Here is a 55,968-nt window from a genome sequence, read left to right on the forward strand (position 1 = left end):
AGCTGAGCAGGTTGGGCCGCCCGCTGAGGAATTCCGCCGGAAGGCTGGTCAGGTCGATCAGCGCCGGGTTGAACAGCACCAGCCGCCGATCCTTGTCGAAGACGACGAGCCCGATGGGCAGGTGGGCGAAGATGCGGGTCAGGGTCTGGAGGAAATTGCGCTGCGCGATCTCGGAAGAGATGACCGCGTCGATGGACGAGGCAAAGTGCAGCCAGCCGTCGTCGATCTGGTGCGACAGGATCTCGTACCAGTACTGGTTGCCGGCCTCGCGACTGCCGACGCTGGTCCGGATGCTCTGTCCGTTCTCGATCCGCGCGAAGGGAATGTCGAAAGGCGAGGGCCCCTCTGGCTGCACCCCGACGCGGGAACAGATGTCCTCGTAGGCGGTGTTGTACCAGGTCGGCCGCGATCCCGTGCGCTGCGTGTGCCAGATCGGGCAGGGGACCAGCGCCATGATCGTGCGCAGCCGGTCGAGTTCGCTTTCGTTGAGCCGGATCTGCAGCCGTTCCGCAACATCCATGGGCGGCGCGTCGATCAGGAGCCGGTGGCTGCCGATTTCCGGCAGGATCGACAGTTTTGCCTGCGGATCGTTGAGGGCGCCAAGCGCCAGAGGCTGTTCCGGCAAGGTGTCCGGGAGGGGGCCGAACAGCGGGCTGAGCGTCTCGGACACGTAACTCCAATCGAGGGATTCGTTCGCCGTGCAGCCGAGCAGGCGCCGCGCCGCTTCGGAGGAATCGATCAGCTTGCCTTCGGAGAACAGGATCTCCGCACGATCCGGCACCGGTTTTCGGAGCGTGGGGCGCGGCGCGGTCTGCCTCAGATGCGCGCGAAAGATGAGAAAGGCCCCCAGAAGCGCTGCCGCGCCCGCACCAATACCGGTTGTGATCGCCAATAACATTTCAATAGGTCCAGCCCTGTCGTCGCCCCGACCAAGGAAGCTAACGAGACTCGGTTAACAGTCTGTTAATTTCACTCTAGGGTAGAAATGAGCGGCCGGTCTACACTTCGATACGGCGGTTTTCTCCAAGACTGGCACCGGGTTGCAGCGTCGGCGGCACGACCTTGGCGCGGGGCCAGACGACCTCGACCACGGCGCCGCTCGGGGCGTCCGAGGCCGGGCTGTCGTCGACATCCCCGCCGTTGGCAAAGCTCAGTTCCGCCCCGGAGCGTTCCAGAAGCGTCTTGGCGATGAACAGTCCGAGGCCCATGCCCTCGTATTCCGGACGCGCGCGACGTTCCGCCTCGCCCCGGCGGCGGCGCATGAAGGGGTCGCCGATGCGGCCGATGATGTGCGGCGGAAAACCCGAGCCGTCGTCGAGGATGCGGATCGAGACCTCGGTGTCGGACCAGGTCGCTTCGACCCAGACCGTCGAGGCGGCGAAATCCACCGCGTTCTGGATGAGGTTGCGCAGCCCGTGGATGATCTCCGGGCGGCGCAGGATCTGCGGCTGGGCCGACGCGGCATCGTCCGACGGCATGGTGTCGATGAAGATCGCCTTGCCGCGCCCCTCGTGGGGTTCGGCGGCCTCGCGGATCACCTCTTCGAGCGGGGCTTGGCGCATGTGCAGATCGTCCTTTCCGGCGCGGCCCATGCTGCGCAGGATGTCGCGGCAGCGGTCGGCCTGGGCGCGGATGAGCAGGGCGTCGTCGCGCAGGTCGGGACGGTCCTCCAGTTCCTCGACCAGTTCGGAGGAGGTGAGCTTGATCGTCGCCAGCGGGGTTCCGAGCTCGTGCGCGGCGGCGGCCACCACCCCGCCGAGGTCGTTGAGCTTCTGCGCCCGGGCCAGCGCCATCTGGGTCGCGGCCAGCGCATCGGACATGGTGTTCATCTCGCGCGTGATGCGTCGCGAATAGATCGACAGGAACATCAGGGCGATGGTGATCGCGGTCCACTGGCCGAAGACGAAGATGTCGGGAATGCGCAGCACGAAGCCTTCCTGCGTGCGCAGCGGGAAATGGAACACCACCATGGCCGAGATCAGCAGAAAGGCCGTGATGTTGAGGATCACGGTCGACCGCAGCGACAGCGCCGCCGCCGATACCGTGACGGGACCGAGCACCAGCAGCGAAAACGGATTGTGCAATCCGCCGGTCAGGAACAGCAGGAAGCAGAGCTGGAGCAGGTCGAACATCACCATCATGAAGTTCTCGCCCTCGGACAGGCGCTTGTTCTCGGGGAAGATGAACATCGCCACGAGGTTGCCGGTGATCGACACCCCCACCGCCAGAAAGCACACGCCGAGCTCGATCTGCAGGTCGTAGAGCCATTGCGCCACGATCAGGGCGGTGAGCTGGCCGACGATCGCCACCCAGCGCAGCAGGATCATGGTGCGCAGACGGATGAAGTTGCTGCGCTGGTTCTCGCCCAGCAGCCCGAGGTCGGTATCGCTCATCTGCGCGCTTTCGTCCCTTTGATATCGTGGCGCCAATTGTTAGGTCTCCCCCGACCGTTTCGCAATCGCTCCAGAAGGGGATCCAGATGCGCGCCCTTGCCGCCCTTGCCGCCGCCCTCGTGCTTGTCGCCCTGTCCGGGGGGATCTGGTACGCCACCCGCTCCTCCGGCGACGGGGACATGTTTGCCGATTGCCGCAGTGCAAAGATTGCGGGCGGGGCGGATGCGATCGGCGGGTCGTTCACCCTGGTCGACAGCACTGGTGCGACGGTGACCGACAAGGATGTCATCACCGAGCCGAGCCTGGTCTATTTCGGCTACACCTTCTGCCCCGATGTCTGCCCGCTCGACATGGTGCGCAACGCCGAAGCGGTCGATGTCCTTGCGGAGCGGGGCCGATCGGTGACGCCGGTCTTCATCTCCATCGACCCGGAGCGGGACACCCCCGAGGTGGTCGGAGATTTCGCCTACAACATCCATGAAAAGATGGTCGGGCTGACCGGCTCGCCCGAGCAGGTCGCGGCGGCCAGCAAGGCCTATCGCACCTATTTCAAGAAGAACGACTCCGGCGACGAATACTATCTCGTCGATCATTCGACATTTACCTATCTCGTCCTGCCCGAGCAGGGCTTTGTCGAGTTCTTCCGGCGCGATCTGCCGCCCGAGCAACTGGCGGACCGGGCGCAGTGTTTCCTCGACAGGATCTGAGGCGGCGCGGCATTTGACCATGGATCGGGCGCGGGATATGACAGATGTCCAGGGCGCGAACAGGATTGGGGGGACTCCCGTGGCGGAACCGACGATCGAGGACCTCGGCGACGACAGGTCCCTTCTGCTTGTCGACGATGACGAGCCGTTTCTGCGCCGCCTGGCCAAGGCGATGGAAAAGCGCGGGTTCGAGGTGGAAATGGCCGGGTCGGTCGCGGCCGGCTCCGCCATCGCGACGGCGCGGCCCCCGGCCTATGCCGTGGTCGACCTGCGGCTCGAGGACGGCAACGGGCTGGACGTGGTCGAGGTGCTGCGCGCCCGCAGGCCGGATTCCCGGATCGTCGTGCTGACCGGGTACGGAGCGATCGCCACGGCGGTGGCGGCGGTCAAGATCGGTGCGACGGACTACCTGTCCAAGCCCGCCGATGCCACCGACATCACCAATGCGCTGCTGGCGCGCGGCGACGATCTGCCGCCGCCTCCGGAAAACCCGATGAGCGCGGACCGCGTGCGTTGGGAGCATATCCAGCGCGTGTACGAGCTTTGCGACCGCAACGTGTCGGAAACGGCGCGGCGGCTGAACATGCATCGCCGCACCCTGCAACGCATCCTAGCAAAACGGTCGCCGCGCTGATCCGGCGGACGCGGCTTGCGCCGCGGCGGGTCCTGTCGCCCTTGCGGGCTCCACGCGCGTGGCCGGTCTGACGCATCGGCCCCGGTGTGGTGTCGGTGGTGAGGTCGAAAGGGCGTATTTGAAACAAGAAGAACGGCCGGGGCCGGATCAGAGATCGTAGCGTTTCAGGATCTTGTCGACGGTTTGTCCATTCGCCAGCCTGTAGTCCCTGATGCGGCCGTGATCCTCGAACCCGCGGCTTTGATAGTAGGTCAGTCCGCTTTCGTTGTCGGCTCGGATCTCTGCGTTGATCCAGCTGTATCCGGCGGCGCGGCAGGCGGCCTTTGTCGCTTCGAACAGCGCCGACCCGATGCCGAGACCGGTCTTGCCGACCCGGGCGAAGCTGGCGATCTGCGCCACTTCCGGTCCGAGCGCGGGGTGCGGGTCGACCCACTGGAAGCCGAGCAGGTCGCCGCCGTCGTCCTCGGCCAGGTGCCAGATGGCGCGCGGGTCCGAGCCCATCCAGGCGGCGATGTCGTCACGGGTCACCGGGTCGGTCATGGCGGTGGTTCCGCCGCGCGCGATCACGTCGTTCAGAAGCTCCGCGATGGGGCGGGCGTCGAGCACGCCGGCGCGGCGGACGCTCGGGGTCATGGCATCCGCTCCAGCAGCGCCGCGTGGCGTCGGGTGTAGTCGTTGCGGGCGGCGACCGGAGGACGGAGCTGGATGTCGAGGCCCCGCATCAGCTCCGGGGCCGGGCGTCCGAAGAATTTCGTCGCCTCCGCCTCGGTGAAGCCGGCGATCTGCGTCGCCTCCATGAAAGCCGAGACAGTGTCGGCCTTCTTGATCATCTTCTTCAGCTTGGCCGGTGTCGCGGCGGGCAGTCCGAAGCGGATGTGGATGGCCGCCGACAGCCGCTTGTCGAGCTCGCCGTAGCCCGGCCCGACAGCGGCCTTCACGGGGGAGATCATGTCGCCGATCACGTATTCCGGCGCGTCGTGCAGCAGGGCGGTCAGGCGGTCCGCCGGGCTGGCCTGCGGGCAGAGGCGGGCGAAGAGGGTTTCCACCAGCAGCGAATGTTCGGCGACGGAATAGGGATAGTCGCCGTGGGTCTGGCCGTTCCAGCGCGCCACGAAGGCAAGGCCGTGGGCGATGTCCTCGATCTCGATATCCACGGGGGTCGGGTCGAGCAGGTCCAGGCGGCGCCCCGAAAGCATCCGTTGCCAGGCGCGGGGTTGTCGGGCCATGGGGGGCTCAGATCTCCGTGTCGTCGGCGGCGTAGACGAAGTTGCCGTGCAGCTTGCCGATCTTGCGGTAGCCGAGGCCGCGGAAGGTCCGGGTGATCCATTGTTCCTGCGCGAAATATTCCAGGATCAGGATCGGTCGCCAGCGGTAGATGATGTGGAAGGCACCGCGGATCGCCTGCTTTTCGTGACCTTCGACGTCGAGTTGCAGGATGGAGACCCTGCGCTCGAGCGGGACGGTGAAATCGAGCATCGCCGATTGCACCGGCTCGACCCCCGGCCCCTCTTCGAGGACGAAATGCGACAGGCCGCCCAACGGACGACCCTTCTCGTCGCGGGTGCGGAACAGGACCTTTTCGATGCGGTTGGACAGGGCCGCATTGAACAGCTCGACGTTTTCGAGTCCGTTCAGCGCCCAGGTCTCCACCGCCGCATCGTAGTTGCCGGGGTTCGGTTCGAAAGCCCAGACCTTGCGTCCCGGCGCCATGGCCGAGGACAGCGCGGGCAGGAAGTCGCCGAAGAACGTGCCCGCGTGGATGATGTCGCCGTCGCCCGCATGCTTGCGCATGAAGGTGATGGTGTCGGGTTCGTAGACCTGTCCGGCGATCACCGCTTTCGCCGCCGGCCGGTCCTCGAGCCCCGCCGGCACGCAGTAGCGTCCGTACCGGTTCGATGGATAGGTTACCTCTGTGGTCTTCACCGCTCTGGCCTCGCTCGTTATTGTTCTGTTTTCCCCGGAGTCTGATCCACGTTGCGGCGCAAATCAAGGGATGCTACCCCGCGCACAACCCAGAGACAGCATCGGAGCGCCGGAAATGGCACAGGATTATATCGTCAAGGACATCGCGCTGGCCGATTACGGCCGCAAGGAACTGGACATCGCCGAGACGGAAATGCCCGGCCTCATGGCCTGCCGCGCGGAATTCGGCGAAGCACAGCCGCTCAAGGGCGCGCGCATCGTCGGCTCGCTGCACATGACGATCCAGACCGCCGTGCTGATCGAAACCCTCGTGGCGCTGGGCGCGGACGTGCGCTGGGCCTCGTGCAACATCTTCTCGACCCAGGATCACGCGGCGGCGGCGATCGCCGCCAGCGGCGTTCCGGTCTTTGCCGTGAAGGGTCAGACCCTGACCGAGCATTGGGATTACCTCGACAAATCCTTCATGTTCCCCGAGGGCGCGAACATGATCCTCGACGATGGCGGCGACGCGACGCTCTACGTGCTGCTCGGGGCGCGGATGGAAGCGGGCGAGGACGTGCTGTCGGTGCCCGCCTCGGAAGAGGAAGAGGTGATCAAGGCGCAGATCAAGAAGCGCATGGCCGAGACGCCGGGCTGGTTCACCAGGACGCGCGAGGCGATCAAGGGGGTTTCGGAAGAGACGACAACCGGCGTGCACCGTCTCTACGAATTGCAGAAGAAGGGCCTGCTGCCCTTCCCGGCGATCAACGTGAACGACAGCGTCACCAAGTCGAAGTTCGACAACAAGTACGGCTGCAAGGAATCGCTGGTCGACGGCATCCGCCGCGCCACCGACACCATGATGGCCGGCAAGGTCGCCGTGGTCTGCGGCTATGGAGACGTGGGCAAGGGTTCTGCGGCGTCGCTGTCCGGCGCGGGTGCCCGCGTCAAGGTGACGGAGGCCGACCCGATCTGCGCGCTTCAGGCGGCAATGGACGGGTTCGAGGTGGTGTTGCTGGAAGACGTGGTCGCCTCGGCGGACATCTTCATCACCACCACCGGCAACAAGGACATCATCCGCATCGAGCACATGCGCGAGATGAAGGACATGGCCATCGTCGGCAACATCGGCCATTTCGACAACGAGATTCAGGTCGCGTCGCTCAGGAACCACAAGTGGACCAACATCAAGGACCAGGTCGACATGATCGAGATGCCCTCGGGCTCGCGCATCATCCTGCTGTCCGAAGGGCGTCTGCTGAACCTCGGCAACGCCACGGGTCATCCGTCCTTCGTCATGTCCGCGTCCTTCACCAACCAGGTGCTGGCGCAGATCGAGCTGTGGAAGAACGGCGGCCAGTACGAGAACAAGGTCTACATCCTGCCCAAGCATCTGGATGAAAAGGTCGCGCGCCTGCATCTCGACCGCATCGGCGTGAAGCTGACCAAGCTGACCGCCGAGCAGGCGGCCTATATCGGGGTCACCCCCGAGGGGCCGTTCAAGCCCGAACATTACCGCTACTGAGCGACAGGTGACGCATCCGGGATGAGCGATCTCAGGGATGAATACGAACGGCGGGTGCGGTCCTTGGCTGCGCTCGCCGAAAGCTTGCTGGGGGACGGGCTTGCCGTCGAAATGGTCGCGCGACGGGTCCACGCCGAGCGCTGCGATCTCGCCCGCATGTTCCGCGAACTGACGCCGGAACCGGCGCGCTCGGTCCTGCTGGCACGGACGCGCGCGCTTTACGGCGAGGGCGACGGCCCGAGTATCGAGGCGATGCGCGCGGCAGGCAGGAGCTGGGACGAGATCATCGCCGGGGCCGCCCGTCCGGGGAAGGTGCCGTCGCTGGGCTGACGGCCGCCGGGGGCGCGGAAACGAAAAGGGGCGCCACGCGGGACGCCCCTTTCCTCAACGCTCGCAGCCTTCAGGCAAAGCGCTTGATCTCGCCCGATTTCAGCCGCGACATGTAGCTGTTCATCTCTGCCTTCACGACCGGCATCAGGAAGTAGAGGCCGACGATATTGACCAGCGCCATGGCAAAGATCGCCGCATCGGAGAAGTCGATCACCGGGCCGAGGTTCATCGCCGCCCCGATCACCACGAAGATGCAGAACAGGATCTTGAACGACATTTCCTGCGCCTTGCCCTCGCCGAACATGTAGGTCCATGCCTTGAGGCCGTAGTAGCTCCACGAGATCATCGTCGAGAAGGCGAAGAGGATCACCGCGACGGCCAGCACGTAGGGGAACCACGAGATCGCCGACCCGAAGGCGGCAGAGGTCAGCGCGACCCCGGAGACGTCGCCGACGGTGGCCACGCGGCCCGCCTCGGCGTTCCACACATAGAGGCCGGTTTCCGCATCCACCTGCAGGACGCCGGTGATGACGATCACCAGGGCGGTCATGGTGCAGATCACCACGGTGTCGATGAACGGCTCCAGGAGCGAGACGAAGCCCTCGGTGATCGGCTCCTTGGTCTTGACCGCAGAGTGCGCGATCGCCGCCGAGCCGACGCCAGCCTCGTTGGAGAATGCCGCCCGCTTGAAGCCCTGGATCAGCGCGCCGACAAGTCCGCCCGCGATGCCGAGGCCGGTGAAGGCGCCGTCGAAGATCTGTCCGAAGGCCCAGCCGATCCGGTCGAAATTCATCAGGATCACGATCAGTGCGGTGCCGACGTAGAGCACGCCCATGAAGGGCACGACCTTTTCCGTCACCTGCGCGATGGACTTGAGACCGCCGACGATCACCGCAAAGACGATGCCGGCAAAGATGATGCCGGTGATCCAGCCGGGATAGTCGCCGAAGATATTGGCAAGCTGCGCATGGGCCTGGTTGGCCTGGAACATGTTTCCGCCACCCAGCGAGCCGAGCACGCAGAAGATCGCGAAGGCGATGGCAAGGCCCTTGCCCAGTCCGCCGAAGCCGCGCTCGGACATGCCTTTCGACAGGTAGTACATCGGGCCGCCGGAAACCGAGCCGTCCGCGTATTCATTGCGGTATTTGACGCCCAGCGTGCATTCGGTGAATTTCGACGCCATGCCCATGAGCCCGGCGAGGATCATCCAGAAGGTCGCGCCCGGTCCGCCGATGGAGACGGCCACCGCCACCCCCGCGATATTGCCGAGGCCGACTGTCCCGGAAAGGGCGGTTGCCAGCGCCTGGAAATGGCTGACCTCGCCCGCGTCCTCCGGATCGGAATACTTGCCCGACACCAGCGCGATGGAATGCGGAAAGGCGCGGAACTGCACGAAGCCGAAGTAGATGGTGAAGATCGTCGCCGCCGCGACCAGCCAGAGCACGATCCAGGGAAAGGAGGTGCCGGGGAAGGGCGAGAAGATGAAGTTGACGAAGGGCCCGGTCACCGCGCCGACCGCCGCGTTGATGCTGTCGTCGATCGACGCCCTCGCGGGCAGTGCTCCCATGGCCGCGAGGCTGCCGGCGAGCATAAGTGTCTTGCTGTTGAACATGATGGACTCCGAACTCTCAGGGCACGATGACGGTGGGAACCGGCGCAACCTGCGCCAGACCGATGGGAACGGACCCGAAGATCCTCGACGCCATGGATTGCGACCCGGCGCGGCCGACGAAGATCATCGTCGCACCGGCCTCGCGGGTGGTCTCCACGATCAGTTCCACGACCGAGCCGTAGCGGATCTTGCACCGCGCCTCGACGCCGGCGGCCGCGCATTTCGCCAGGGCCGGGGCCATGGTCGCCTCTTCGGCGCGCGACAGCTCCTCCTTGCGGCGGGCGTGGCGTTCTTCCACCTCCTGAGGGGTGAGAAAGGTGTAGGGCGACCATTCGAGGATGTGGACCAGCAACAGCGCCGCCCCCTCCTTGCCGGCGCGTTCGATGGCGTAGTCGAGCAAGCCGTCGTCGCCGCTACCGCCCTCGTAGGCGACAACGAAAGTTTCCGTACTCATGATGTTCCCCGTCCTTGTTCTTGTTGGTCTTCTGGTCAGGCCCCCACTGGCACGTTTCGACTCCGGGCTCCCAAGGCCATGAGGTCATGCTGACGGATCGGTCACGTGTTTGTCATGCAAAAAACGGAGGTTTTTCGTCCGGGGGCGGCATCCTGCGCAATCCGCGGAAAAATTCTCCTTTTGAGTCGAATCAGAAGGTATACAAGGAATGCTGCCGGTCACGATCTCGGGACCGGTGGGGGATATTCCGCCGAGAAAGTGAAGAAAAACAGACCTGACAGGGAGTTACGAATGGGCAAGAGAGACGAATTGATCGCGAAATACGCCGAGGATCTGCGTACCAAATGCGGCATGGAACCGGATATGGATCTGTTGACGAAGGTCACGATCGGATGCGGACCGGCCATTTACAATGCGGATTCCTCGACCGTCGCGGCGACGCAGGCCGGCGAGCTGGAAACGGTCAAGACCAATTTCCTGATGAAGAAGCTGGGTCTCGCGGACGGCGACAACCTGATGGATGCGATCAATTCGGTGATAGAGACCTACGGCAAATCCGAGCGGAACAAGTATCGCGCGGTGGTCTATTACATGCTCGTCAAGCATTTCGGCAAGGACAGCGTCTACGGCTGATCAACGGCCCGGATCGACAGGAGCGCCCGGATCTGCCCGGGCGCTTCCTTTTTTGTCGGTGTTTTTAATCATTTGGTTTTTGCGAAATTTTCTTGTCAGTCCTATAAGGGTTGCGTGGCCAGAAAGGCCGAATCCAGATTTTCGCCGTGAACCGTGTGGGAGCACGTTGGGGTGATGAAGGGGTTCGGCTTTCGTGCCGGGCCCCTTCGCTTTTCGTGTCCGGTTCGGAACGCCCTCAGAACAATGTCAGGACCAGTCCGATGATCGCGCAGCCGAAAGTGGCATAGCCGCCGTCGATCAGAGTCAGGGCAAAGGGTCTGCCGGGATAGGCATTGTTTATCATGATCCACGGGCTGATGAAGAAAAGCCCGATCCCCAGACCGGACATCACCCCCGCGCCGGCGGTTTCGATGTTCGACATGCCGAAGACATGCCGCATCATGCCGGCGACCAGCAGCATGGCGAGGGCCGAGAGGATGAACGGCAGGGGCGAACCGCCGCCCTTGGGTTTGCCGGTCTCGTCGCATTCCACTCCTGCAGCTGCCATCCAGGGTTTCGAGAGGGTCATGTACCACGCCGCGCCGAACAGCCATGCCGCCGCCGCCGCCACGATGACGCCGAGAAATCCCATAAATGCTCCTCCCCTAAGATTTGCCTAAGGCGCAGTCTGCCTGATCCCCGCCGATCTGCCCAGTGCCGGGATCATCCGCGCCTCATCCCCGGTCGAGAAGGCCGCCCAGAGCGCGAATCCGGGCCCATTCGGCCGGGGTGACGGGCTGCACGGAAAGGCGTGAGTTGCGGACCAGCACCATCTCGGAAAGCTCCGGGTCGGCCTTGACGTCGTCCAGCGTCACCGGGGTCGGCAAAGCCTCGACCGCGCGGATGTCCACGCAGTCCCAGCGCGGATCGTCCGTCGTGCTGTCGGGGTGAGCCTCGGCGATGACCTCGACGATGCCGACCACCGCGCGCTCGGTCTGGGAATGGTAGAAGAACCCCAGGTCGCCCACGGCCATCTCGCGCATGAAGTTGCGCGCCTGGTAATTGCGCACGCCGTTCCATTCCTCGCCCTCGGCACCCTTGTTCACCTGATCCTGCCAGGACCAGGTGGCGGGCTCCGACTTGAACAGCCAGAAGGTCATCCGATGACCTTCTTCCAGGCGATCAGCTCGACCGAGGCGAACAGCCCGGCCTTGGCATAGGGGTCGTTGTCCGCCCAGTTCCGCGCCGCCGCCATGTCGGTCACGTCGAGAATGACGAGGCTGCCCGCCATCTCTCCGGCGTCATCCAGCAGCGGCCCGGCCTGTGCGACGACGCCGGTTGCCTCGATATAGGCGAGATGGTCGTCGCGGTTGTCCTTGCGGGTTTGCAGCGCACCGGGTTTGTCCTTGGCGATAAGGGCGATCAGCATGGTCATTCCTCCTTGAGGGGTCTCGACAAAAGGTCTTGCAGAACCTCGCGCACCGTTGCCCGGCCTTCAACCAGTTCGGCGACGGCGGACGAGATCGGCAGCGACAGGGAAATTTTCCCGGCCATGGCGGCGACGGCGCGCGCCGTGGCGGCGCCCTCGACGGTGATCGCGGGATCGAAGGGTTCCTCCCGGCCCAGCGCGAGGCCGTAGCGGTAGTTGCGGGACAGCTCCGAGGTGCAGGTAAGCGCGAGGTCGCCCAGCCCGGACAGGCCCGCAAGGGTCTCCGCGCGGGCCCCGTGGTGGACGGCAAAGCGGGTCATCTCGGCAAAGCCCCGGGTCATCAGGGCGGCGCGGGCGCTGTCGCCCAGCCCGGCGCCGATACAGGCCCCGCAGGCGATGGCCATGACGTTCTTGAGCGCGCCGCCCAGCTCCGCGCCGGTCAGGTCGTCGGTGCGGTAGAGCCGCAGCGCCGGAGTCGAGAGCGCGTGCTGCAGGGCGATCCCGGTCTCTTCGCGCGCGCAGGCGATGGTCAGGGCAGTCGGCAGTCCGCGCGCGATGTCGGCGGCAAAACTCGGGCCGGTGAGGACTGCGGGGATCGCCCGCGGCCGGGCCGAGGCGATGATGTGCGACGGGCCGTGCCCGGTGGTCAGGTCCACGCCCTTGCAGCAGGCGATCAGGGGCTGGCCGTCCCGCCCGTCGCCGATCTGCTTCAGCAGCGCGCCGAGGGTCTGCATGGGCACCGCTAGCAGGACCGCATCCTGCGCCGCGACGGTCCCGAGGTCGCCCGTGACGGCGATCCCTTCCGGCAGCACGACGCCCGGCAGGCGCGGGGTTTCGCGCGATCCGGCGATCTGCACCATGGCTCCGGCGTCGCGACCCCAGAGCATCACCTCCCGTCCCGCGCGGGCCAGGGCGATGGCGAGCGCCGTGCCGAAGGCCCCGGCGCCCAGAATGCCGATCCTCATGCCTTGGCTCCCTTCCTGCCCGAGCCGAGCATCGGCGCCGCGCTGCGGTCCAGCGGCCAGCGCGGGCGGGCGGCAAGGGTCATGTCGCTGACCTGCCCGGCGCCGAGCAGTTCGCCCCCGGCATAGGCGATCATCGCGGCATTGTCGGTACAGAGCGGAAGCGGGGGCGCTGTAAAGCGAACCCCGGTCCGGTCACAAAGGGATTCGAGCCCGCTGCGGATCGCCCCGTTGGCGGCGACACCCCCCGCGATGGCAAAGGCGGGTTGCTCCGGTCTCTCGGCAAGATAGGCGGCCAGCGCCCGCCGGGTCTTTTCCACCAGCACGTCCCGCACGGCGGCCTGGAACCCGGCGCAGATGTCCGCGACATCGGCCGGATGCAGGCCGCCCTGTTCCGCGACCAGCCGGTCCCGCAGGCGAAGGAGGGCGGTCTTGAGCCCGGAGAAAGACATGTCGCAACCCTCCCGGTCCAGCAGCGGGCGGGGAAAGGCGAACCGCGCGGCCTCGCCCCCGCGCGCCGCCGCTTCCACCTGCGGGCCGCCGGGCTGCGGCAGGCCGAGCAGGCGGGCGGTCTTGTCGAAGGCTTCGCCCGGTGCATCGTCGATGGTGCCGCCGAGGCGCGAGAAATCCTCGGCTCCACGCACGATCAGGAACTGGCAGTGCCCGCCCGAGACCAGCAGCATGAGGTAGGGATAGCAGAGCCCGTCGGTCAGCCGGGGGGTCAGCGCATGCCCCGCCAGGTGGTTCACGCCGATCAGCGGCTTGCCCAGGGCGCTGGCCAGCCCCTTGGCCATCATCACGCCGGACAGGACGCCGCCGATCAGCCCCGGTCCGGCGGTCACCGCGATGGCATCGACCTCGCGCGTGCCGAGCCCGGCCTCCTCAAGCGCCTGTTCCACGGCAAGGTCCAGCTTTTCCGCATGGGCGCGCGCGGCGATTTCGGGCACGACGCCACCAAAGGCCGCGTGCAGCTCGGACTGGCCCATGACGACCGAGGACAGGATCTCTCGCCCGCGCACGATCGCGGCGGCGGTGTCGTCGCAACTGCTTTCCAGCCCGAGGATGGTCGGATCCGCCATGGCACCCGCGTCATTGCTTAATCGTCGCCTTGCAGCTACCACCGGACAAGGTTCCTCACAATCCCGGAGGTAGCGTGTCCCGGATCCCGCCCATCCTGCTGCTGACCCGGCCCGAAGCGGCGTCGCGGCAGTTTCTGGCGGATCTCACGACGGCCGAAACGCCGTCGTTCACGCCGGTGCTGTCTCCGCTCATGTCGATCGAGGCGCTGGGCCCCTTGCCCGAGGTGCCGAAGTCGTCGGGCGTGATCTTCAGTTCGGCCAACGCGGTGCGCTGCTGGCAGGCGCTGGGGGGCGGAGTGCGATCCCCCTGCTACACCGTGGGGCGGGCAACGGCCCGTGCCGCGCGCACCGCCGGATTCGACCCGATCAGCGCCGACGGCGATGCCGATGCGCTGGTGTCGGTCATTCTCGGCCAGAATCCCGGCGTGCCGCTTTTCCATCTGCGGGGCACGCACACACGCGGGAACGTGGCCGGGCGGCTGCGCGACGGCGGCTGCGATGTCTCGGTCGCGGTGATCTACGACCAGCCTGCCCATGAATTGAGCGATGAGGCCCGCGCCGCGCTGAATGGGACGGTGCCCGTGGTCGTGCCCCTTTTCTCGCCGCGCAGCGCGGCGCAGTTTGCCAGAACCCCGCCGGGGGGAGCGCCGCTTTTCGTCGCAGCGATGAGTGCGGACGTGTCGGACGCGTTGCGCGGTATATATCTGACGCGACTCGACATTCTTCCGCGCCCGGAGGGCAGGGCGATGTTGGCGGCCGTCAAGGAAATGTTGCAGGCCGCGGGAACGCTTGAGGTGGATCGCGGGTCTGTGAAAGGATAGTCAGGGTGCGGGGTATGTGCCCCGACGGCGAATTTGGAAAGGGTGGAGCGCGTGGCCGACGAAAAGAAGCCAGATCACGGCACGGACGATCTTGACGGCAAGACCGAGGCGAAGGCGCCCGAAAACGAGATCTCCGGAGACGAGATCCGCGACGAGGTTTTGGACGGAACCGACGCCGATCTACCCGAGGGCGACACGGGGCCGGATACGCCGGCGCAGACCCTGACGGGTCCGGACACCCTTCCGGGAGAGGATGCGGGATCGGACGCCCTGTCCGGCGATGCGACCGACACCATCTCCGGCGACGGGACGGAGGGGCCCGAAGGCGTCGACACCCTTTCCGACGCCACGGACGAGCCGATCCATTCGGTCGGTGAGGCCGAAGCGCTGTCCGAAGACGCGGGTCGGGACACGCTCGGGTCCGCGTCGGAGGGTCCGGCCTCCCGCCCGGAAGAGACGATCGCACCCGCCCCGGTTCCCGTGGTGCAGGAAAAGATCGTCGAGCGGCGCGGCGGCTTCTTTCCGATGCTGATCGGCGGCGTGGTCGCGGCCGGTCTCGGCTGGGGGGCCTCGGCCTACACCAGCGGAACCTGGCCCTTTGCCGTTCCCGACGACGGTCCCGATTTCGAAGCCGAGACGCGCGGCGCGCTGGCGGACCAGACCTCGCGCATCGAGGTCCTGTCCGAGCGCGTCGAAGAGGTCTCCGGCCAGGTCTCGAACATCGACCTTTCGGGGGTCGAGACCTCCATCGGGGACGTCAGGTCCGGGCTGGACGCCTCGCAGGGCGAATTCTCGTCCCTGAAGGAGGCGCTTGCCAATCTCGACGCCCGCATCGTCGCGCTGGAAAAGAAGCCGGTCGAGGATTCCGTGTCCCCCGAGGCCATGGCGGCCTACGAGCGCGAGCTCGAAGGCGTGCGCAAGGCCATCGAGGAGCAGCGCGCCGAAGTCCGCAAGATGACGGACGAGGCGCTTGCCGCAGAAGCCAACGCAGAAGAGCAGGCGGTTCTGGCCCGTGCCCGCGCCGCCCTGTCCGACGTCAACGCGGCGCTGGTCTCGGGCGAGCCCTACGCGACAGAGCTGGGCGTGATCGAGGCGAACGGCATCGCCGTCCCCGCGGCGCTGAGCGCACCCGCCACCGATGGCGTGGCAACGATGGCCATTCTGACGGAAGCCTTCCCGCCGCTGGCCCGCGACACGCTGGCCTCGGCCCGCCGCGCGGAAGCCGAAGGCGAAAGCGGCACCCGGCGGTTCGCCACCTTCATGGCGAACCAGCTCGGCGCGCGGTCGGTGGAACCCAAGGACGGCGCGTCGGTCGACGCGATCCTGTCGCGGGCCGAAGCGGCCCTGCGCGAGGGCGATCTTGCCACCTCGCTCGAAGAACTCGACACTCTGCCCGAAGAGGCCAAAGCCGAGCTTTCGGGCTGGCTGGATCAGGCCCGGACCCGGCAGGGGGCACTGGAGGCCGCCGACCAGGTGGCCCTGGAACTGAACAAGGAATAAGGGTCGCACAATGCTTTGGTCACTTCTGAAGATCGTTCTGTTCGTCGCCGCGGTGGCGGCCCTGACACTCGGCGCCGGCTATGTGATGGAAAGCCAGGGCGGCATCCAGATCACCGTCGGGGGCATGGAATTCACCCTCGGGCCGCTGCAGTCGGTGATCGCGCTGATCGTGCTGGTCCTGGTGCTCTGGCTGGTGTTCAAGCTGGTGGCGCTGCTGATCGCCCTGCTGAAGTTCATCAACGGCGACGACACCGCCCTGTCGCGCTATTTCGACCGCAACCGCGAACGCAAGGGCTACGAGGCGCTGTCGCAGGGGATGCTGGCGCTGGCCTCGGGCGAGGGCAAGCTGGCGATGGCCAAGGCGCAGAAGGCCGAACGCTACCTGCACAAGCCCGAAGTCACCGCGCTTCTGACCGCGCAGGCCGCCGAGATGTCGGGGGATACCCGCAAGGCCGAAGAGGTCTACAAGATGCTCATCACCCGCGAGGACACGCGGTTCGTCGGCATCCGGGGCATGATGAAGCAGAAGCTGGCCAAGGGCGACACCGACACCGCGCTGAAGCTGGCGGAGCGCGCCTTTGCCCTCAAGCCCAAGCATGAAGAGGTGCAGGACACGCTGCTGCGCCTTCAGGCGCAGAAGCACGACTGGCAGGGCGCCCGCCGGACGCTGAATGCCAAGCTCAAGCACGGCGCCCTGCCGCGCGACGTCTACAAGCGCCGCGATGCGGTGCTGGCGCTGTCCGAAGCCAAGGACATCATCAGCGACGACAAGCCGATCGAAGCACGGGAAGCGGCGATCGCGGCTTCCAAGGGGTCGCCCGACCTCATTCCCGCCGCGTCGATGGCCGCGCGCAGTTACGTGGCGCAGGGCAAGCCGAAGCTGGCGGTCCGCGTGCTCAAGAAGGCCTGGTCGGTCGAGCCGCACCCTGATCTTGCCGCCGCCTTCGCCGAGATCGAGCCTGACGAGACGCCTGCCGAGCGGATGAAGCGGTTCCGACTGCTCACCACCTCGCGGCCGGAACACCGCGAGACCCGCCTGCTCAAGGCCGAGCTGGCCCTTGCCGCCGAGGATTTCCCCGAAGCCCGCCGGGCGCTGGGCGATCTCATCACGACCGAACCGGATGTGCGCGTGCTCACCATCATGGCGGCAATCGAGCGTGGCGAGGGGGCCAACGAGGCCGTGGTGCGCGGCTGGCTGGCCAAGGCGCTGACCGCGCCGCGCGGACCCCAGTGGGTCTGCGACAACTGCAACCACATCCATTCCGAGTGGACTCCGGTCTGCGAGAACTGTGAAGCCTTCGACACGCTGAGCTGGAAGCGCCCGCCGCAATCCGAATCCGGCGTGGTCGCGGGGTCCGAGATGCTGCCGCTCATCGTCGGCGCGCTCGAGGACAAGGTCTCCGAACCGCCCGAGGAGCCGGTTGCCGAACTCCTCACCCCCGAACCGCCCACCGCGGCGGGCGAAGCGGCGGCAGAGGCCACCGAGGTGCCCGATCCATCCGCGATGGATGTCGAAATCGAGAAGGCAAAATAGCCCTTTTCCTGCTTGGTGGGTGGTGCTAAGACGCCGCCCACCGACACCGGACTCGCCTTGCGATCCCGTCGGCGTGACGATCTGTGACGATTGCGGTCAAGGGTTTCGACCGCGCAAGAGTGGAAATGCCCCAATAGCTCAGCTGGTAGAGCAACTGTTTCGTAAATAGTAGGTCGGCGGTTCGAGTCCGTCTTGGGGCACCACACATCTCTCCGAACATCGGTGTCCGACGCACCGCCCGCGTGACGGCGGTTCTCCGCGCACAACCCAAGGTTGATGCGCGATGTCTTGCCGTGAACCTTTGCGTGCATTGACCTGCGGCGCCATCCGGGCGATCCAGCGGGCCCTGGAACGCCGGTCAGGTCCCGCCGTGTCATGCCTTGCATGCGCGGCGGGTCGGGGTTCCGCAGACACCGAACGGAGCCGGAGAACGCTCAATGGCGAACGAGCCGTCACCGCAGGAGCAGCTGCTTCTCGAACTCATGAACCGCGCCCGCGCCAATCCGCTCGGGGAATACGACGCGCTCATCCTCGATGCCGCGCGGGGGATCGGCGCGACGCCGGGGATCACCGATGCGCTCGGGTATTTCGGCGTCGACCTTGCCCTGTTGTACCGCCAGCTTGCCGCGATGCCGTCGGTCGCCCCGCTCGCCTGGAACGGCGCGCTTGCGGTGTCGGCCGACCGGCACAATGCCCTGATGATCGCCAATGATCAGCAATCCCACGTCTTTCCGAACGAAGACGGGCTGCAGGCCCGTTTCAGCGCAGCCGGATACAGCGGCGGCACCAATTTCGCGGAGAACATCTTTCTCTACGGCACCGCGCTTCTTCAGACCCACGCCGCCTTTGTCATCGACTGGGGCGGCAACGCGGCCAGCGGCGGGATGCAGTCGCCTCCGCTGCACCGCGAGGTCATGCTGGGCGCGCAGTACCGCGAGGTCGGGATTTCCGTGATCTCCGAGACCGATCCGTCGACCGGGGCCGGTCCGGTGGTCGTGACGCAGAACTTCGGTTCCCGGAGCGACTACCTCCAGCAGCTTGTCGGCGTGGTCATCGACGATCTGGACGGCGATTCCTTCTATGACCCGGGCGAGGGGATGGGCGGCGTCACCGTGACCGCCGTGGGCGACGCGGGGGTCTATCACACGACTAGCTGGGCCTCGGGCGGATATCAGTTGGCGCTGCCCGCGGGCCGCTACACGGTGGTGTTCTCGGGCGGCGCGCTCGACGGGGTCGTGACCGCCGAGATCGTCATGCGCGGCGCCAACGTGAAGCTCGACGCCGAGGCGGACGACGCGGTGCCCGAAAGCGGGCCGGGCGCAGACATGGTCTTCGGCACCGTCGCCGGCGAAGAGCTCTCCGGCCTCGGGGGGGCCGATACCCTTCTGGCGTTCGGCGGGCATGACACGCTGCGTGGCGGCGCCGCGAACGATTCCCTCGATGGCGGCGGCGGCAACGACCTGCTGCTCGGAGGCGAGGGCGACGACATCCTGGCAGGGGGCGCGGGACAGGACAGTCTGACCGGCGGCGCCGGTGCCGATGTTCTCGACGGCGGGGCGGGGATCGACATGGCCGTCTACGAGGCCGCAGGCGGGCGTGTCCTCGTCGATCTGCTCGGCGATGTTTCCGGGGCCGGCTACGCGAGGTTCTACGATGCGGGCGCGTCCGAGGGCGACACCTATGCCGGGATCGAGAATATCGCGGGCGGGCGCTTTTCCGACCATCTGCGCGGGGACGACGGCGACAACCGGATCGAAGGCGGGCCGGGATGGGACAGGCTCTACGGGCGGCAGGGCAACGACAGTCTCTTCGGCGGGCCGGGCAGCGATGTCCTCTACGGCAACGGCGGTGCGGACCTGCTGAGCGGCGGCCGTGACGGGCAGCGCGACAGGTTCGTCTATTTCACCGCCCTCGATTCCGGCGTCGGGCTCGGCAACCGCGACGTGATTGTCGATTTCGAAGAGGCCGTGGACCGGATCGAGATCAGCCGCCTGGACGCCGACATCACGCAGCCCTTCAAGCAGGACTTCACCTTTGTCGGGGCGCACCGGTTCTCCGGCACGGCGGGAGAACTGCGCAGCGTGGTGCTGGGCGACCGTACGCTTGTCCAGGCCGATCTGGACGGCGACGGGGTGTCGGATTTCGATATCGAACTGAGCGGGGCCCATACGCTGACGGTCGACAACTTCGTCCTCTGAGCCTGACGCAACGGAAGAATGATTTTTTTCTTGGAGGCAGGGAACCCGATGGCGCCGGCATGCGTTGGATCATAAATTTTGCCGGTCGCCGGGCGACCGTTTGGTCAAGGACGGGGGAAGAGTTGAAAGATCACGCAGACGGGGTGCGTCATTGCCCCATCTCGGACGTGTCGTTCCGTCAGTATCTCAGAAACGCGTCGCATCCCGCGCATGATGCCGCCGAACTGACCTTTGCCCCGTTCCTTGCCGATCCCCAGCGCGAATTGCCGTGGTTTCTCGCGACCCAGTGGAGCGCGCTGCGGACGCTGCAGGTCAGTGCGCCGCAGGGGAGTCTCCTGTCCGCGGGCATCCTGCAGGATCTTCTGCGCCGTCTCGATGCGGACCTGGCGGACCTGCGGATCGCACCGCCGTCCCCCGAAGCGGCGCGACCGCTCGATCCGCTCGCCGTCGACTATCTCGTGCTCGGTTCCCGCCACGGCACCGAAGTGCTGAGGCGGCGCCTTTTCGGCAGCCCGGACTCGCCTCCGGCGCCCGGCTATTTCACGAAGGACCGCGATCCGGGCGCCTGGCAGGCGCTCTGCGCGGCGTTGGACAGGGTCGATCCGGACAGCCCGCGGGCAGCGCGCATCCTTTTCGACACCGCCTCGGGGTTCGATCTGTTCGCCAAGGCCGCCGCCGCGGCCCGCCTCCACCTGGGGACTTACCGTTGAGCTACGAATCCGAAGCCACCGCAAACGCGGCCGTCGACCTGACGAACTGCGACCGCGAACCGATCCACCTTCTGGGCCGGGTCCAGTCCTATGGCGCGCTGGTTGCCGTGTCGTCCGACTGGATCGTCCAGCATGCCTCGGAAAACCTCGAAGAGATCCTCGGCACCTCTCATGAACAGGCGATGGGCCGCCCGCTGAACGAGCTGATCGTTTCGGACGGGTTCGACCGCATCCGCCAGAACCTGCGCTCGGTCGAGGGGCCCAACGGGACGATCCGCCTGTTCGGCGTGGTGCTGCGCGCGACGGGGCGGACGTTCGATCTGTCGGTGCACCAGTCGGGCCGCCACCTGATCCTGGAGTTCGAACCCAAGGGCGAACAGCGCGGTCGCGACGTGATGAGCGAGGTCTATCCCCAGATCGCCGCGCTGCGCCGGGACCAGTCGATGACGGTGCTCGCGCGCGATGCGGCGCGCGGATTGCAGGCGATGTGCGGTTTCGACAGCGTCATGCTCTACCAGTTCCAGCCCGATCATTCCGGCCGGGTGATGGCCGAGGTGCGCAAGGACGGCAAGTCCCGCTACGACGGCATGATGTTCCCCGCCTCGGACATCCCGGTGCAGGCCCGTTCGCTCTACAAGCGGTCGCTGCTGCGTCTGATTGCCGACGTCAACGATCCCGGAAGCCCGATCCGCCCGGGGGTCAACCTCGACGGAAGCCCGCTGGACCTGTCGCTGGCGGTCACGCGGTCTGTCTCGCCCATCCACATCGAATACCTGCGCAACATGGGGGTCGAAGCCTCCATGTCGGTGTCGATCATGAAGGACGGAGAGCTCTGGGGCCTCTTTGCCTGCCACCATCATTCCCCGCGATACATCGACTACGAACGCCGCACCGCGATCGAGATGTACGCGCACCTGTTCTCCTACGAACTGACGCGGCACGAGGATGTGCGTCGCAAGAAGGCCGAGGCCGACACCAGCCGGCTTCAGACCCTGCTCATGGGGCACATGGCGAACGGCAGGGAGCTGTCGGAAAGCCTTCTCGCGGTCTCCGAAGAGATCAAGAACGTGATTCCGCATGACGGGCTCGTCCTGTTCGAGAACGAAGAGTTCAACGCCACGGGATCGGTGCCGACCGAAGAGCAGTTCACCGACGTCGCGCGTCGGCTGGATCAGGCCATCGGGTCCGCCACCTTCGTGACCGACACCCTGAACACACTGCATCCCCCGGCCTCCGAGTACGCCGAGGTCGCGGCGGGTCTGATCGCGATCCCGATCTCGAAGCGGCCACGTGATTACCTCGTGCTGTTGCGCCGCCAGATTTCCGAAACCGTGAACTGGGCCGGCGATCCGACCAAGCCGATGAGCTACGGGCCGAACGGGGCGAGGCTCACCCCGCGCAAGAGCTTCGAGGTCTGGAAGGAAACCGTGTCGGGCCGCTGCGCCCCCTGGACGGTCGAGGAGCGCCATGCCGCGGAGCTGCTGCGGACCGTGCTGCTGGAAATCTTTCTCAAGGTGACGGACGCGGCCAACCTGGAACGCCAGCGCAATCAGGAACAGCAGCAACTCCTGATCTCGGAGCTGAACCACAGGGTGCGCAACATCCTGAACCTGATGCGCGGCTTGCTGGCGCAATCGCGCGCCTCTGCCCGCTCGCTCGAGGAATTCACCGAGAACCTCGATGGGCGCATCCATGCGCTGGCCCGCGCGCATGACCAGCTGACCGCCGAGCACTGGGAACCGGCATCGCTGAAAGAGCTCATCCGTTGCGAATTCGCGGCCTATGCCAATGGGAAGTCGAAGCGGGTCAAGGTCGACGGGCCCGATGCCATGATCACGCCGCGCGCCTACACGACGCTGGCGCTGGTGCTGCACGAGATGGTCACCAATTCGGTCAAATACGGCGCGCTCTGCGATGAATCCGGGTCGATCACCCTCACGCTGGAACGCGATACCGGGGACGGGCTGCTGATCTCCTGGATTGAACGCGGCGGCCCGCCGGTCCAGCCGCCCACCCGGCGCGGGTTCGGGTCGATGATCATCGAAAGCTCGATTCCCCATGAGCTCAAGGGCGATGCGCGGATCGCCTACAAGCTGACCGGGGTCGAAGCGCATTTCCGTCTGCCGCCCGCCGCCATCGCCCGGATGGGCGAGGTCGAAGCCGCCCCGGCTCCGGTGCAGGAGGCGCCCAAGGCCCCCGCCACGCGCCTGTCGGGGCAGGGGCTGGTCCTCGAGGATTCACTGATCGTGGCGATGGACGCCGCGGCGATCCTCGAAGATTTCGGCGCCTCCGACGTCAAGATCACCTCCTCCGTCGAGGCGGCGCTGGAATGGCTGGAAACCAACCGGGCGGATTTCGCGCTGCTCGACGTGAACCTCGGGGACGAACAGTCCGTGGCCGTCGCCGAGCGACTCCGCGACATGGGCACGCCCTTCGTGCTGGCCACCGGCTACGGCGAAACCGACGACCTGATCGCCGCCTATCCCCCCTGCGTCATCGTCCAGAAACCGTTCTCGGATCAATCGGTGGAGCAGGCCTTTGCCAAGGCGATGAACACGGCAGGTAAATAGGGAACGGCATCAGGCGGGGGCGGAGAGCGATGCCGCCCGCGCCGCGAAACGGTCGAACAGGTCGGCGCTGCCCATCTGTCCGCCCTTCAGCATGATCCGCATGCCGTTGCGGTCGCGCCTCGCGTGGGTCGCGGTGCAGATGCACACGCCCGCGCCGAGGTCCGTTTCGAAATCCAGCGCCTCGAAGCCCAGCCGGTGGCAGATCCGGCTCGAGGTGTCGCCCCCCGCCAGTCCGAGGTGTCCGACCGCGACCCCGTCGAGTATCGCGGCGATCAGGTCGGCCGAGGCGTCGGCCATGTCCCCGGGGCCGAGGCGGTAGTCTTCCTCAGGATTCAGGTGCAACAGGACCGGCGCCCCTTCGGCGATCATCGCGCGTACGGCCCCGGCGGTCCGCCCGGACAGCAGCGCCGTACGGTCCACCGGAACAGCCCGCAAGCTCCGGGCCTCCCGGACCTGCGCACGGGTGTTGGGCGACCGGCTACCGGCAAAGATCAGCACCCGGTCCGACGGCGGCGCGGGCAGCGCAGCCGGAGAAGTGCCCGTACCGGCCTGACGGGTCAGCACCTCCGCGACCGAACTTGCGCCGATCAGCAGTTGCCGCCCGCCCGCGCTTGCGAGGGCTTCGGCGATCCGGTCCTGATGCCCGGCCTCCGTCGCGTCGAACAGGACGGGCCCGGCGCCGAGCGCGGCGCGCATCGCGGCGGGGTCGTCCAGCATCGCAAGCGTGATCTTGCACAGCCCGTCCAAACCCTGCGCGGCAAGGTGACGGGCAAGGTCGGCCTCGGTCATCGGGGTGACCGGGTGGCGGGCCATCACCGGGTGACGGTCGATGCGATGCACCGCGCCGTCAGGGCCGCGGGCAAAAAGCGTGCCGAAGGCGCAGTAGCGCCCCAACGACGGCTGCCCGCCGAGAACGGCGATGACGTCGGGAGAGAACCGTGCCGACAGGTCCCGTGCAACCGCGCCGATGGACCCGATCCCGGGCCCGGAATCGAAGGTGGAACAGACCTTGAAGTGCAGAATCTGCGGGTTCTCCGCGCGGATCGCCGGCCAGAGGCGGTCGACCTCTGCAAGGGCCTGCGCGACGTCGAGAGAGCGCAGGTCGGTCGGTATCCCGAGGGCGTCAAGCGCTTCCGTCCCGCCGTCCGCCGAGTCCGGCGGGGCGATCCGCAGCCGCGCGGCCCAGCCGTTGCGGGCATAGGTCGACAGGCTGTCCGACGCGCCGGTGAAATCGTCACCGAGGAAGACGACCCTTGCCCCCATCTCAGCGCCCTCCGAAGAACCCGAGGGCCGCGGCGAGTGCCGGGCGGTCCCCGGCCTCCGACAGCGCCTGCCCCGCCACGATGGCCTCCTGCGCCTCGTGAAGCGAGGCGACGCCCGCCGCCGGGCCGTCCGGATGGGCGAGGATTCCGCCGCCGCACATGAACATGAAGTCCTGTCCGCCCGCCGCCTCGTAGGTGCGCGGCAGGGTTCCTGCCCATTGCCCCGAGGAAAACGCGGGCATGACGCGGTCGTCCGGGCCGCCGTCCGAGAGCGGCGCAAGGCAGGCGCGCGCTGCCTCGGTCACCTCCTCGGCGCTGTCGACAAACTTTCCGCCGATGCCGTGCACGTGCATGTGGTCGATCCCGGCAAGGCGGTAGAGCGCGTGATAGGCCTGAAACCCGATGCCGAGCAGGGGATGGCGGCTCATCGCACCAAAGCCGTTGCGGTGGGCATGGATCGCCAGCGGGGTATGGGCGCGCAAAGTCTCCATCCCCGACAGGCCGCACCAGTTGAGGCTTGCCATCACGCAGGACCCCTCTTCGGCGGCGACCAGATCGGCATGGCGGCGCATGGCGTCGGTTTCGTCGGTGATGTTGAAGGCCATCATCACCTTGCGCCCGGTACGGTCCTGCCATTTGCGGATGACCGCCATCACCGCGGGCACCCTCTGTGCCAGCGGGGCGCAGTCGGGGTTGGCGCAGACCTCGTCATCCTTGATGAAATCGACCCCCGCCGCGCAAAGCGTGTCGACCAGCGCGGCAATGTCTCCGGGCGACATGCCGACATTGGGCTTGATGATGGTGCCGAAGATCGGCCTGCCCATCACGCCCAGGCTCCGGCGCGTCCCGGCGATGCCCTGAACGGGCACCGGGAATCTTTCCCGGTAGGCGGCGGGGATCTCCAGCCGTTCCAGCTTCAGCCCGGTGATTTCGCCGATGTCATAGAGATTGCCCGACACCGTGGCGGCCAGTGTCGGCAGGTTGCGCCCGATGTTTCCCGCCGGGTAGGCGATGCGCACCCGCGCGCGCACCACCGGCCCGGCGGGCGCCTTGCGCGTCACATAGGCCGAGGCCAACGTCGGGGTTGCGACCTCGTCCAGCGGCAGGATCTCCAGCACCTGCGCGGCCGAGCGGGCGCGAAGCTCGTCCGTCTCGCCCGCGACCCGCACGAAGGTGCCCGAGGATTGTTCGCCCGCCATCATGGCGGCCACGTCCGCGACCGGAAACGGCGTTTCCAGCAGGTATTCCGCGATGATCCGGTCCATCGGTCAGAGCGTCGAAAGATCGGGGAAGGGGCGCACCGGGTCCGACCCGTCCCAGCCGTCCGAAGCGTTGCGGATCATGTCGAACATCCTGCCCTTGGGGCCCAGAACCTCGGACAGTTCGATGCAGGTGCCGGGATGATGTTCCTCGGCGAAATAGGCAAAGCGCCCGTTCTGCCCGACGCAGCCCGACATCTTCACCGTGAAACCGCGGTCCAGCATCCTCTGCAGGTCGGCATCGTATTGCGTCGTCCAGAAGGCGACGTGCTGAAGCCCGCGCAGGCCCTTCTGCATGTAGTCGCGATACATCGAGGGCACGTCGTTTCGGGTCTGGATCAGTTCGACCTGCATCGGCCCGGAATTGGCCAGCGCGACCGAGTTGTGGGGCCGGTAGCTCTGCCCGTCGTAGCGGTAATCCTCGATCGGCACCTGCGGGTTGTAGAACCACGGGCCGACGCCCATCACGTCGGACCAGTGTTTCATGCCGGCTTCGATATCGTCGACGACGTAACCAAGCTGGCGGATGGGGCCGAGAAGGGTGCTCATGGGGAACCTCAGTTCATCAGTGTTTCGGGAAGCCAGGTGGACAGCGCCGGCACGGCGGAGACCACGAGCAACGACAGGAGGAGCGGGATGAAGAAGGGCATCACCCCGGCAATCACGCGGGAAATCGGCATCTTGGTGATGATGGTGATCATGTAGAGGCTCATCCCCACCGGCGGGGTCAGCAGCCCGATCATCAGGTTCAGTACGAAGACGATGCCGAGTTGCAGCGGGTCCACACCTGCCGCCGTCAGCGCGGGCGCCACGATGGGCGCGATGATCAGGATGGCCGCGATGCTTTCCAGCACCATGCCGACGATCAGCAGGAAGACGTTGACCAGCAGCAGCAGGACCAGCGGATTTTCCGACAACCCGAGCAGGAAGCCCGAGGCCTTCATCGGCACCTGGTCCAGGGTCAGCACCCAGGCAAAGAGCGCGGCGGTCGCGACGACGAACAGGATGTTCGCCGTGGCCTCGACCGTCTCGCGCAGCGCGCCGAGAATGCCCCGCGTCGTGAGTGTCCGGTAGATCGCGAGGCCGATGAACAGCGCATAGGCGACGGTGACGCCCGCCACTTCGGTCGGGCCGAAATAGCCGCTCATCAGCCCGCCGATCAGCAGGACCGGGGCCAGCAGCGCCGGGAAGGAGATCAGCGCCTTCTTTGCCACGTCGCGCGGTCTGACACGGATGTCGTCGCGGGGCAGGCCCTTGACCCGTGCCACCACGGCGACCTGCGACATCAGCAGCGCGGTCAGCAGAAGCGCGGGAATTATTCCCGCAAGCAGCAGCTTGACCGCCGAGACATTGGCGACGGAGGCATAGATGATGATCGGGATCGACGGCGGAAAGATCGGGCCGATGGTGGCGGCGGCGACGGTCAGGCCCGCGGCGAAATCCTCGCGGTAGCCCTGCGCCTTCATCTGGTTGATCTGGATGGCTCCCAGCGCGCCGATATCGGCCAGCGCGGCGCCGGAGACTCCGGAAAAGATCAGCGACACGAAGACGCTGACCTGTGCCACGGCGCCGCGAATGCGCCCGAACATCATGCGCACGAGGTCGAACATATGCGTCGTGACGCCCGTCGCGTTCAGCAGGTTGGCGGCAAAGATGAACAGCGGCACCGCGAGCAGTGGCGAGCTGTCGAGCGCATTCAGGCTGCGCTGGGCCAGTACGGAGACCGGCAGGCCCTGGGTGACGATCACGATGGCCGAGGACAGCCCGAGGCAGATCGCGATCGGCGCGCCGAGGATCAGCAGCACGGAAAAGAGGATCAGGAGGAGGAGGCTCATATGGGGTGTCCGGTCTCGTCCCGCGGATCAAGGTAGGGGGCGGAGGGGTCGCGTCCGCGCAGGGCGTCGGCGACACGGGTGAGCGCGACGGCGCAGAGAAAGACCGATCCGGTCAGGGCGAGACTGTAGTAGACCCAGTTGGGCAGCCCCATGGCGGGGGTCAGGAACTTGCCCGCGCGGGGCAGGAATTGCGCGAAGCTCCAGAGCATGAGGCCCGCGAAGACCAGAGTGGCAAGATCGCCGGCAAGGATCATCCAGCGCCGCGCGACCGGGCCGCAGGCATCCGGCAGCATGGTGACGGCGACCATCACCTGCCGCCCGGCAAGGCAGGGCACGGAGAGGAAGACCAGGCCGATTCCGGCAAACCTCGCGAGCTCGTCCGCCCAGGGCAGTCCGAGGTCGAGAAAATTTCTCGCCCCGACCTGAACCACGATGAGCGCGGCCATCAGCGCCAGCAACCCCATGCCGAGGGTGATCCCGAAAGACACGAGCCGCGCGAGAAACGCGCGGCCCGGAACGGTGGATTGCATCAGGAGACGGCCTCGATCCGGCTGTAGAGGTCGCCGTACTCGGCGCCGAAGCGTTCCTGGACCAGCGCGCTCACCGAGCTGCGGAAGGCGTCGAGGTCGAGCCCCTCGTCCGCGCCGATCACGGTCATGCCGAGTTCGCGCAGCTTCGCGGTTTCCGCTTCCTCGTTGTCGAGGATGGCCTTGGTGGCCTTTTCGCGGGTCAGCAGGGCGGCTTCGCGCACCGCATCCTTCTGTGTGTCGGACATGCCCTGCCAGGTGTCCTCGTTCATCACCACGACCTCGGCGTTCGACATGTGTCCGGTCAGCATGAGATGCGACTGCACCTCGTAGAGCTTGACGTTCAGCACCACGTTGACCGGGTTTTCCTGCCCCTGCACGACGCCGGTGGCCAGCGCGGTCGGCACCTCGGACCAGTCGACGGGCACGGCGACGGCGCCCATGCCTTCGACGGCGGTTGTGTAGATCGGGAAGGGCACCGCGCGGATCTTGACGCCTGCCAGGTCGGTGGGGGACATCACCGCCTTGTTGCAGGTCAGGTTGCGGCGGCCGAAGTAATGCGCGTAGATCACCCGCACGTTGGCCGCCTCGATCAGGCCCTTGTTCAGCTCCTGCATCACCGGGCTGTCGACGTCTGTCACCTTCATCAGGTGGTCCACGTCACGGTAGAGATACGGCGTGTCGAGCGCCGCGAAGGGCTTGTAGAGCGACCCGAGCGCGCCCGCGGTGTTGTGCGAAAAGGCGATGGTGCCCAGCGACACGGCCTCGGCCAGTTCCTGCAGCTTGCCGAGCTGGCTGTTGGGAAAGACCTGCACTTCGATATCGCCGCCGGAGCTTTGCCCGAGCGCTTCGGCGAACCAGTCGGCCTGCGCCCCGGCGACCGAGGCGACCTCGTTGTTGTGGCCGTAGCGCAGGCTGGTCGCGGCCCATGCGGGGCGCGCGACAAGCGGCGCGGCCAGCGCGCCGGCGCCTGCGGCAAGCATGGCGCGGCGGCTCAGATTGCGAGATGTCAGCATCGGATCTCCTCCCAGAATTCTTGATGCGTTTTGAGGTTTTTTTGCGGGGCGGCCCCGCAATCCTCTTGGTCAGAAGCTATTGACCGAAGCTAAGGTTTTGCGCAACGCTTCGTCAAAGCAAATGAAATGATGGGTTTTGATGTGTCTGACGGGCAGGATCTGATCGCGGACGAGGCGGGGCGCCCCCAGATGAGCGATATCGCGGAGCGGGCAGGCGTGTCGCTTGCCACCGTCGACCGGGTCATAAACCGGCGCAAGGGCGTCAAGGAGCGGACCCGCCGCCGGGTTCTGGAAATCGCCCGCGACATCGGCTTTCTCAGCGCCGACGACGTGGCGCTCTACGGGGAAGGGCGGCCGCTCAACATCGTGGTGCTGCTGCCTTCGGGGACGAACCCCTACCTGCGCCTTCTGGGCGACAGGTTGCGGGACCGCGTCGGGCGGTCCGGCGCCAACGACCCGTTTCTGCGGTGCTTTTTCATCGAGAGCTTCGATGCGGGCGCGCTGGCGGCGGCGCTGCGGCGCAATGCGGGCTGGGCCGACGGCATCGCCTTTTTCGCCATCGACCACCCGGAGGTGCGCGACGCCGCTACCGAAATCGCCGCCTCGGGCACGCGCCTCGTCACCATCGTCTCCGACCTCGGGCCGGTGGCGGGGGTGGATCACGTCGGGCTCGACAACCGCTCGGTCGGACGCACCGCCGGGCTGCTGATCGGGCGGCTGGCCGAGTCGCGCTCGGGCTCGGTCGCGCTGGTGGCGGGGTCGCGGCACTACCGCGCCCATTCCGAACGCGAGGCCGGATTTCTGAGTCTGCTCGACGAGATGTTTCCGGACCTGCGGGTGATCGGGATGCGCGAGGGTCATGACGACGCGGGCGAGAACTACCGTCACACGCTGGAGCTGTTCGAACAGGCGCGCGATCTGGTGGGGATCTACAATGTCGGCGGCTCCTCCGGCGGAATCACCCGGGCGATGCGCGAACAGGGGCGGGAAAGCGTGGTGTTCATCGGTCACGGCCTGACCGCCGACACGCGCCGCGCTCTGCTCGAACGCAGCATGGATGCGGTGTTCGACCAGGACCCCGACGTGCTGATCGACCGCGCCATCGCCTGTCTGACCGGGCGGGAACCGCGACCCCGGCCGCTGAAGCTCGATATCTATTTCCGCGAAAACCTGCCCTGAGAGGTCAGACGCGGCGCGCCCGCAGGGTCACGATCTGCCGCGCGGCCTGAAGCGGGCTGACGGTGCGGAAGATGTCGCGCATCATCGCCGCGTCCGCCGCGATTCCGGCCAGCCGCCCGCGCTTGGCGTGCTTGAACGGGCTGTCGACGCCCGGCCAGGGCACCACCGCGACACGCAGTCCCTGCCGCAGCCAGAGCCCGTTCATGAAGACCTCGAGCCCGAAGCGCGGCAGGGCGCGGATGGCGTCGAGATGCTCGGCCAGCAGGGCACGGGGCATGACGCGCTCTCCCGAGATGTAGTCGATCCCCAGCAGGCGCCAGGGCAGCGGTGCATTCCGCCGCAGCGACAGGGCCGCCCCGGCGCGTCCCTCGATCACCGGCGCGGCAAGGGCGCTCAGATCGGACCCGGCGAGCCCGACAAGGTCGCTGTCCAGCAGCATCACGAGGTCGCTCCGCGCGGCCTCGATCCCGGCGGCGATGGCGCGGCTCTTGCCGCCGTTCCGTGCCATCCGCAGGACACGCAGCGCGGGATGGTGCGGGCACAGGGCTTCGGCCAGTTCCGCGGTCCCGTCGGAGGAGCCGTCATCGACGACGATCACCTCGGCGAATTGCGGGTGATCCAGCACCGTCGCCAGCACCCGGCCGATGCGCGGGGCCTCGTCGAAGGCGGGGATGATGCAGGCAAGCGTGCGGGTCACGGCCGCATCCTCCGTCTCAGCAGGTAGATGATTCCGGCCAGAACGATCCCGCCCAGCAGGATCAGCGACACCCGCGCGATCCAGTTGTCGATCTGGCTGTAGGCCGATCCGAAGGCGTAGCCGAGCGCGACGAAGAACAGGCTTTTCGGCACCGTGGCCAGCAAGTTGACGACAAGGAACCGCAGGAGCGGCATCCTTGCCAGCCCGGCCGCAACCAGTACGGCGGCACCGGCGGAATGGGTCAGCTTGCCGATCACCAATGTGCGTGCGCCCCGGCTGTCGAAATGGCTGGCGAGCGCGGTCAGGCGCGCCCGGTTGAGACCCATCTTCAGCCGCCACTTGGGCGGGAGCCGGTTCACGCCCCACCGGCCAAGCGCATAGAGTCCCATGTCGCCCAGCAGGTCCGCAAGCACGACGACGAGGGTGACGCTCCAAAGATCCAGAAGGCCCTGGCCGGCGAGCCACGCGGCGATCACCGTGACGATCGGCCCCTCGATCACGGCGATCGGGACGAGGATCGCCAATCCCTGTTTCGCGATCAGGGCCGTCACGGTTTCCAGTCCGAACACAGTCTACTCCGCGGGGCGGGATGCCGCGTCCGGCCCCATTTCGGTTCCGCGCCAGGTGAACCCGCGCGATGTCCAGGTGGCGATCCAGAGCGCGGGAAGGAGCGCGTCGCGCACCAGCATCGCGCCAAGGTCGCGCAGTCCCGACGGCCATCCCGCGACACGGGCAAGCGCCATCTCTGCTCCGTACCAGATGGGAAGCAGGGCCGCCGCCGCCAAGGGGGGCAGGGCGCCGAGCGCGGAAAGGCCGGCAAGCGCGGCGACGGGAACGAGCGGACCCTGCAGGATCTCCGCCGCAAAGAGCAGCGGGAATCCGTCCCGCCGCACCACCGACCACCGCAATTGCCGCGACCAGACCGCTGCCGGATCCCGCTTGCCGATGGGCTGCGGGAACATGCGGGACGTGAGCCGCACCTTGAGCCCCTGCGCCCGCACCAGCCGGGTCGAGGCGACGTCTTCGGCAAGGTTCCTGCCGAGCGCGGCAAGACCGCCCCCGGTTTCGAGGACGGGCCGGTGCCAGAAAAGCGTCTTGCCCTGGGCAAAGCCGAAGCCGAGCGCATCCGCCGCCAGTTGCCAGCGCCCCTGCGAGGTGTCGAGAAAGGCGCATTCCACGGCGCCCCAGAAATTCCCCGGCCAGATCCCGGCGGGGGGCGAGGTGACAAGCCCGGTATCCTCGCCCCAGCGCTCGATCAGCAGGCGCAGGTAGTCGCGCGGCAGCAGCAGGTTGCTGTCCGCCATGGCCAGCCATTCGCCGCGGGCGACGACATAACCCTTGTGCAGGTTGTTGAGCTTGGGATTGCCGCTGATGGCGGCGGCCCCGATCAGCAGCGTCGCGTCGACGCCGGGATGATCGGCGATCAGCTTTCGCACCAGCGGCACGGCGGCGTCGGTTTCGGAGTCGGCGCAGAACAGGATCTCGTAGCGCGGATAGTCCTGATCGAACGATGTCCGGAGCGTTTCCGCATCGAAGGTGTCGATCCCGCAGACCGGACGGATGAGTGACACGAAGGGCAGGCCGCCGCGCGGTTTGGCAGTCTCCGGACGGAGGTAGCGGCGCGCCACCAGCCAGGCGCTGACAAGATGCACGCCGGTCAGCGTCAGGGCCAGCGCGCCGAGGGCAAGCACGAGCAGGCTCATGCCATCTCGCCGGCAAAGCTGCCGTCCTCCTCCGATGCGGGGCGGAGGCCCGCGGGACGTTGCCCCGCGCGGGCGGTTTCGGCGGCGAAGTCGATCAGGCGCATCCGGCCCGAACGGTCTTCGGCCAGCGCGGTCAGGCTGTCGACCCAGTCGCCGCAATTGGCAAAGGTCACGCCGTCGCGGTCACGCAGGGCGGGCCGGTGCGAATGGCCGCAGATCACGCCCGAGGTGCCCGCCGCGCGGGCGAGGTCGGTCAGGCGGATTTCGAAGCGGTCGCCCATCGCCATGAGCTGGTTGGCACCGGCGATCACCCGCTGCACCGCGCTTTTCGAGCCGCGCGGCGCGTCGGGCCGGGTCAGCCAGCCGTCGATCTGGCGCAGCAGCCCGTCGAGACGGCTGCCGAGGCGGGTCATCAGGTGCCAGCGCAGGATGCGCGGGTCGCATTGGTCGCCGTGCAGGACAAGGTAGGCGCGCCCGTCGGCGGCGTGGTGCACGGTCGTGTTCCTGAATTCCCAGGGCTGGGAGATCAGCCGGGATTTGCGCATCCGGGCATCGTGGTTGCCGGGAAGGTAGACGATGCGCGTGCCGCGCCCGGCGCGGCCCCGGAGATCGTCGAGAACGGCCTGGTGGCCATCGGACCAGTGCACCTTTCCACCGTGCCAGAGGTCGAAGATATCGCCGACGAGGTAGATGGTGTCCGCCTCGACCCGGTTCAGGAAGGCCAGGATCGCCTCCGGCCGGCTGGCGCGGGCGCCGAGGTGGAAATCCGACAGGAACAGGCTGCGGTAGAACTGGCGGGCGGCAGTGCCGGCGGGTGAAGACGGCATGGCGGCAGACTTCCTTGGTGATTGCGCCCGCCTTATGGCGTCGCTGTGTAATGGGAATATGACGCGATCAGAACGTCTTGCGTCCGGATCGCGTTCCCGTCACAGCGTGATTTTTCTGCGATGCAGCAGAATGTCGCACATTTCCGTCAGGCCGCGCCCGCCTCGGCCTCGACTGCGGCGCGCATTCCGAGGGTCATCATGCGGTCCAGGCGCGTGGTCACGGCCTCCCGCCAGGCGGTGCTGTCGCGCAGCGGCGCGGGGAACAGACCGGGCAGGGCCAGCAGCCTGTCGGCCAGCGCGGCTGCCGTCGGGGTGCCTGTGTCGGTCAGCTCCGTCTCGCGCGGGTCGCGCAGGGCATAGGGGGTGCCGTCGTCCTTCCGCCCGAGCGTGTAGCGCATCCAGGCGGCGGTGGCGAAGGCAAAGGCCGACAGGTCGGACCCGGCGGACAGCGCCGCGACCGCCGGCCCGAGGATGCGCTGAGGCAGCTTCTCCGTCCCGTCCATCGCGATCTGGTAGGTCTCGTGCGCGAGATGGGGATTTTCGAACCGCGACAGCAGCGCCTCGGCATAGCTTTCGAAATCCGCGCCGGGCAGCGGTTTCAGCGTCGCGGCGGCGGCGCGCATGTGGCGCCCGACAAGCGCCGCAAGCGCGGGATCGCGCATCACGTCGCGCACGTAGCCGTGACCGGACAGGAACCCCGAATAGGCCAGCATCGAATGCGCGCCGTTCAGCATCCGCAGCTTCATTTCCTCGTAGGGCGAGACGTCGGACACGAAGATCGCGCCGCCCGCCTCCCAGGCCGGGCGGCCCTGCGGGAAATGATCCTCGATCACCCATTGCCGGAAGGCTTCGGTTTCGACCGCGGCGGCATCGCGGAAGCCGGTGAGGTCCTCGGCCAGCTTCAGCGTGTCCGGCGTCTGGGCCGGGGTGATCCGGTCGACCATGGACGAGGGGAAGGCGACCTCGGTCGCGATGTGCTCGACAAGCTCGGGCGCCACCTGGCGCGCATGGTCGATCAGAAGGCTGCGGACCATTTTCCCGTTTTCGGGAAGGTTGTCGCAGCAGAGCACGGTGAACGGGGCCAGCCCCTTGGCCCGGCGCCGGCCGAGAGCACGCACCAGCAGCCCGGCAACGCCCTGCGGCGCCTCGGGCGTGGCGAGGTCCGCCGCGATGGCCGGATGCGCGCGGTCTATCCCGCCGGTGGTCCGGTCGATGCCGTAGCCCTTTTCGGTCACGGTCAGGGTGACGATCTTCGTCTCTTCGGCGCAGAGCGCAGCACGCACCGCGGTGGCGTTGGTCTGCATCGACAGGGCATAGTGCAGTGCGCCGATCACGCGCGGCACGGTGCCATCGACCGACCGTTCGAGCAGGGTGTAGAGATCGTCCTGCGCCGTCAGGTCCTCGGCCGGGGCCGTGCTGCGCAGGCTGACGCCGATGATGCGCCAGTCGCCGCCCCGGGCCGCCAGCGCATCGTCGGTATAGACCGCCTGATGCGCCTTGTGGAACGCGCCCAACCCGATGTGCACGATCCCGGCACCGTGAGCGTCGCGGTCGTAGCCCGGCAGCACCACGCCGGGTTTCAGACCGTCGATCGAGGTCAGGCGCGCGCTCATGCGGCGCCCCGCGCGATGCGCGGTTCCAGTGCCGCGACGATGCCCCGCAGTTCGGCAAGTCCCTTGAGCCGGCCGATCGAGGGATAGCCCGGCTGCGCCCGGCGTCCGAGGTCGTCGAGGATGTCCTGCCCGTGATCCGGACGGAACGGGATCGACCAGTCCGCCCGGCCCTCGGCGCGGCGGCGCGCCTCTTCGGTCAGCGCGGCTTCGACCAGCGCCACCATGTCGGTGTCGCCGCCGAGATGCTCGGCCTCGTGGAAGGAGCCGCGGATGCCGTCGCCTTCCCGCTTCACGTTGCGCAGGTGCAGGAAGTGCACCCGGTCGCCGAGCCGCTGCATCATGCCCGGCAGATCGTTGTCCGGCCGCGCGCCGAGCGAGCCCGAACACAGGGTGATGCCGTTAGCGGGGCGGTCCACCGCCTGCATGAGCTTGGTGTAGTGCGCCTCGGTCGACATGATGCGCGGCAGGCCCAGAAGCGGGAAGGGCGGGTCGTCCGGGTGGCAGCACATCCGCAGGCCGAATTCCACGGCGGTGGGGATGATTTCGGACAGGAAGTCGACAAGGTGCCCGCGCAGCGTGTCTTCGCCCATCGCCGCGTATTCGGCCAGGTGCGCGCGCACCTCGTCGAGGGTGAAATTGTCCGCCGCTCCGGGAAGACCGAAGACCACGTTCCTTGCCAGCGCCTCCTGCTCGGCATCGGACAGCCCGCTCAGGCGGCGTGCGGCGGCATCGCGCAGGGCGTCGTCGTAATCCTCCGCCGCGCCGGGACGTTTCAGCACATGCATGTCGAAGACAGCAAAGTCCGTCAGGTCGAAGCGCATGCAGGTCGCGCCGTTCTTCAGCCGGTGGGCGAGGTCGGTCCGGGTCCAGTCCAGCACCGGCATGAAGTTGTAGCAGATCACCTCGATCCCCGCCGCGGCGAGGTTGCGCATGCTCTCCCGGTAGGCGTCGACATGCGCGCGCCAGTCACCCTGCTGTTTCTTGATGTCCTCGGAGACGGGCAGGCTTTCCACCACGTCCCAGGTGATGCCGGAGGGCGCGCCGTCCTTCATCGTGCCGACCTGCGACTGCCGCAGGGCGATTTCTTCGGGGCTCCAGACGGCCCCGGTGGGGACGTGGTGCAGCGCGGTCACGATGCCCTCGGCACCGGCCTGCGCCACGTCGTCTATGGAAACCAGGTCCTTGGGCCCGAACCACCGCCAGGTCTGTCGCATCTCGATCCTCCCCGAGTCTTTGATCGCGTCCTCCTTTACCATCCCCGCCTGTTGCTGGCTAGTATGGAAGTATGGTAGTTAGTCGCAGGGGAGGCGAATCATGACAATGGAAAGCAAGGCGTTCCGCGCCCTTGACCCGGCGATCCCGATTTCGCCCCAGATTTCGCGCTTTCTGCGCGAGAGCATCATTCGCAACGAATTGCAGCCCGGCAACCGCATCAGCGAGGCCGAGATCGCACGGGAATGCAGCGTGTCGCGCCAGCCGGTCCGCGAGGCGTTCATCAAGCTGTCCGAGCAGGGCCTCCTGTCGGTCCTGCCCCAGCGCGGCACCGTCATCACCAAGATTTCCTACACCGCCGTGCTGGATGCGCGCTTTCTGCGCGAAGCCATCGAATCGGACATCGTGAAGATCCTCGCCAGCCGTCCCGACGCGGCGCTGGTGCGCGATCTGCGCGACCAGATCGCCGCGCAGGAAACCGTCGGTCACAGCGACCGCATGGAGTTCATCCTTCTCGACGAACGGTTCCACCGCACGCTGGCGGATGCCGCGGGCAAGGGCGGGGCGTGGAAGCAGATCGAGGGGCTCAAATCCCAGATGGACCGCGTGCGCTTTCTGTCGCTGTCGCAATTCCCGGTCGGCAACCTCGTCACGCAGCACGCCCTTCTCGTCGACCAGATCGAGGCGGGCGACATGCCCGCCGCCGAGAGCGCCATCCGGCTGCACCTGCGCGAGATCCTCAAGGATCTGCCGCATGTGCTGGCCGCGAATCCCGACTTTTTCGACCTTCCGGCGGGAAAGATTCCCGAACCGGTCAACGTGCCCATCTCAGGAGGAGAATAGACATGGCATTCAACTGGAAACGTTCCGCCCTTGCCGCAGTCGTGGCAGCGCTCGTCGCGGCGCCCGTCGCGGCGCAGGAAATGACCCTGAAACTGGGCCACCTCGCCAACGAGGAGAACTCCTGGCACAAGGCGTCGGTGAAATTCGCCGAGGAAGTCTCGGCGCTGACGGATGGCCGCATCGCGGTCGAGGTCTATCCGAACGAGTCGCTCGGCAAGGAGATCGACCTGATCAACGGCATGCAGCTCGGCACCGTGGACATGACGATCACAGGCGAGTCGCTGCAGAACTGGGCGCCCAAGGCGGCGCTTCTCGCGGTGCCCTACGCCTACAAGTCGCTCGAGCACATGGACGAGGTCGCCGGCGGCGAGATCGGCGACCAGATCGAGGCGCAGATCATCGAAAAGGCGCAGATCCGTCCGATCGCCTATTTTGCCCGCGGCGCGCGCGACCTGACCTCGAACCGCGCGATCACCACGCCGGACGATCTGAACGGCCTCAAGATGCGCGTGCCGAACGTGCCGCTCTTCGTGGACGTGTGGAAGGCGCTCGGCGCACAGCCCACCCCGATGGCCTTTTCCGAGGTCTTCACCTCGCTTCAGAACGGCACCATCGACGCGCAGGAAAACCCGCTGGCGCTGATCCGCTCGGCCAACTTCAACGAAGTTCAGAGCCACGTGAACCTGACCGATCACGTCCGGTCCTGGATCTACCTGACCATCGCGGAAATGACCTGGAACAAGCTGTCCGACGAAGACAAGGACGCGATCACCAAGGCCGCCGCCACGGCGCAGGCCTATGAGCGCGAGCTGTTCCTCGCCTCGCTCGAAGAGGACCGCAAGTACCTCGAAGAGCACGGCATGACCTTTGTCGAGGTCGACGGTCCCGCCTTCCAGGCCAAGGCCAAGGACGCCGTCCTTGCCAACGTCAATGACGAGATCAAGCCGATCGTGGAAGAGCTGTTCTCGGCTCCGTCGAACTGATCGCTTACGGCCGGTCCCGCACACCGGGGCCGGCCACCCGAACACAGGCAGGCAGATCCATGAAATCAACAGAGCGCATCATACAGGTCCTGGCGACCGTGGCCCGCATCGGTGCGGGCGTCTCCTTTCTCGTGCTCATCGTGGCGGTGCTGATCCAGGTCACCACGCGCACGATGGGCAACTCGCCGGTCTGGACCGAGGAGCTCACCCGTTTCGCGCTGCTCTACCTCGTCGCCTTCGGCGCGGGGCTGTCGTTCCGCACCGGCGACATGGTGAACGTCGACGTGGTCTGCGAGAACCTGCCCGGCCGCGCGCCCCGCATGCTGCGCCTGCTGTCCGCCGTCGCGACCGCGGGCCTCGCGCTCTACCTGCTGCCGGCGTCGTGGAAATACACCTCCATCGGCGCGATGCAGACCTCGCCCGCGCTGGGCATGCAGATGACCTGGGCGCATGTCACGATCACCCTCCTGCTGGCGCTGCTCGCCGTGTTCGGCGTGCTGCGGATCGTGGGAATGCTGACGGGTGCCGAGGACGGCAAACCCGAAAAGGCCATCGAGGCCCCGGAAGGATAAGAACATGGAAGTCTGGGTTCTCTTTGCCGTCTTCGTCGCCGGCCTGATCGTCGGCATCCCGGTGGCGGTGACGCTGGGTCTGTCGTCGCTCGTCTACCTGCTGATGTCCGGCATCCCCGCGGTGGTCATGCCGCAGAAGATGTACGCGGGCATGGATGTGTTCGTGCTGCTGTCGATTCCCGGCTTCATCCTTGCCGGGAACCTGATGAACCAGGGCGGCATTACCAACCGCATCATCCGGTTTGCCCAGGCGCTCATCGGCTGGGTGCGCGGCGGGCTCGGCCTGACCAACATCGCGGCCTCCATGCTGTTCGGCGGCATCACCGGCACGGCTGTGGCCGATGCGGCCTCGATCGGCGGCGTGATGATCCCCGGCATGAAAAAGGCCGGCTACCCGGCCGATTTCTCGGCCGCCGTGACCGCCGCCTCGTCGACCGTGGGGCCGATCATCCCGCCCTCGGTTCCGATGATCATCGTGGGTGCGCTGTCCGGGATCTCGGTCGGCAAGATGTTCCTCGCGGGGGCGGTGCCGGGCATCGTCATGGGGCTGGCCATGATGGTGACCTGCTACTGGATCTCCGCGCGGAAGAATTTCCCGCGTCAGGCCTGGCAGGGATGGGGCGAGGTCGCCCGCAGCTTCGGCGGCGCGTTCTGGGCGCTGTTCATGACCTTCCTCATCATCTACGGCCTGCTCTCCGGTCTTGCCACGCCGACGGAAACCGCCGTGGTCGCCTCGGTCTACGCGCTGATCGTCGGGGCCTTCGTCTACCGCGAGCTGAAGCTGCGCGCCGTACCGGGAATCCTGATCGAAAGCGCGGTGTCGGCGGCGGGAATCCTCGCGCTGGTGGGCTTTGCCAACGTCTTCGGCTGGATCCTCGTGTCCGAGCGAATCCCGCAGGCGATCGCGGATGCGGTCCTGACCTTCACCGACAACAAGTTCCTCGTCATCCTCATCATCAACCTGCTGCTGCTCTTCGTCGGCATGTTCATGGAGACCATTGCCGCGCTCATCATCCTGTTCGTGCCGCTGCTGTCGCTGGCGCAGGCGGTCGGGATCGAGCCGCTGCATTTCGCCACCTTCGCGGTGCTGAACCTGATGATCGGCCTGACCACGCCGCCGGTCGGCGTGTGCCTGTTCGTCTGCGCGGGGATCGCGCGGCTGCCGCTGACCCCGGTGGTGGTTGCGATCCTGCCGTTCTTGCTTACAAACATCGCCGTGCTTTTCCTCGTCTCCTACGTTCCCGGCTTCGCCACCTGGCTGCCGTCCGTCCTCATGCCCTGATTGGAGGTCCCAATGGACACCCGCGTCTGCCGTCTTCACAAACAGGAAGACATCCACATCGAAACCATCGTCGTGACCGAGCCGGGACCGGGCGAAGTGCTGCTGGCGGTCGGGGCCGGCGGCATCTGCGGGTCGGACCTGCACTACTACCAGCACGGCGGCTTCGGCCCGATCGTCGTGAAGGAGCCGATCATCCTCGGCCACGAAGCGTCGGGCACCGTGATCGCGCTCGGGGCGGGCGTCACCAATGTGGCGGTCGGCGATCCGGTCGCGATCAACCCGTCCCGTCCCTGCGGCGAGTGCACCTATTGCGCCGAAGGGCTGACGACCCATTGCCTCAACATGCGGTTCTCCGGGTCTGCGATGCGCTTTCCGCATGAACAGGGCCTGTTCCGCGACCGGATCGTGGTGGATGCCGCGCAGGCCGTGAAGGTCAGCCGCGACATCTCGCTCTCCGAGGCGGCCTGTTCCGAGCCGCTCGCCGTCTGCACCCATGCGCACAGCATGTCCGGCGGCACCGAGGGCAAGCGCGTGCTCGTCACCGGCGCGGGCCCGATAGGCGCGCTGTGCGCGGCACTGGCAAATGCCGGCGGCGCGACCGAGGTCGTAGTGACCGACCTGCAGGATTTCACTCTGGAAAAGGCCGCCGCGATGGGCGCGACCGAAACCATCAACATGGCGCAGAACGGCGCCGCCTTCGATCGCTTTGCCGAGGGCAAGGGTTATTTCGACGTGGTCTTCGAATGCTCCTCGGCCCGGCCCGCCGTCGCCTCCGCGCTGTCCGCGATCCGTCCGCAGGGGACGCTGGTGCAGGTCGGCACCGGGGGCGAGATGAGCTTCCAGCTCAGTGCGCTGGTCGCCAAGGAGATCCGCTGGCAGGGCACCCAGCGCTTCGTGCGCGAGGATTTCGAATCCGCTGCCGCCGCCATCTCGTCGCGGCGCATCGACGTGCGGCCGATGATCACCGGGAACTTCCCGCTCGAGGATGCGGATGCCGCGTTCAGGATGGCGGGCGACCGCACCAAGGCCGTCAAGGTTCACCTGAGCTTTGCGGGCTGATCCGATGGCCGAGAAATATTCCCGCGAGTCGATCAAGGACCTGGCCTTCGCCCTTCTCACGAAGGGCGGGTTGCCGGACGACAAGGCCGAGGTCGTTGCCGAGCTTCTGACCCGGACGGACGAATTGGGCGTCACGACGCACGGCCTGTCGATGGTGCCCTACTACCTGCCGGAACTTGCCAGCGGCAAGATGACGACCAGCGGCACGCACGAGGTCGTCTCCGACAGGGGCGCGACGATGGTCTGGGATGGCAACTATCTGCCCGGACACTGGCTGATGACGCAGGCGCTGGACCTCTGCATGGAGCGGGCCCGGACCCACGGCGTCGCCTGCCTTGCCATGCGGCGCAGCCACCATATCGGCTGTCTCTCGACCCTGACGCGCATCGCGGCCGAGGCCGGGTTCGTCTGCATGATCAACACTTCGGACCCCTCGGGCGCCTGGGTCGCGCCCTTTGGCGGCACCACCCCGGTGCTGACTCCGAACCCCTGGGCTGTGGGCTATCCCGCCGCGGATCACCCGGTGCTGATCGACACCTGCGCGTCGATCACGACGGTGTCCAAGGTCCGGGAATACGTCAACAGCAAGCGGCAGTTCGACCACCCCTGGATGCTCGACGGCGCGGGCAACCCCACCACGGACCCGAACGTGGTCAACCAGACCCCCAAGGGCAGCATCCTGCCGGTCGGCGGGTCCGATCACGGTCACAAGGGCTTTGCCATGGCGTTGACGGTCGAGATGCTGTCGCAGGCGCTGTCCGGGCACGGACGCTCCGAAAGCGTGACGCGCTGGGGCGGCAACGTCTTCCTTCAGGTCATGGACCCTGAGGCCTTTGCCGGGCTCGACGCCTTCACCACCGAGGTCGACGCTCTCAACACTGCCTGCCGGAGCAATCCTCCCGCGCCGGGCGTGCGCCATGTCCGTATCCCCGGCGATCGCGCGGCCGAGATGCTGACGCGCAGCCGGACCGAAGGCATCTCCCTGCCGGACGAGGTCTGGACCCGCGTGACCGAGGCCGCCGGCGTCCTCGGCGTGCGTCTGCCCCGGCCGATCTCGGGCTGAATGCGGCCCCCGTGGTCCGGCGCCCGGAACGGCGCCGGACCATCGTCGGACATTCCGTCCCGAAGCCCCGATGAATTTCCGGGCAGCTGCCCGCACAGCGGGCATCCGACGCAATGGTCGGGCTTTACTTCGCTCGCGGAACGTGTCGGAAAAGGGCCATGACCTCCGCCCTTTCCATCGTCGTCGTCGAAGCTGACCGGGACCGCGCGCTGCTGATCGTCGACAGCCTGCGCGAGGCCGGCGATTTCGAGATTCATGTCATCGCCGAACCCACCGGCCTTGCCCGCAAGATCCAGGCACTGACCCCGGATGTCGTGCTGATCGACGTGGAAAGTCCGTCCCGCGACATGCTCGAGGAACTGGCGCTGGCCTCGGGGCCGATGGATCGTCCGGTGGCGATGTTCGTGGACCGCGACGATGTCGGCCTCACCCATGCCGCGATCGAGGCGGGCGTGTCGGCCTACGTGGTCGACGGCATGCAGCCGCAGCGGGTGAAACCCATCATGGACGCGGCCATCGCGCGGTTCCGCATGTTCCAGCGCATGCGCATCGAACTGGCGGAAACCAAACGCTCGCTGGAAGAGCGCAAGATGATCGACCGCGCCAAGGGCATGCTGATGAAGGCCCGCGGCATCGACGAGGATGCCGCCTATGCGCTGCTGCGCAAGACCGCGATGGATCAGGGACGCCGCGTCGCCGATGTGGCGCAGGCGCTGGTGACGGCGGCGGGGCTTCTCGGATGATCGCCGCCACGCTCTCCGTCGGGTTCCTGCCGCTGGTCGACGCCGCACCCCTGATCGTGGCGCATGAAATGGGTTTCGCCGCGGAAGAGGGCATCGCCCTCGATCTGCGGCGCGCGCCGTCCTGGTCCTCGGTCCGGGACATGCTGAGCTTCGGCCAGGTCGAGGCGGCGCATATGCTGGCCCCGGTTCCGGTGGCGACGGCGCTGGGCCTCGGGGGCAACGGCACGCCGCTGGCGGCGGTGTCGGTCCTGTCGGTGAACGGCGACATCATCGGGGTGAGCAACGATCTTGCGGCCAAGCTGCGGGCGGGCGGGCACGACTTTGCCTTCCGGGACGCGCGCGCGGCGGGGGCGGCGCTGATCGCCCACGCGACACAGCCCCTGCGGCTGGGCGTGCCGTTCCCGTTTTCGATGCATGCCGAGCTGCTCTATTACTGGCTGACCGCCCTCGGGCTGCCCGCGCCGCAAAGCGTGGATATCCGCACCGTGCCGCCGTCGCTCATGGCGGCCGCGCTGGAGGCGGGCGAAATCGACGCCTTCTGCGTGGGCGAACCCTGGGGGTCCATGGCGGTCGAGAACGGCGTCGGCACGCTGCTGCTGCCGGGCAACGCGATCTGGTCCTTTGCCCCGGAAAAGGTGCTGGCGGTGCGCAGCGACTGGGCAGTTGCCGAGGGCCAGCTCCTGGGCCGCCTCATCCGCGCCGTCTGGCGTGCCGGGCGCTGGCTGGCGGAACCCGGCTCTCCGACGCTGGCGGCGGAATTGCTGAGCCGGCCGCAGTACCTCGACCTGCCGTCCGAGATCCTCGACCGGGCGCTGACCGGGCGCATCGTCATCTCGCCGCAGGGAGAGGAGCGTCACGTGCCGCGCTTCGTGGAATTCCACCGCGGCGCCGCCTCGTTTCCCTGGCGCAGCCAGGCGGAATGGATCGGCCTGCAACTGGCCAAGCGGATGGGGCTGGATCAGACCACCGCCGCTCAGGCCGCCCGGGCGGTCTTTCGCTCCGATCTCTACCGGCAGGCCCTCGCTCCGACTCAGGCCGAATTGCCCGGTGCCTCGTCCAAGCTCGAGGGCGCGCTGATTCACGAAACGGCGGTTTCCTCGGTCGCGGGGCGGTTGTTCCTCGGACCCGACGCGTTCTTCGATGGCAAGGTTTTTGAGCCGGACGCCGTCTGAAGCGGGTTTTCTGCACATGCATTGTGCATCTCGATGCTGCAACTGCAAAACATGCGCCCGAAGCGGTTATTTATATTGATCCGCGATCCGGAGCGTCGCATTACCTGACTCGTGCCAAGCAACGACGCTAGGCAAAAGAATTCTCCCACCGACCGGGAATACCTGAGCAAAGCCGCTCGACTCGCTGTGACAAGACTGTCTCGGCCTGTCGGCGGCTTTTTTGGTTTTTGTCCGGGGTTCCCGGACGCTCATCTGAAGGATGGACGAACGAATGAACAAACTTCTGATCGCCCTCGCAGCCTCTACCGCGTTGGTTTCGCCCGCTTTTGCCCAGGATCTGGAAAAGGACGAGCTGACCTTCGGTTTCATCAAGCTGACCGACATGGCGCCGCTCGCCGTGGCCTACGAGCAGGGTTATTTCCTCGACGAGGGGCTGTTCGTGACGCTCGAAGCGCAGGCGAACTGGAAGGTCCTGCTGGACGGCGTGATCGGCGGACAGCTTGACGGCGCGCACATGCTGGCGGGTCAGCCGCTGGCCGCAACCATCGGTTACGGCACCGAAGCGCACATCATCACCCCGTTCTCGATGGACCTGAACGGCAACGGCATCACCGTGTCGAACGCCATCTGGGACGAGATGAAGCCCAACATTCCGACCAATGCCGACGGTCTGCCGCAGCATCCCATCAGTGCCGAGGCGCTGGCCCCGGTGGTCGAGAAGTACAAGTCCGAAGGCAAGCCCTTCAACATGGGCATGGTGTTCCCGGTTTCGACCCACAACTACGAACTGCGCTACTGGCTTGCCGCCGGCGGTCTCGAGCCGGGGTACTACAGCCCCGAGAACGTCACCGGCCAGATCGGCGCCGACGTTCTGCTGTCCGTGACCCCGCCGCCGCAGATGCCGGCCACGCTCGAAGCCGGCACGATCTACGGCTACAGCGTCGGCGAGCCGTGGAACCAGGCTGCCGTGTTCAAGGGCATCGGCGTGCCGGTCATCACCGACTACGAGCTGTGGAAGAACAACCCCGAGAAGGTCTTCGGCATGACTGCCGAATTCGCGGAAGAGAACCCCAACACCACCAAGGCCGTGGTCAAGGCGCTGATCCGCGCCGCCATCTGGTTGGACGAGAACGACAACGCCAACCGCATGGAAGCGGTCGAGATCCTGTCCAAGCCCGAATACGTCGGCGCCGACGCCGAGGTGATCGCCAACTCGATGACCGGCACCTTCGAATACGAAAAGGGTGACAAGCGCGAGGTCCCCGATTTCAACGTGTTCTTCCGCTACAACGCGACCTACCCGTTCTATTCCGACGCCGTCTGGTATCTGACCCAGATGCGCCGCTGGGGTCAGATCGCCGAGGCCAAGCCGGACAGCTGGTACGACGAGATCGCGAAGTCGGTCTACAAGCCGGAGATCTATCTCGAAGCCGCCCGCGCACTGGTCGACGAAGGTCTCGCCAGCGAGGAAGACTTCCCCTGGGACAGCGACGGCTACAAGGCGGCGACCCCCGCCGAGGATGTCATCGACGGCATCGCCTATGACGGCAAAGCGCCCAATGCGTACCTCGAAAGCCTGCCGATCGGCCTGAAAGGTGAGCAAACCGTCGTCGGCACCGAGATCAAGGGCTGATTTCACTCTCCGGGGTGCGCCGTGCGGGCGCACCCTTGCCAGGCTCCCCCGAAGGTTGCGCCGAGTCGGTGCAGCGCCCGCCAGACCAGACACATCGCCGAGGACCCCTCCCCATGACGACCGTCGATCCCGAATACGCCCGTGAAGCCGAACGCGAAGCCCGCCGGGCCCGCCTCTTCACCCGCATCAACAAGGCCGACGCCTGGTTTCAGGTCCTTGGTCTGAGCTGGATCACCCCGATCCTGAAAGCCGCCGCCGGCGACAACCCCAAGGCGCAGGCCAAGGACATCTGGCGCCTGCTGGGGGTGCCGCTGCTTGCCATCGTGCTGTTCCTCGCGGCCTGGGGCGTGCTGGCGCCCAAGGTCCAGACCTCGCTGGGTGCGGTGCCGGGACCGGCCCAGGTCTGGGAAGAGGCGGTCAACCTGCACGAAGACGCCAGGGCAAAGGCGGCGAAGCAGGAAAAATTCGAAGAGATGGTGGCCAAGCGCAATGAAAAGCTGATCGCCGCCGGCAAGGAAGATCAGGTCAAGAGCGTCGCCTATACCGGCTCGCCGAGCTACTACCAACAGATCTGGACGTCGATCAAGACCGTGTTCTTCGGCTTCCTGATCGGGTCGGCCATCGCCATCCCGCTCGGCATCCTCGCGGGGCTGTCGCCCTATGCCAACGCCGCGATCAACCCGCTGGTGCAGATCTTCAAGCCGGTGTCGCCGCTGGCCTGGCTGCCGATCGTGACGATGATCGTCTCGGCGGCCTCGGCCTCGAACGACGGGCTCTTTTCCAAGTCCTTCCTGATCTCGGCCATCACCGTGACGCTGTGTTCGCTCTGGCCGACGCTGATCAACACCGCGCTGGGCGTGGCGTCGATCGACAAGGACCTGGTCGCGGTGTCCAAGGTCCTGAAAATGAACACCTATACCAAGATCACCAAGCTGGTGCTGCCCTCGGCCCTGCCGCTGATCTTCACCGGTCTCCGCCTCAGCCTCGGTGTGGGCTGGATGGTGCTGATCGCCGCGGAGATGCTGGCGCAGAACCCCGGCCTCGGCAAGTTCGTCTGGGACGAGTTCCAGAACGGCTCCTCGTCGTCGCTGGCCAAGATCATGGTCGCGGTCTTCACCATCGGGATCATCGGCTTCCTGCTGGATCGCGTGATGTTCGCGCTGCAGTCCCTCTTCACCTTCTCGAACAACCGGTGAGCGGCATGAGCATTCTCAAGTTCGAAAACGTCTCGAAAAGCTTCGGCCAGGGTCTTCGGCGGAACGATGTGCTGAAGAACATCGACCTCGAGGTGGAGGAGGGCGAATTCCTCGTGCTCCTCGGCTTCTCCGGCACCGGCAAGACGACGCTCATCAACCTGATGGCCGGGCTGGAAAAGCCCAGCAAGGGTAAGGTGACGTTCAAGGGCAAGGCCATCGAGGGCCCCGGCCCGGAACGCGGCGTGATCTTCCAGAACTATTCGCTGATGCCGTGGCTGACGGTGCAGGGGAACGTGCAGCTGGCGCTGGATTCGGTCTTTCCGCAGATGCCCGCCGCGGAAAAGGAGGCCACGGTCGACAAGTACGTCAAGATGGTCGGCCTCGGCCACGCCATGACGCGCCGCCCGGCCGAACTGTCCGGCGGGATGCGCCAGCGGGTCAACGTGGCCCGTGCGCTGGCCATGTCGCCCGAGGTGCTGCTGCTGGACGAGCCGCTGTCGGCGCTGGACGCGCTGACCCGCGCCAACCTCGCGGACGAGATCGAGGCGATCTGGGACGGCGACAAGAAGACCTGCGTTCTCATCACGAACGACGTGGACGAGGCGATCATCCTTGCCGACCGCATCATCGCGCTGAACCCCGACGGCACGCTGGGCGAGGAATTCCGCGTGACCATCCCCCGCCCGCGCGAGCGCGGCGCGATGAACCACGACGACACCTTCAAGAAGCTGCGCGCCAAGGTGACCAACTACCTCATGGACGTGGGCATCAAGGACAAGGTCGAGGGCTCGCGCATCCTGCCGAGCGTGACGGCGATCCATTCGGTGCCCGCGGCGGTCGCGCAGGCGCAGGAAGGCATGATCGACGAGCGCTTCCTCGACTTCTCGCAACTGCACAAGATCTACCCGACGCCCAAGGGGCCGCTGACCGTGGTCGAGGACTTCAACCTCAAGGTCAACCGGGGGGAGTTCATCTCGCTCATCGGGCATTCGGGCTGCGGCAAGTCGACGGTGCTGACCATGGCCGCCGGTCTGAATTCGATCTCCAAGGGCGGCATCCGTCTCGACGGCCGCCACGTGGAGGGCGCCGATCCCGAGCGCGCGGTGGTGTTCCAGTCGCCCAACCTCTTCCCCTGGCTGACGGCGCGCGAGAATTGCGCCATCGGGGTCGACAAGGTCTATCCCAAGGCCAGCCAGGCCGAGCGTCAGGACGTCGTCGAATACTACCTCGAACGGGTCGGCCTGGCCGATGCGATGGATCGCGGCGCGGCGGACATGTCGAACGGCATGCGCCAGCGCGTCGGCATCGCCCGCGCCTTTGCCCTGTCGCCCAAGCTGCTGCTGCTGGACGAGCCCTTCGGGATGCTCGACTCGCTCACCCGGTGGGAATTGCAGGAAGTGCTGATGGAGGTCTGGGACCGCACCAAGGTCACCGCCATCTGCGTCACCCATGACGTCGACGAGGCGATCCTGCTGGCCGACCGCGTGGTGATGATGACCAACGGTCCGCAGGCGACCATCGGGCGCATCGTGGATGTGGATCTGCCGCGTCCGCGCACCCGCAAGGCGCTGCTCGAACACCCGGACTATTACCTCTACCGCGAGCAGGTGCTGAATTTCCTCGAGGAGTACGAGCACGGCAAGCAGGCCAAGTCCGAGGCCCGGGCCGAAGAGAAATCCGACAAGAAGGAAGCCGCGTGATGGACGTTGCAATCGACGCTCCCGTGAAGACATTCATCCAGGTCACCGAGGTCTGGGTTCCCGAAGGCGACCGCCTCGTGCATGGCGAGGGCAACTACGGCACGCTCGACGCCTTTGCCGCGGAAAGCCGCCAGCAGAGCTTCGCCAAGGGCGAGGGCCTGCCGGGCAAGGCCTGGTCCGAAGGGCGGCCGGTCGTGCTCAAGGGCTTCGACGGGTCCTATTTCAAGCGCACCGAAGCGGCGCACGAGGCGGGGCTGACCAGCGCCGTCGCGATCCCGGTGTTCAACGGCAACACGCTGAAGGCGGTTCTCGTCGTGCTCTGCGGCGACGACGACAACCGCACCGGCGCGATCGAGATCTGGCACGAGCAGGACGGCCTGCTGATGCTGGACGATGGTTACTACGGTGCAGCCCGGCATTTCGAATGGGTCAGCCAGCACACGCATTTCCCGCGCGGGCAGGGCCTGCCGGGTGGTGTCTGGTCTTCGGAAACGCCGATCCTGATGCGCGACCTCGGGTCGGGCTACCGCTTCATCCGCTCCGAAAGCGCGGGCAAGGCAGGGCTGACCACCGGCCTCGGCCTGCCGGTTCCGGTGCCCGGCGGCATGACCTACGTGCTGACCCTGCTGTCGGCGCGCGGCACGCCCATCGCGCGGCGGTTCGAGATCTGGGACGCCAGCGCCGGCAAGGTCGGCCGCGAGCCGGGCGCGGTGCTGGTCGACGGCATCTGCTCGCGCGAAGGCCCGCTCTGGACCGACGACACCCAGCAGAAGCCCCGCCGCGTTGCCGCGTGGCAGGGCCAGATCGGCAAGGTGCTCGGCACCGGCCTGCCGGTCGTCGAGAACGGCACGCCCGGCCTGTCGGCGGGATACGAATCCATGGTCGCGCTGCCCATCCATCAACATGGCGAGATTTCCCACATCGTCGCCTGGTATGTCTGAGAGGCCCGAAATGCAGAAACTGGTCGTCATCGGTGCCGGCATGGCCTCGGGCCGTGTGCTGGAGCACCTCCGCGAAACCGCGCCCGACGCGTTCGACATCACGCTGTTCAACGCCGAGCCGCGCGGCAACTACAACCGCATCATGCTGTCGCCCGTCCTGTCGGGCGAAAAGAGCTACGAGGAAATCGTCACCCATGACGATGCCTGGTATGCCGGCAATGCGATCACCTGCCGCTTCGGCGAGAAGGTCGTGTCCATCGACCGCGACCGCAAGGTCGTCGTGGGCGAGAAGGGCGAGGTGCCCTACGACAAGCTGGTGATCGGCACCGGCTCCAGCGCCTTCATCATCCCCGTTCCCGGTCACAAGCTGCCCGGTGTCGTCGCCTTCCGCGATGTCGAGGACACCACCGCCATGGTCGAGGCCTCGGGCAAGCCCGGCGGCAAGGCCGTGGTCATCGGCGGCGGCCTGCTGGGCCTCGAAGCCGCTGCCGCCCTGCGGCTGCGCGGCATGGACGTGACCGTGCTGCACATCATGGGCCACCTCATGGAGCGCCAGCTCGACGAGGCGGCGGGCTACCTGCTCAGGAAGGATCTCGAGCGCCGCGGCATCAACGTGCTGCTCAAGGCCTCCACCAAGGAGATCGTGGGCGAGGAGCGCGTCGAGGCGGTACACCTGGAGGACGGCACCGTCCTGCCCTGCGACATCGTCGTGATGGCCGTGGGCATCCGCCCCTCGGTCAAGCTGGGCATGGACGCCGGGCTCGACTGCGGCCGGGCGATCAAGGTCGACGCGCAGATGCGCACCTCGGACCCGGATGTCTTTGCCGTGGGCGAATGCGTGGAATACGACGGCAATGTCTTCGGCCTCGTGGCGCCGCTCTACGATCAGGCGAAGGTGCTGGCGAGGACGCTCACCGGCGAGGAAGAGACCTTCCGGATGCGCGAACTCAGCACCAAGCTGAAGGTGACGGGCTGCAACCTTTTCTCGGCGGGCGATTTCAGCGACAAGCCGGGCCGCGAGGACATCGTCTTCCGCGATCCGGCGCGCGGGGTCTACAAGCGCCTCGTGATCGAGAACGACAAGCTGGTCGGCGCGGTGATGTACGGCGACGTGGCGGACGGGAACTGGTTCTTCGGTCTCATCAAGGACGGCGAGGATGTCGCCGACATGCGCGAGACGCTGATCTTCGGGCCCGCCTACCAGGGGGGGGACGCCGCGGACCCTCTCTCAGCCGTTGCAGCATTGCCGCCTGAGGCGGAGATTTGCGGCTGCAACGGCGTATGCAAGGGTGCCATCGTCAAGGCGATCGAGGGCGGCGCGACCGACCTCGGCGCGATCCGGGCGCAGACCAAGGCCAGCGCCTCCTGCGGGACCTGCACGGGCCTGGTCGAACAGGTGCTGTCGGTCACGCTGGGCGACGAATTCGTGCTGCCCACGGCGCAGCCGGTCTGCGGCTGCTGCGATCTCACCCACGAGGACGTGCGCCTGCTCATCAAGTCCAAGGAGCTGAAATCGCAGGAGGCCGTCTGGCAGGAGCTGGGCTGGAAGACCCGCAACGGCTGCCATGTCTGCCGTCCGGCGATCAACTACTACCTGCTGGCGGACTGGCCGCTCGACTACCAGGACGATCCGCAGTCGCGTTTCGTCAACGAGCGCAACCACGCCAACATCCAGAAGGACGGGACCTATTCCGTCATGCCGCGGATGTGGGGCGGGATGACCACGCCGGACGAACTGATCGCCATTGCCGCGGCGGCCAAGAAATACGACGCGGCGGTGAAGGTGACGGGGGGCCAGCGCATCGACCTCCTGGGCATCCGCAAGGAAGATCTGCCCGCGATCTGGTCGGATCTGAACGACGCGGGGATGGTTTCGGGCCACGCCTATACCAAGGGTCTGCGCACGGTGAAGACCTGCGTCGGCTCGGACTGGTGCCGCTTCGGGACGCAGGATTCCACCGGGCTCGGCATCAAGCTGGAGAAAAAGCTCTGGGGGTCGTGGACACCGCACAAGGTCAAGCTGGCCGTGTCGGGCTGCCCGCGCAATTGCGCCGAGGCGACCTGCAAGGACGTCGGCATCATCTGCGTCGACTCGGGCTACCAGGTCAGCGTGGCCGGTGCCGCGGGCATGGACGTGAAGGAGACCGAGCGTCTCAAGGATGTCGCGACCGAGGACGAGGCGATCGAGTGGACCACCGCCTTCATCCAGCTTTACCGCGAGAACGCCAAGTATCTCGACCGGCCCTACAAGTGGGTCGCGAAGGTCGGGCTGGATTGGGTGAAGGAGGTCCTGGCCGATCCCGCCACGCGCGCCGCGCTGGTGGACCGGTTCGAGATTTCCCAAAGCGTCTATCAGAAAGACCCCTGGGCCGAGCGGGCCGAACCGGAGGCGGCGCGCCGTTTCCATCCGCTGGCCGATCTCACCGTGGAGGCTGCAGAATGAGCTGGATCGACATCGGACATATCGAAGACGTACCCCTGCGCGGATCGCGGCTGGTCAGGACCGGAGTCGGCTGCGTGGCCGTGTTCCGCACGGACGAGGCCGAGATCTATGCCGCGTCCAACAGTTGCCCGCACAAGGGCGGGCCGCTGTCCGAGGGCATCGTGCACGGCAACAAGGTGACCTGCCCGCTGCACAACATGATCTTCGATCTCAGCACCGGCGAGGCGCAGGGCGCGGACGAGGGTCGGATCGACATCTATCCGGTGCGGGTCGAGGCCGGGCGCATCCTGCTGGACGGCACTGCCGTCGGCAAGCGGAGCGCTGCGTGATGGACGGGGCCGGGATGCCGGAAGTACGCTCCACCTGCCCCTACTGCGGTGTCGGCTGCGGGGTGATCCTGCGGCCCGACGGCCACGGCGGGATGGACGTGCGCGGCGACCCGGACCACCCTGCCAACCTCGGCCGTCTCTGTTCCAAGGGTTCGGCACTGGGTGAAACCATCGGGCTCGGTGAACGGCTGCTGACGCCGCGCGTCATGGGGCAGGACAGCGACTGGGACAGCGCGCTCGACCTCGTGGCCGAGAAATTCCGCCGGACCATCGCGGAGCACGGCCCGGACAGCGCGGCCTTCTACGTCTCGGGCCAGTTGCTGACCGAAGATTACTACGTCGCCAACAAGCTGATGAAGGGCTTCATCGGCTCGGCCAACATCGACACCAATTCGCGGCTCTGCATGGCCTCGACCGTGGCCGGTCACAAGCGCGCCTTCGGAACCGACACGGTGCCGGGCACCTACGAGGATCTCGAGCTTGCCGACCTGGTCGTGCTGACGGGCTCGAACCTTGCCTGGTGTCACCCGGTGCTCTTCCAGCGCATCGTCGCCGCGAAAAAGGCGCGCCCGGCGATGAAGGTGGTGGTGATCGACCCGCGTCGCACCTCGTCCTGCGACATCGCCGACATGCACATCGCGCTCAAGGCGGGCACGGACGTGGCGCTGTTCAACGGGCTGCTCGCCTCGATCTACGAGCAGGGCGGGACGGATGCCGCCTTCCTGCGCAACGTCGAAGGCTTCGACGGCGCGCTCGCGGCCGCGTCGAACGACGATCCCGGTGTCACCGGCCTGTCCGAGGCGGACCTGCGCGCCTTCTACAAGCTCTGGATCCGCACCGAAAAGGTGGTGACGGTGTTCAGCCAGGGGGTGAACCAATCCTCCTCCGGGACCGACAAGGTCAATGCGATCATCAATTGCCATCTCGCCACCGGGCGCATCGGCAAGCCGGGTTGCGGGCCGTTCTCGGTCACCGGCCAGCCCAACGCCATGGGCGGGCGCGAGGTCGGCGGGCTGGCCAACATGCTGGCCTGTCATCTCGACCTGGAAAATGCCGATCACCGCAACGCGGTGCACGATTTCTGGTCCTCTCCGACCATCGCCGACCAGCCGGGGCACAAGGCGGTCGACATGTTCGAGGCGGTGCACGCCGGGCGGATCAAGGCGCTGTGGATCATCCACACCAACCCCGCCGTCACCATGCCCGACGCCGACCGCGTGCGCGATGCCATCGCGGGCTGCGATTTCGTGGTGGTGAGCGACATCACCGCCGCGACCGATACCGCGCGTCTGGCGCATGTGGTGTTGCCCGCCGCCGCCTGGGGCGAGAAGGACGGCACCGTCACCAACTCCGACCGCACCATCTCGCGCCAGCGCCCGGCGCTGCCGGTGCCCGGCATGGCCCGCCCGGATTGGGAGATCCTCGCCGAGGTCGGCCGCCGCATGGGCTGGGTTTCGGCCTTCGACTACGAGTCCCCGGCAGAGATCTTCCGCGAATACGCGGCGCTGTCCGGCATCGCGGGCGGGTTCGGCAAGGATTTCGACATCTCCGCCAAGGCAGAGCTTTCGGACCACGACTATGCCGTCATGCCGCCGTTCCGCTGGCCCGCGTCCGGGACGCGGCAGGGGGGGCGGTTCTTTGCGGACGGCGCGTTCTTCACGCCGTCGGGCATGGGCCGGATGCTGGGTGTCAGCTGGCGCCCGCCGGTGTCGCGGCCCGATGCCGATTTCCCCTATCGCTTCAACACCGGCCGCATCCGCGACCAGTGGCACACGATGACCCGGACGGCCCTGTCGCCACGCCTTTCGGCACACCTGGCCGAGCCGTTCCTGGAAATCCATCCCGAGGATGCCGCCGCACAGGGCATTGCCGAGGCCGACCTGGTCGAGGTGCGCAGCGTGACCGGCCGGTCGATCCTGCGGGCGCTTCTGACCGACCGCGTGCAGCGCGGCGACGTCTTCGCGCCGATCCACTGGACCGGCGAGACCGCGCCGTCGGCCCGGATCGACGCGGTGGTCGCCGCCGTCACGGACCCGGTCTCGGGCCAGCCGGAGAGCAAGGCCTCGGTCGTGGCGGTCGCGCCGTTCAGGGCGGCCTGGTACGGCTTCGCCATCTCGTCGGACGACATGGTGCTGCGGTCCGACTACTGGGCGCTCGCGCGCACCGGCACGGGCTGGCGCGCGGAACTCGCCGGGACGGAGACCCCCGCCGATTGGGAGACCGAGGCCCGCCGCCTGTTCGCCCTTCCCGACGCGGAGGCGCAGGTGGTGGTCGACACCGCACGGCGCACCGCGCGGATCGCCTTTCACGACGGCGACCGCCTTCTTGCCGCGCTGTTCGTGTCGCGCCAGCCGGTGCGCGTGATGCGCAGCCACCTTGCCGGGTTGCCGGGACAGGATGCGCCGCATGTGCTGACCGGGCGTGCGCCCGCCGACCAGCCCGATCCGGGCCCAATCGTCTGTTCCTGCTTCAACGTCGGGGTGAACCAGATCCTCGAAGCCATCGAGACCGGCGGCGCGATCAGCGTCGACGCGGTGGGAACGGCGCTGCAGGCGGGCACCAACTGCGGCTCCTGCCGACCGGAGATCGCCGTGCTGCTGGAACGGACCAGGGCCGCCGAACCCGCCGAGTGATCGCCGCTTGAAGGCGGACGCGCGGCGGCTATCTCGCCCGGAATGGAACGCGCGCTCATCATCGGATCCAGCGGCGGCATCGGTGCCGCCCTCTGCGCCGCGCTTGCCGGGCGCGGGGTGGAGGCGGTGGGCCTGTCCCGCTCCGGCGACGGGCTGGACGTGACCGACGAAACCTCGATCGCCACGCATATCGGTGCGCTGGAGGGCGCGTACGACCTGATCCTCGTGACCACCGGGGCGCTCGAGATTGCCGGGGCCGTGCCGGAAAAGTCTCTCGATGCGCTGGACGCGCGGGCCCTTGCGGATCAGTTCGCGCTGAACGCCATCGGCCCGGCGCTCGTGCTGAAACATGCCCGCCACCTGCTGCCGCGCGACCGCCGGGCAGTGCTCGGCGTGCTGTCGGCGCGGGTCGGCTCCATCGGGGACAACCGGCTGGGCGGGTGGTACGGCTACCGCGCCGCCAAGGCCGCGCTCAACCAGGTGGTCCGTACCGCCGCGATCGAACTGGCCCGCACGCACCGACAGCTGGCCTGCGTCGCGCTGCATCCCGGCACGGTGGCGACACCCTTCACCGAGAAATACCTCGGCCGCCACCCCGCCGTTCCGCCGCAGGAGGCGGCGCGCAACCTGCTGGCGGTCTGCGACGGTCTCGGGCCGGACGACACCGGAGGGTTCTTCGACTGGGCCGGCAAGGAGGTGCGCTGGTGAGTCGGATTGTCCTCGTGCTCGGCGATCAGCTCACGCCCGGGATGGCGGCGCTGAAACAGGCCGACAAGGCGCGGGATGTCGTCGTCATGGCCGAGGTCGCGGCCGAGACCGACTGCATCGCGCACCACTCCAAGAAGATCGCGCTGATCTTTGCCGCCATGCGCAAATTCGCGCGAAGGCTGGCGGAAGATGGCTGGACGGTGCGCTACAGCCAGTTGGACGACACCGACAACGCCGGCTCCATCCCCGGTGAACTGCTGCGCCGCGCGGAGGAGACCGGCGCCTCCGAGGTTCTGGCGACCGAGCCGGGCGACTGGCGCCTGATCGAAGCCTTGCAGGACTGTCCGCTCAAGGTGCGGATGATCGAGGACGACCGGTTTTTTGCCACCCACGAGACCTTCGAGGGCTGGGCCGAGGGGCGCAAGTCGCTGCGGATGGAGTATTTCTATCGCGAGATGCGGCGCAAGACCGGCTACCTGATGGACGGCGATGCGCCCGAGGGCGGCCAGTGGAACTACGATTCCGAGAACCGCAAACCGCCTCCGGACGGGATCGACCATGGCGGC

53 protein-coding genes and 1 tRNA gene (2 of these 54 cut by a window edge) are annotated in these 55,968 nt (G+C 67.0%); 30 read left to right on the forward strand and 24 right to left on the reverse strand.

Annotation, left to right across the window (positions count from 1 at the left end; all coding sequences use genetic code 11):
- Both ACN0RJ_RS01785 and regB read right to left on the reverse strand, forming a co-directional pair.
- Positions 1-898, reverse strand: partial view of a PAS-domain containing protein gene (locus tag ACN0RJ_RS01785; protein ID WP_417723228.1) — the 5' portion only. 623 nt of this gene lie to the left of the window's left edge; the window shows 898 of its 1,521 coding nt (coding positions 1-898); the start codon lies at positions 896-898; the stop codon falls past the left edge of the window.
- 100 nt (positions 899-998) lie between these two features.
- Positions 999-2,393 (reverse strand): sensor histidine kinase RegB, encoded by a 1,395-nt coding sequence (gene regB / locus ACN0RJ_RS01790; RefSeq protein ID WP_417718653.1) that lies wholly within the window; start codon positions 2,391-2,393, stop codon positions 999-1,001.
- An 86-nt stretch (positions 2,394-2,479) separates the two neighbouring features.
- Here regB and ACN0RJ_RS01795 point away from each other — a divergent pair, with 86 nt between their 5' ends.
- Both ACN0RJ_RS01795 and ACN0RJ_RS01800 read left to right on the forward strand, forming a co-directional pair.
- Positions 2,480-3,100 carry an SCO family protein gene (locus ACN0RJ_RS01795; RefSeq protein WP_417723229.1) on the forward strand — a complete coding sequence of 207 codons (621 nt, stop codon included), beginning with the start codon at positions 2,480-2,482 and terminating at the stop codon, positions 3,098-3,100.
- Positions 3,101-3,179: 79 nt separating this feature from the next.
- The gene (locus ACN0RJ_RS01800) at positions 3,180-3,734 is read left to right on the forward strand and encodes an ActR/PrrA/RegA family redox response regulator transcription factor (RefSeq protein ID WP_417718651.1); all 555 of its coding nucleotides are present in this window, start codon (positions 3,180-3,182) and stop codon (positions 3,732-3,734) included.
- A 147-nt stretch (positions 3,735-3,881) separates the two neighbouring features.
- On the opposite strand, the gene ACN0RJ_RS01805 is transcribed toward ACN0RJ_RS01800, so the two are convergent.
- From ACN0RJ_RS01805 to ACN0RJ_RS01815, 3 genes are read right to left on the reverse strand one after another with little or no spacing between them, the layout of a single operon-like run.
- Positions 3,882-4,367, reverse strand: a complete 486-nt coding sequence (locus ACN0RJ_RS01805; RefSeq protein ID WP_417723230.1) for a GNAT family N-acetyltransferase — start codon at positions 4,365-4,367, stop codon at positions 3,882-3,884.
- Positions 4,364-4,960: a hypothetical protein gene (locus ACN0RJ_RS01810; RefSeq protein WP_417723231.1), complete on the reverse strand. Its 597-nt coding sequence runs from the start codon at positions 4,958-4,960 to the stop codon at positions 4,364-4,366. The genes ACN0RJ_RS01805 and ACN0RJ_RS01810 overlap by 4 nt, the downstream gene beginning before the upstream one ends.
- Positions 4,961-4,967: 7 nt before the next feature.
- Complete coding sequence (locus ACN0RJ_RS01815; RefSeq protein ID WP_417718648.1) at positions 4,968-5,657, reverse strand: FkbM family methyltransferase; 690 nt, start codon at positions 5,655-5,657, stop codon at positions 4,968-4,970.
- Positions 5,658-5,772: 115 nt separating this feature from the next.
- On the opposite strand from ACN0RJ_RS01815, the gene ahcY reads away from it, so the two are divergent.
- Together ahcY and ACN0RJ_RS01825 are read left to right on the forward strand one after the other, a co-directional pair.
- Positions 5,773-7,161, forward strand: a complete 1,389-nt coding sequence (gene ahcY, locus ACN0RJ_RS01820) for an adenosylhomocysteinase (protein ID WP_417718647.1) — start codon at positions 5,773-5,775, stop codon at positions 7,159-7,161.
- Positions 7,162-7,182: 21 nt separating this feature from the next.
- A complete protein-coding gene (locus ACN0RJ_RS01825) occupies positions 7,183-7,491 on the forward strand; it encodes a hypothetical protein (RefSeq protein WP_417718646.1) in 309 nt (102 codons plus the stop codon).
- A 70-nt stretch (positions 7,492-7,561) separates the two neighbouring features.
- On the opposite strand, the gene ACN0RJ_RS01830 is transcribed toward ACN0RJ_RS01825, so the two are convergent.
- Positions 7,562-9,103 carry an alanine/glycine:cation symporter family protein gene (locus ACN0RJ_RS01830; RefSeq protein ID WP_417718645.1) on the reverse strand — a complete coding sequence of 514 codons (1,542 nt, stop codon included), beginning with the start codon at positions 9,101-9,103 and terminating at the stop codon, positions 7,562-7,564.
- 16 nt (positions 9,104-9,119) lie between these two features.
- Positions 9,120-9,557: a universal stress protein gene (locus ACN0RJ_RS01835; RefSeq protein WP_417718644.1), complete on the reverse strand. Its 438-nt coding sequence runs from the start codon at positions 9,555-9,557 to the stop codon at positions 9,120-9,122.
- A 291-nt stretch (positions 9,558-9,848) separates the two neighbouring features.
- Here ACN0RJ_RS01835 and ACN0RJ_RS01840 point away from each other — a divergent pair, with 291 nt between their 5' ends.
- Entirely contained in the window at positions 9,849-10,190 is a 342-nt protein-coding gene (locus ACN0RJ_RS01840; RefSeq protein ID WP_417718643.1) for a DUF2853 family protein, read from the forward strand.
- Between the two features lie 235 nt (positions 10,191-10,425).
- Here ACN0RJ_RS01840 and ACN0RJ_RS01845 read toward each other — a convergent pair whose 3' ends face one another.
- From ACN0RJ_RS01845 to tsaD, 5 genes are all read right to left on the reverse strand, one after another.
- Entirely contained in the window at positions 10,426-10,821 is a 396-nt protein-coding gene (locus ACN0RJ_RS01845) for a DUF1761 domain-containing protein (protein WP_417718642.1), read from the reverse strand.
- A gap of 82 nt (positions 10,822-10,903) precedes the next feature.
- The gene (locus ACN0RJ_RS01850; protein ID WP_417723232.1) at positions 10,904-11,329 is read right to left on the reverse strand and encodes an EVE domain-containing protein; all 426 of its coding nucleotides are present in this window, start codon (positions 11,327-11,329) and stop codon (positions 10,904-10,906) included.
- The gene (locus ACN0RJ_RS01855; protein ID WP_417718640.1) at positions 11,326-11,598 is read right to left on the reverse strand and encodes a YciI family protein; all 273 of its coding nucleotides are present in this window, start codon (positions 11,596-11,598) and stop codon (positions 11,326-11,328) included. The genes ACN0RJ_RS01850 and ACN0RJ_RS01855 overlap by 4 nt, the downstream gene beginning before the upstream one ends.
- A gap of 2 nt (positions 11,599-11,600) precedes the next feature.
- Positions 11,601-12,563: an NAD(P)H-dependent glycerol-3-phosphate dehydrogenase gene (locus ACN0RJ_RS01860; protein ID WP_417723233.1), complete on the reverse strand. Its 963-nt coding sequence runs from the start codon at positions 12,561-12,563 to the stop codon at positions 11,601-11,603.
- Positions 12,560-13,639: a tRNA (adenosine(37)-N6)-threonylcarbamoyltransferase complex transferase subunit TsaD gene (gene tsaD / locus ACN0RJ_RS01865; protein ID WP_417723234.1), complete on the reverse strand. Its 1,080-nt coding sequence runs from the start codon at positions 13,637-13,639 to the stop codon at positions 12,560-12,562. Before tsaD ends, ACN0RJ_RS01860 begins: the two co-directional genes overlap by 4 nt.
- 74 nt (positions 13,640-13,713) lie before the next feature.
- Here tsaD and ACN0RJ_RS01870 point away from each other — a divergent pair, with 74 nt between their 5' ends.
- From ACN0RJ_RS01870 to ACN0RJ_RS01900, 7 genes are all read left to right on the forward strand, one after another.
- Entirely contained in the window at positions 13,714-14,460 is a 747-nt protein-coding gene (locus ACN0RJ_RS01870) for a uroporphyrinogen-III synthase (protein WP_417718637.1), read from the forward strand.
- 51 nt (positions 14,461-14,511) lie between these two features.
- Positions 14,512-15,960: a COG4223 family protein gene (locus ACN0RJ_RS01875; RefSeq protein ID WP_417723235.1), complete on the forward strand. Its 1,449-nt coding sequence runs from the start codon at positions 14,512-14,514 to the stop codon at positions 15,958-15,960.
- A gap of 10 nt (positions 15,961-15,970) precedes the next feature.
- Positions 15,971-17,494, forward strand: a complete 1,524-nt coding sequence (locus tag ACN0RJ_RS01880) for a heme biosynthesis protein HemY (protein ID WP_417723236.1) — start codon at positions 15,971-15,973, stop codon at positions 17,492-17,494.
- A gap of 127 nt (positions 17,495-17,621) precedes the next feature.
- Positions 17,622-17,697 (forward strand) — tRNA-Thr (locus ACN0RJ_RS01885).
- A 234-nt stretch (positions 17,698-17,931) separates the two neighbouring features.
- A complete protein-coding gene (locus ACN0RJ_RS01890) occupies positions 17,932-19,692 on the forward strand; it encodes a M10 family metallopeptidase C-terminal domain-containing protein (RefSeq protein WP_417723237.1) in 1,761 nt (586 codons plus the stop codon).
- A 122-nt stretch (positions 19,693-19,814) separates the two neighbouring features.
- Positions 19,815-20,402, forward strand: a complete 588-nt coding sequence (locus tag ACN0RJ_RS01895; RefSeq protein WP_417723238.1) for a hypothetical protein — start codon at positions 19,815-19,817, stop codon at positions 20,400-20,402.
- Complete coding sequence (locus ACN0RJ_RS01900; protein ID WP_417723239.1) at positions 20,399-22,972, forward strand: HWE histidine kinase domain-containing protein; 2,574 nt, start codon at positions 20,399-20,401, stop codon at positions 22,970-22,972. The genes ACN0RJ_RS01895 and ACN0RJ_RS01900 overlap by 4 nt, the downstream gene beginning before the upstream one ends.
- Before the next feature lie 9 nt (positions 22,973-22,981).
- Here the strand turns inward: ACN0RJ_RS01900 and ACN0RJ_RS01905 are convergent, their stop codons facing one another.
- Genes ACN0RJ_RS01905 through ACN0RJ_RS01930 form a run of 6 tightly spaced genes read right to left on the reverse strand, consistent with a single transcriptional unit; the run spans position 22,982 to position 28,871 of the window.
- Positions 22,982-24,235 carry a four-carbon acid sugar kinase family protein gene (locus ACN0RJ_RS01905; protein ID WP_417723240.1) on the reverse strand — a complete coding sequence of 418 codons (1,254 nt, stop codon included), beginning with the start codon at positions 24,233-24,235 and terminating at the stop codon, positions 22,982-22,984.
- A gap of 1 nt (position 24,236) precedes the next feature.
- A complete protein-coding gene (locus ACN0RJ_RS01910; protein ID WP_417723241.1) occupies positions 24,237-25,499 on the reverse strand; it encodes a RuBisCO large subunit C-terminal-like domain-containing protein in 1,263 nt (420 codons plus the stop codon).
- 3 nt (positions 25,500-25,502) lie between these two features.
- Positions 25,503-26,042, reverse strand: coding sequence for a VOC family protein (locus tag ACN0RJ_RS01915; RefSeq protein ID WP_417723242.1), 540 nt, complete (start codon positions 26,040-26,042; stop codon positions 25,503-25,505).
- Positions 26,043-26,050: 8 nt separating this feature from the next.
- Positions 26,051-27,328, reverse strand: a complete 1,278-nt coding sequence (locus ACN0RJ_RS01920; RefSeq protein WP_417723243.1) for a TRAP transporter large permease — start codon at positions 27,326-27,328, stop codon at positions 26,051-26,053.
- A complete protein-coding gene (locus ACN0RJ_RS01925; protein WP_417723244.1) occupies positions 27,325-27,858 on the reverse strand; it encodes a TRAP transporter small permease in 534 nt (177 codons plus the stop codon). Before ACN0RJ_RS01925 ends, ACN0RJ_RS01920 begins: the two co-directional genes overlap by 4 nt.
- Positions 27,858-28,871 carry a TRAP transporter substrate-binding protein gene (locus tag ACN0RJ_RS01930; RefSeq protein WP_417723245.1) on the reverse strand — a complete coding sequence of 338 codons (1,014 nt, stop codon included), beginning with the start codon at positions 28,869-28,871 and terminating at the stop codon, positions 27,858-27,860. The genes ACN0RJ_RS01925 and ACN0RJ_RS01930 overlap by 1 nt, the downstream gene beginning before the upstream one ends.
- Positions 28,872-28,997: 126 nt before the next feature.
- Between ACN0RJ_RS01930 and ACN0RJ_RS01935 the strand changes: the two genes are divergently transcribed.
- Positions 28,998-30,050 (forward strand): LacI family DNA-binding transcriptional regulator, encoded by a 1,053-nt coding sequence (locus tag ACN0RJ_RS01935; RefSeq protein WP_417723246.1) that lies wholly within the window; start codon positions 28,998-29,000, stop codon positions 30,048-30,050.
- Positions 30,051-30,054: 4 nt separating this feature from the next.
- Here the strand turns inward: ACN0RJ_RS01935 and ACN0RJ_RS01940 are convergent, their stop codons facing one another.
- From ACN0RJ_RS01940 to uxuA, 6 genes are all read right to left on the reverse strand, one after another.
- A complete protein-coding gene (locus tag ACN0RJ_RS01940; protein ID WP_417723247.1) occupies positions 30,055-30,747 on the reverse strand; it encodes a glycosyltransferase family 2 protein in 693 nt (230 codons plus the stop codon).
- A complete protein-coding gene (locus ACN0RJ_RS01945; RefSeq protein WP_417723248.1) occupies positions 30,744-31,316 on the reverse strand; it encodes a DedA family protein in 573 nt (190 codons plus the stop codon). Before ACN0RJ_RS01945 ends, ACN0RJ_RS01940 begins: the two co-directional genes overlap by 4 nt.
- 3 nt (positions 31,317-31,319) lie before the next feature.
- Positions 31,320-32,450, reverse strand: coding sequence for a ceramide glucosyltransferase (locus ACN0RJ_RS01950; RefSeq protein WP_417723249.1), 1,131 nt, complete (start codon positions 32,448-32,450; stop codon positions 31,320-31,322).
- Positions 32,447-33,277, reverse strand: a complete 831-nt coding sequence (locus tag ACN0RJ_RS01955) for a UDP-2,3-diacylglucosamine diphosphatase (protein ID WP_417718621.1) — start codon at positions 33,275-33,277, stop codon at positions 32,447-32,449. Before ACN0RJ_RS01955 ends, ACN0RJ_RS01950 begins: the two co-directional genes overlap by 4 nt.
- 146 nt (positions 33,278-33,423) lie before the next feature.
- Positions 33,424-34,890 (reverse strand): mannitol dehydrogenase family protein, encoded by a 1,467-nt coding sequence (locus tag ACN0RJ_RS01960; protein WP_417723250.1) that lies wholly within the window; start codon positions 34,888-34,890, stop codon positions 33,424-33,426.
- The gene (gene uxuA / locus ACN0RJ_RS01965; RefSeq protein WP_417723251.1) at positions 34,887-36,104 is read right to left on the reverse strand and encodes a mannonate dehydratase; all 1,218 of its coding nucleotides are present in this window, start codon (positions 36,102-36,104) and stop codon (positions 34,887-34,889) included. The genes ACN0RJ_RS01960 and uxuA overlap by 4 nt, the downstream gene beginning before the upstream one ends.
- Positions 36,105-36,204: 100 nt before the next feature.
- On the opposite strand from uxuA, the gene ACN0RJ_RS01970 reads away from it, so the two are divergent.
- The 17 genes from ACN0RJ_RS01970 to ACN0RJ_RS02050 form a co-directional block, all read left to right on the forward strand.
- Positions 36,205-36,945 carry a GntR family transcriptional regulator gene (locus ACN0RJ_RS01970; RefSeq protein ID WP_417718618.1) on the forward strand — a complete coding sequence of 247 codons (741 nt, stop codon included), beginning with the start codon at positions 36,205-36,207 and terminating at the stop codon, positions 36,943-36,945.
- A 2-nt stretch (positions 36,946-36,947) separates the two neighbouring features.
- Complete coding sequence (locus ACN0RJ_RS01975) at positions 36,948-37,928, forward strand: TRAP transporter substrate-binding protein (RefSeq protein WP_417718617.1); 981 nt, start codon at positions 36,948-36,950, stop codon at positions 37,926-37,928.
- A gap of 59 nt (positions 37,929-37,987) precedes the next feature.
- A complete protein-coding gene (locus ACN0RJ_RS01980) occupies positions 37,988-38,500 on the forward strand; it encodes a TRAP transporter small permease (protein WP_417718616.1) in 513 nt (170 codons plus the stop codon).
- A gap of 4 nt (positions 38,501-38,504) precedes the next feature.
- Positions 38,505-39,782 (forward strand): TRAP transporter large permease, encoded by a 1,278-nt coding sequence (locus ACN0RJ_RS01985; RefSeq protein ID WP_417723252.1) that lies wholly within the window; start codon positions 38,505-38,507, stop codon positions 39,780-39,782.
- A gap of 12 nt (positions 39,783-39,794) precedes the next feature.
- Positions 39,795-40,841, forward strand: a complete 1,047-nt coding sequence (locus ACN0RJ_RS01990; protein WP_417723253.1) for an L-idonate 5-dehydrogenase — start codon at positions 39,795-39,797, stop codon at positions 40,839-40,841.
- Positions 40,842-40,845: 4 nt separating this feature from the next.
- Positions 40,846-41,904, forward strand: a complete 1,059-nt coding sequence (locus ACN0RJ_RS01995; RefSeq protein WP_417718613.1) for an Ldh family oxidoreductase — start codon at positions 40,846-40,848, stop codon at positions 41,902-41,904.
- Positions 41,905-42,062: 158 nt separating this feature from the next.
- Complete coding sequence (locus ACN0RJ_RS02000) at positions 42,063-42,647, forward strand: ANTAR domain-containing response regulator (protein WP_417718612.1); 585 nt, start codon at positions 42,063-42,065, stop codon at positions 42,645-42,647.
- A complete protein-coding gene (locus tag ACN0RJ_RS02005) occupies positions 42,644-43,819 on the forward strand; it encodes an ABC transporter substrate-binding protein (RefSeq protein ID WP_417723254.1) in 1,176 nt (391 codons plus the stop codon). The genes ACN0RJ_RS02000 and ACN0RJ_RS02005 overlap by 4 nt, the downstream gene beginning before the upstream one ends.
- Before the next feature lie 271 nt (positions 43,820-44,090).
- Positions 44,091-45,452, forward strand: coding sequence for a CmpA/NrtA family ABC transporter substrate-binding protein (locus ACN0RJ_RS02010; RefSeq protein WP_417718610.1), 1,362 nt, complete (start codon positions 44,091-44,093; stop codon positions 45,450-45,452).
- 113 nt (positions 45,453-45,565) lie between these two features.
- Complete coding sequence (locus tag ACN0RJ_RS02015; RefSeq protein ID WP_417718609.1) at positions 45,566-46,648, forward strand: ABC transporter permease; 1,083 nt, start codon at positions 45,566-45,568, stop codon at positions 46,646-46,648.
- 5 nt (positions 46,649-46,653) lie between these two features.
- Complete coding sequence (locus ACN0RJ_RS02020; RefSeq protein ID WP_417723255.1) at positions 46,654-48,348, forward strand: ABC transporter ATP-binding protein; 1,695 nt, start codon at positions 46,654-46,656, stop codon at positions 48,346-48,348.
- Positions 48,349-48,371: 23 nt separating this feature from the next.
- Positions 48,372-49,289, forward strand: a complete 918-nt coding sequence (locus ACN0RJ_RS02025) for a GAF domain-containing protein (RefSeq protein ID WP_417723256.1) — start codon at positions 48,372-48,374, stop codon at positions 49,287-49,289.
- Positions 49,290-49,299: 10 nt separating this feature from the next.
- Entirely contained in the window at positions 49,300-51,732 is a 2,433-nt protein-coding gene (gene nirB / locus ACN0RJ_RS02030) for a nitrite reductase large subunit NirB (protein WP_417723405.1), read from the forward strand.
- Positions 51,729-52,061, forward strand: coding sequence for a nitrite reductase small subunit NirD (nirD, locus tag ACN0RJ_RS02035; protein ID WP_417718606.1), 333 nt, complete (start codon positions 51,729-51,731; stop codon positions 52,059-52,061). The genes nirB and nirD overlap by 4 nt, the downstream gene beginning before the upstream one ends.
- Positions 52,061-54,694 (forward strand): molybdopterin-dependent oxidoreductase, encoded by a 2,634-nt coding sequence (locus ACN0RJ_RS02040; protein WP_417723257.1) that lies wholly within the window; start codon positions 52,061-52,063, stop codon positions 54,692-54,694. The genes nirD and ACN0RJ_RS02040 overlap by 1 nt, the downstream gene beginning before the upstream one ends.
- 42 nt (positions 54,695-54,736) lie before the next feature.
- Positions 54,737-55,402, forward strand: coding sequence for an SDR family NAD(P)-dependent oxidoreductase (locus ACN0RJ_RS02045; RefSeq protein ID WP_417723258.1), 666 nt, complete (start codon positions 54,737-54,739; stop codon positions 55,400-55,402).
- Positions 55,399-55,968, forward strand: partial view of a cryptochrome/photolyase family protein gene (locus ACN0RJ_RS02050; protein WP_417723259.1) — the beginning only. The gene runs 957 nt beyond the window's last position; 570 of the gene's 1,527 nt are visible here — the first part of the coding sequence; the start codon lies at positions 55,399-55,401; its stop codon lies beyond the right edge, outside the window. The genes ACN0RJ_RS02045 and ACN0RJ_RS02050 overlap by 4 nt, the downstream gene beginning before the upstream one ends.

Origin of the sequence: Salipiger sp. (genome assembly GCF_048261495.1) — a bacterium.
In the GTDB taxonomy this organism is placed as follows: domain Bacteria; phylum Pseudomonadota; class Alphaproteobacteria; order Rhodobacterales; family Rhodobacteraceae; genus Salipiger.

What these genes read in the sequence shown, in the direction of transcription:
- ACN0RJ_RS01985 (WP_417723252.1), top strand. Translation starts at nt 38,505, where the DNA reads ATGGAAGTCTGGGTTCTCTTTGCCGTCTTCGTCGCCGGCCTGATCGTC.
- ahcY (WP_417718647.1), top strand. Translation starts at nt 5,773, where the DNA reads ATGGCACAGGATTATATCGTCAAGGACATCGCGCTGGCCGATTACGGC.
- ACN0RJ_RS01930 (WP_417723245.1), bottom strand. Translation starts at nt 28,871, where the DNA reads ATGCTGACATCTCGCAATCTGAGCCGCCGCGCCATGCTTGCCGCAGGC.
- ACN0RJ_RS01975 (WP_417718617.1), top strand. Translation starts at nt 36,948, where the DNA reads ATGGCATTCAACTGGAAACGTTCCGCCCTTGCCGCAGTCGTGGCAGCG.
- ACN0RJ_RS01890 (WP_417723237.1), top strand. Translation starts at nt 17,932, where the DNA reads ATGGCGAACGAGCCGTCACCGCAGGAGCAGCTGCTTCTCGAACTCATG.
- tsaD (WP_417723234.1), bottom strand. Translation starts at nt 13,639, where the DNA reads ATGGCGGATCCGACCATCCTCGGGCTGGAAAGCAGTTGCGACGACACC.
- ACN0RJ_RS01910 (WP_417723241.1), bottom strand. Translation starts at nt 25,499, where the DNA reads ATGGACCGGATCATCGCGGAATACCTGCTGGAAACGCCGTTTCCGGTC.
- ACN0RJ_RS02000 (WP_417718612.1), top strand. Translation starts at nt 42,063, where the DNA reads ATGACCTCCGCCCTTTCCATCGTCGTCGTCGAAGCTGACCGGGACCGC.
- ACN0RJ_RS01840 (WP_417718643.1), top strand. Translation starts at nt 9,849, where the DNA reads ATGGGCAAGAGAGACGAATTGATCGCGAAATACGCCGAGGATCTGCGT.
- ACN0RJ_RS01960 (WP_417723250.1), bottom strand. Translation starts at nt 34,890, where the DNA reads ATGAGCGCGCGCCTGACCTCGATCGACGGTCTGAAACCCGGCGTGGTG.
- nirD (WP_417718606.1), top strand. Translation starts at nt 51,729, where the DNA reads ATGAGCTGGATCGACATCGGACATATCGAAGACGTACCCCTGCGCGGA.
- ACN0RJ_RS01925 (WP_417723244.1), bottom strand. Translation starts at nt 27,858, where the DNA reads ATGCAATCCACCGTTCCGGGCCGCGCGTTTCTCGCGCGGCTCGTGTCT.
- ACN0RJ_RS01950 (WP_417723249.1), bottom strand. Translation starts at nt 32,450, where the DNA reads ATGAGCCTGCTCGTGCTTGCCCTCGGCGCGCTGGCCCTGACGCTGACC.
- ACN0RJ_RS02005 (WP_417723254.1), top strand. Translation starts at nt 42,644, where the DNA reads ATGATCGCCGCCACGCTCTCCGTCGGGTTCCTGCCGCTGGTCGACGCC.
- ACN0RJ_RS01830 (WP_417718645.1), bottom strand. Translation starts at nt 9,103, where the DNA reads ATGTTCAACAGCAAGACACTTATGCTCGCCGGCAGCCTCGCGGCCATG.
- ACN0RJ_RS01880 (WP_417723236.1), top strand. Translation starts at nt 15,971, where the DNA reads ATGCTTTGGTCACTTCTGAAGATCGTTCTGTTCGTCGCCGCGGTGGCG.
- ACN0RJ_RS01850 (WP_417723232.1), bottom strand. Translation starts at nt 11,329, where the DNA reads ATGACCTTCTGGCTGTTCAAGTCGGAGCCCGCCACCTGGTCCTGGCAG.
- ACN0RJ_RS01920 (WP_417723243.1), bottom strand. Translation starts at nt 27,328, where the DNA reads ATGAGCCTCCTCCTCCTGATCCTCTTTTCCGTGCTGCTGATCCTCGGC.
- ACN0RJ_RS01955 (WP_417718621.1), bottom strand. Translation starts at nt 33,277, where the DNA reads ATGCCGTCTTCACCCGCCGGCACTGCCGCCCGCCAGTTCTACCGCAGC.
- ACN0RJ_RS01805 (WP_417723230.1), bottom strand. Translation starts at nt 4,367, where the DNA reads ATGACCCCGAGCGTCCGCCGCGCCGGCGTGCTCGACGCCCGCCCCATC.
- ACN0RJ_RS02020 (WP_417723255.1), top strand. Translation starts at nt 46,654, where the DNA reads ATGAGCATTCTCAAGTTCGAAAACGTCTCGAAAAGCTTCGGCCAGGGT.
- ACN0RJ_RS02045 (WP_417723258.1), top strand. Translation starts at nt 54,737, where the DNA reads ATGGAACGCGCGCTCATCATCGGATCCAGCGGCGGCATCGGTGCCGCC.
- ACN0RJ_RS01855 (WP_417718640.1), bottom strand. Translation starts at nt 11,598, where the DNA reads ATGCTGATCGCCCTTATCGCCAAGGACAAACCCGGTGCGCTGCAAACC.
- ACN0RJ_RS01915 (WP_417723242.1), bottom strand. Translation starts at nt 26,042, where the DNA reads ATGAGCACCCTTCTCGGCCCCATCCGCCAGCTTGGTTACGTCGTCGAC.
- ACN0RJ_RS01845 (WP_417718642.1), bottom strand. Translation starts at nt 10,821, where the DNA reads ATGGGATTTCTCGGCGTCATCGTGGCGGCGGCGGCGGCATGGCTGTTC.
- nirB (WP_417723405.1), top strand. Translation starts at nt 49,300, where the DNA reads ATGCAGAAACTGGTCGTCATCGGTGCCGGCATGGCCTCGGGCCGTGTG.
- ACN0RJ_RS02010 (WP_417718610.1), top strand. Translation starts at nt 44,091, where the DNA reads ATGAACAAACTTCTGATCGCCCTCGCAGCCTCTACCGCGTTGGTTTCG.
- ACN0RJ_RS01980 (WP_417718616.1), top strand. Translation starts at nt 37,988, where the DNA reads ATGAAATCAACAGAGCGCATCATACAGGTCCTGGCGACCGTGGCCCGC.
- ACN0RJ_RS01995 (WP_417718613.1), top strand. Translation starts at nt 40,846, where the DNA reads ATGGCCGAGAAATATTCCCGCGAGTCGATCAAGGACCTGGCCTTCGCC.
- regB (WP_417718653.1), bottom strand. Translation starts at nt 2,393, where the DNA reads ATGAGCGATACCGACCTCGGGCTGCTGGGCGAGAACCAGCGCAGCAAC.
- ACN0RJ_RS01860 (WP_417723233.1), bottom strand. Translation starts at nt 12,563, where the DNA reads ATGAGGATCGGCATTCTGGGCGCCGGGGCCTTCGGCACGGCGCTCGCC.
- ACN0RJ_RS01810 (WP_417723231.1), bottom strand. Translation starts at nt 4,960, where the DNA reads ATGGCCCGACAACCCCGCGCCTGGCAACGGATGCTTTCGGGGCGCCGC.
- uxuA (WP_417723251.1), bottom strand. Translation starts at nt 36,104, where the DNA reads ATGCGACAGACCTGGCGGTGGTTCGGGCCCAAGGACCTGGTTTCCATA.
- ACN0RJ_RS01795 (WP_417723229.1), top strand. Translation starts at nt 2,480, where the DNA reads ATGCGCGCCCTTGCCGCCCTTGCCGCCGCCCTCGTGCTTGTCGCCCTG.
- ACN0RJ_RS01970 (WP_417718618.1), top strand. Translation starts at nt 36,205, where the DNA reads ATGACAATGGAAAGCAAGGCGTTCCGCGCCCTTGACCCGGCGATCCCG.
- ACN0RJ_RS01825 (WP_417718646.1), top strand. Translation starts at nt 7,183, where the DNA reads ATGAGCGATCTCAGGGATGAATACGAACGGCGGGTGCGGTCCTTGGCT.
- ACN0RJ_RS01835 (WP_417718644.1), bottom strand. Translation starts at nt 9,557, where the DNA reads ATGAGTACGGAAACTTTCGTTGTCGCCTACGAGGGCGGTAGCGGCGAC.
- ACN0RJ_RS02015 (WP_417718609.1), top strand. Translation starts at nt 45,566, where the DNA reads ATGACGACCGTCGATCCCGAATACGCCCGTGAAGCCGAACGCGAAGCC.
- ACN0RJ_RS01905 (WP_417723240.1), bottom strand. Translation starts at nt 24,235, where the DNA reads ATGGGGGCAAGGGTCGTCTTCCTCGGTGACGATTTCACCGGCGCGTCG.
- ACN0RJ_RS02040 (WP_417723257.1), top strand. Translation starts at nt 52,061, where the DNA reads ATGGACGGGGCCGGGATGCCGGAAGTACGCTCCACCTGCCCCTACTGC.
- ACN0RJ_RS01935 (WP_417723246.1), top strand. Translation starts at nt 28,998, where the DNA reads ATGATGGGTTTTGATGTGTCTGACGGGCAGGATCTGATCGCGGACGAG.
- ACN0RJ_RS01990 (WP_417723253.1), top strand. Translation starts at nt 39,795, where the DNA reads ATGGACACCCGCGTCTGCCGTCTTCACAAACAGGAAGACATCCACATC.